Genomic DNA, 56,566 nt, shown 5'->3' with positions numbered 1-56,566 from the left:
CACCAGACGCGCGGCGCCGAAAAGAAGCCGGGCCCGTCATAGACGACGATCGTGTCGGTCGCGGAAATGCCGAGCTTGCCGATCTCGGCGGCGAAGAAGTCGGGCGAAGGCAGGGAGTGGGGCAAGCCGGTGGTGGTGTCGGCGATCACGTCCTGGTCGAAAAACACGGCGCCGGGAATATGGCCGGCGGCATAGTCGAGCGCGCCGTTTCGGTTTTGCGCCGGCAGGTACCACGAGGCATCGACGATCCGGAATTCCGGGGCGCCCAGCTGTTTCTCCACCCAGTCGGCGGATACGACGAAACGGCTCTTTTCCCCGGACATGCTGTTCTCCCGTCAATGCTTCAGGCCAAAACCTCCGGACTGCCGAAACGGATGCGGAAGCGGCGGTTTTCCTTGCCCTTTTTCTCGATCTTCGCGATGTGAATCGCTCCGACCTCCTGGGTCTCGGAAACATGTGTGCCACCGCAAGGCTGACTGTCAACGGCGGAGTTCTCGCCGATGCAGACAAGACTGACCCGGCCGAGCCCGACCGGGGGACGCACGTTCTTCGACTTGACGATGCCGGGATTGGCGGCAAGCTCCTCGTCCGTGATCCATTGCAGGTAGATCGGATGATTTTCGCCGACGAGCCGCATCAGGTCGGCCGTTACCTGCTCCTTGTCGATCGTCTCCGACATGTCGAAATCGACCCGGCTTTCCTCCTCGCCGACGGCAGCACCGGTGATCGGGAAGGGGCAGACGACGGAGAGCAGGTGGCAGGCGGTGTGCATGCGCATCAGCTTGTAGCGGCGCGGCCAGTCGACATGCAGCACCAGCTTTTCGCCGACAGAGGGCAGTGCCTCGCCCTCCAGCGGCTTGTGCAGGATAATCGCCTTGCTCTCGCCGTGGCGCGTCTCGCCGAGCGCGATCCGGCTGCCGTCGGCGCGCTCGAAAAAGCCGGTATCGCCAAGCTGTCCGCCGGACGCAGCGTAAAAGCAGGTCTGGTCGAGTTCCACCGAGCCATCCTCGTGGACCGCCGTTACCACGCCCTCCGCCGTCGCAAGATAGAAATCGTCACGGTAGAGGGGAATGGTGGTCGCGGTCATGGGTGGTCTCAGGCGGTTTCGAACGGAATGTTGAAATCGCTGCGCGATGTCAGCCAGCCCGGCACCGGAAGGTTCTTCGACTTCAGGAAGTCGGGATTGAAGAGCTTCGACTGGTAGCGGTTGCCGTAGTCGCACAGGATCGTCACGATCGTATGGCCCGGACCGAGATCGCGCGCAAGCCGGATCGCGCCGGCGATGTTGATGCCGGACGATCCCCCGAGGCAAAGCCCCTCCGTCTCGATGAGGTCGAAGACGATGGGCAGGGCCTCTGCATCCGGGATCTGGTAGGCGTAGTCGGGCGTGAAGCCTTCGAGGTTCGCGGTGATGCGGCCTTGGCCGATGCCCTCGGTGATCGATGATCCCGAGGATTTCAGCTCGCCGTTCTTGTAATATTCGTAAAGCGCGGCGCCATCGGGATCGGCGAGGCCGATCTTCACCTCCGGCTTGAGCCGGCGAAGTCCCATGCCGACGCCGGCGAGCGTGCCGCCCGAACCGACCGCGCAGATGAAGCCGTCGACGGCGCCGCCGGTCTGCTCGAAGATTTCCTTCGACGTCGTCTCGATATGGGCGTCGCGGTTGACGGTGTTGTCGAACTGGTTGGCCCAGATCGCGCCGTTCGGCTCGGTCTTGGCGAGCTGCGCGGCCAGCCGGCCCGAGAGCCTCACGTAGTTGTTCGGGTTTTTGTAGGGGACTGCCGGAACCTCGACCAGCTCGGCGCCGAGCAACTTCAGCGCATCCTTCTTTTCCTGGCTCTGGGTTTCCGGGATGACGATCACGGTTCGGTAGCCGAGCGCCCGGGCGACCAGCGTCAGGCCGATGCCGGTATTGCCGGCGGTGCCTTCCACGATCACGCCGCCGGGACGAAGCAGGCCCTTGCGTTCCGCGTCGCGGATGATGAAGAGCGCCGCGCGATCCTTCACGGACTGGCCGGGGTTCAGGAACTCGGCCTTGCCGAGGATGGTGCAGCCGGTCGCCTGCGAGGCGCCCTTGAGCCGGATCAGCGGCGTGTTGCCGATCGCCTCGATGACCGAAGGATGAAATGCCATGGGACTTGAGCCTTGTCTTTTCGGAAAAGAGTAGGGACCGACTTTTGGTCCCGCAAGCCGCCAATGGCAAGGAATCGGTTTTCGCCCAACGGCTTGGCTGCGAAAAAACATGCTGTCGGGCAAAAATGGCGGGTTGTTGCGTCGGCGCCTGTCAGCCGGCCTTCGGCAGCGCGTTATAGGCCGCCATCGCCGCGTCGCGCGCCTTGCCGTGGTCGACGATCGGCTTCGGATAGGTCTTGCCGAGGGTTACACCGGCCTCCTTGAGCACCAGGAGCGGCGCCTCGAACGGCTTGTGGATGAACTTGTCGGGCATGTCTTTCAGTTCCGGCACGAAGCGACGGACATAGCTGCCGTCGGGATCGAACTTCTCGCCCTGCAGGATCGGGTTGAAGATGCGGAAGAAGGGCGCGGCGTCGGCGCCAGATCCTGCCACCCATTGCCAGCTCGCCGCGTTGGAGGCCGGATCGGCGTCGACAAGCGTATCGCGGAACCAGGCCTCGCCGCGGCGCCAGTCGATTCTGAGATCCTTGATCAGGAAGGAGGCGACGATCATGCGGACGCGGTTGTGCATCGTTCCATGGCGCCACAGTTCGCGCATGCCGGCATCGACGATCGGATAGCCGGTCAGGCCCTTTGTCCAGGCCTCGAAAGCGCTCTCATCGTCGGTCCAGCCGAACTGGTCGAAGCGTTCGTTCCAGTTTTTCGTCGCGAGCTCCGGGAAATGGAACAGCAGGTGATAGGAGAAATCCCTCCAGGCGAGCTCCTTGCGGAACTTGACGACGCTGTCGGTGATCCCGGACTTGAGCCCCCGCGTGGCATGCCAGATGCGGGCAGGGGAGATTTCGCCCATCGCCAGATGCGGCGACAGCATGGACGTGACGTCCCTACCCGGAAAGTCGCGTCCGTCCTTGTAGGCGGCGAGTTTCTCGTCGATGAAATCGGCAAGCCGCCGCTGTGCCGCCGCTTCGCCGGGTTCCCAGACCTCGGTGAAAGTCGCAGCCCAATCCGGTTTGGTGGGAAGAAGCCGCCAGTCGTCGAGCGTTTCCCCGTCGGGCCAGGACGTCGGCGCCGCGATTCTTCCCGGGGCGGCAACCGGCTCGGCCGGCTCGCCCTGCTGCTCGAGCGCCCGCCAAAACGGCGAATACACGCGGTAAGGACCGCCGGCCCCTGTCTTCAGCTTCGACGGTTCGTGCATCAGCTGGCCGGAAAAGCTCTCGGCTTCAAAGCCGTTCTCGCGCAGCCACGCCTTTAGGGCCTTGTCGATGCCACTGCCGACCGGATCGTAGCGCCGGTTCCAGTAGACGCCGTCGGCGTCCGTTTCGGTCAAAAGCGTCTTGATCACATCGAGCGAATGACCGGATCGCAGGACAAGGCGGCTTCCGGCCTTGTCGAGGGCTTTCGAGAGCGCCGTCAGCGAATGATGCAGCCACCACGCCTGCGCCGCGCCGAGCGGACCGGCGCCGGACTCCGGCTCGCGGATATAGACCGGCACCACAGGCCGGCCAATCTCCACAGCGCTTGCCAGCGCCAGGTTGTCGTCGAGCCTCAGGTCTTTGCGGAACAGGAGGATGACGGGCTTAACCATGGGCGGGACTCTTCATTGGCGGATGATATGGTGGTGTTTACGTTTGACGCGGCAAACCAGATCACCCTCCGCCGGCGCATTCACGTTCGAACCACAGTCGACGCCGGTTTTCCCCTGAAACTTCACGAACTTGGTTAATGCCTTGCGGCATCGGGCGTTTGGCGCAGTTTTATCCGACGGGTTTACGCGATCGTTAAAATGCGACCGGTTTCCTTAACGGATTGGAGAACCGGCGGGCCGAGATTGATCGTGCAACGTGAGGATTTGGTTATGACAACCAGGTTGAAGGCACTCGTCGTTGCGGTGATCTATTCATGTCTCGTCTGGTGGGCGGTCGTCCAGCTGGCGGACTGGATCATGGTACCGGGTGCCGGTTCCGATGGCGCGCCAGCGTCGCCATCGACGGAGCGGAATGACTCCGCTCCCGGACAATGACATCGCGGGTTGCGCCCGGACAGGCGCGTCGGTTTTTGCCGCGCCTGTCCGGTTGCCCGCTTCGGAGGAGGGCTGCCGAGATCATAATCGCGGCAGGAGCCGTTCTCTCATCTCGTCGATGATGTCGAGCGCATCCTCGATCTCCACGAGCTTGCCCGTCTTCGGGTTTACATAGACGGAAAGCTCGATACAGGCGACGTGGAAGAGCTCTTCGACGGTGCGCCGTTCCGTACGCCGGCGAACCGGATTGCGGTCATCCGTCAGACCCCAGCCGGCATAGAACGGCTGGCCGAAGGTCACGACCCGCTTGCCGCGCATCAGGGCTTCGAAACCCGATGTCGAGGACAGGGTGTAAACAGCGGAACAGCCGTCCAGGAGGTCCACGATCCGTATGTCCTCCGCGATCACTTCGAGATTTCGCACCCGCGATCGGCTGGCGACCGTCCGTGTCTCCAAGGTCCCTTCGAAAGGTTGCGTGACGTAGACCTGCCGCTCCGGATTTTCAGCACAGGCGACCTTCACCATCTGCTCTCCGTCGCGCGGCGCCGCCGCCGCGAACTCGATCAGAACGTCCCTTGCCGGTTGACCGATAACAACCACATGCCCGGGCGTGGCGTTGAATGGGGTTGCATCACCCGGCATCCGCTTGTTGTAGCAGGTGAAGCGGCCGGAGACGATCCTGGCGATGAGACGTCTTGCCCGCGCTGTCTGCCGTTCGGTCAGAGCGTAGTGCGGATCGTTCAGCATGCGTTCCAGCCGTGAGGCTTGCCGAGAATCGAAGGCAAAGCCGAGATCGTCGATCTGAAATCCGAGAGCGCGTCGCTCATCGAGTGTCGCCCGTTTGTCCGTGGCGGGCGCGAAGCAGGCAAAGGCCGCCACGTCGATGAAGAAAAGCGGTTTGTCGTAGAGATATGCGGTCTCGATGCAGTCCCAGAACGCCGCCTGCTGCAGGCGCTGCGAGAAGACCGCGACGGCATCGCAGGAAGGCGAGGGCCAATAGCCCACATAGGGCGTTCTCATCGCGGTCTTGATGTTCTCCGCAAAGCCGCCGTCCACGTCCCGACGTACGGCATTACTCATCACACGCGCCTTGTCGGGGAGTGCCTCGAAAGCCTCCCTGGCATTGAACCGGACCGGGGCGCCGTTGGCGCGGTCAGTGAGGATCTGCTTTAGGGTGATCGCGAGGTGATGCGTCCGCGGCTTCGGTTTGGCCGCGGGTAGCGTTCGCGTCTGGGCCGCCGGCGCATCGGCACGCTGTCCGCCCGAACGACGGTGGTCGAAAAGCCGCAGGAGGTGGCGCATCAGCCTATGAGGTCGCACCATCCCGACGGTCGGCGAAGGCATCTCAGCCCTATCTAGCTGTCCACGCGACGGGTCAGGCGGGGCCTGTGGACGCTCGACTTCATCCTGGTATCCGGTGAGACCGAGATAGTCGTACCAGAGCAGTGCCATCGGATGCTTCAGCGACAGCCACGGTTTCCCGGTGAAGGTATAGTGGATGATCGCTGGCCCGGCCACAGCGGCGGCTACGTCATCAGCATCCATGCTGTTGAAGACGCCCAGCGAAGCCTTTCTCCATTTCGGATCGAACAGCGAACCGTGCACGTTCCATGTCACCGGCAGGTAGGTGATGCGGTCGTGGAAGAGTTCGCCGATGATCTGCTGGTCACCGAGCGTGATGCGGTATCTGTTGACGGCGAGATAATCCTGGATCAGCCGCGAGACATCCAGACGGCGCATCATTTCGATGTCGGCGAGCATGACGCCGGCATTGATGTGCCGGCCGCCTGTGGGAATGCCGAACCGCTGCTTGAGGTCCAGCGACAGCGAATCCTCGACGCCCCCGAACAGGCTGCCGTTGAGGGGCATGTCGAATAAGATGTCGATCGAGCGCCGGACAATCAGGTCGCTGTCGAGATAGAGCGCCTTGGCGACGTCGGCCGGGAGAAGTTCGTGCATGAAAAGACGGTAGAAGGTCGCGAGCGTCAGGCCCTCCGTGCTCCTGATGTCGCTGAAGACCCGCGCGTCGACGACACGCGGCTCCAGCCGGTAGGAGGTGATTGACCCGAGAGCCTCGAAACGCTGGCGATCGACCGCCGACATCTGCTCGTTGAGCAGAAGGAAGACCCGCAGCGGCTTCGACCCGGCATAATGTCGCAGCACGGAGGCAAGCGTCGCCGCTGTATAGGGCAGGAAGGCGGTATCCGCCGCCAGCACGATGTTGATGATTTGAGACGAGAATTCGGCGACCTGGCCAAGACCGGTTCCGGTCAGTTGCGGGCTGTCCATCGTGACCTGTGGCGGAAAGCTGCTGGGCTTCCGCCAATGGCGGGTAGCATGGGAGAGTTCAATCGCGGCAACCGGCGCACACAATCAATGGCACTCTCGCATAATACATACGGCCCGAAGGCACTATCGCCGCCGTCCCGCGCGCTTCACGGCCGGATAGCGCTTGCGCCACCACACCGCGAGCCGCCGCCGCCACCGGCGCACCGTGGCGAGGTCCTGCGACAGGACCAGCAGGCCGACGGGGATCATCCAGAAGCCGAGGATCGGCAGGAATCCGAGAAAGCCGCCGATGATCAGCAGCACGCCGATGACGATCCGACCGATGCGGGAGCGGGGGAAAGGCATCTCGAAGCGACCGAGCACAAGCCGGCCGGTGTCGCTGTCGATGCGGTAATTTCTCTGGTTGGCCATGCTTTTGTCTCGGCGATGTCGTGAGCCAGCATGTGGGACTGCAGCAGCCTCCCGGCAAGCCGGTCGCATTTTTTTTGAAAAATCGCTTGGCAAATCGGAAAAGCGTTTGTATTACCCCGCTCACACCGCGCCAAGCGGTATTCCCTGGTAGCTCAGCGGTAGAGCATTCGACTGTTAATCGACAGGTCGCCGGTTCGAATCCGGCCCGGGGAGCCAGATTTACGAAGGCCTGCGCCATTGCGGCGCGGGCCTTTTTTCTTTTGGCGCACAGTGCTTTGCGGCGTTCAGGTTCCTGTCAGCATCTGCTGCGATCTTCCCGCCAGGATGGGCGCCCGCTTGCGGCACCGTATGCCATGATACCGGACATCATGCCGGCCCTGCCGGCGCTCCTCCCGCATGATCGTGAGGAAGCCTGCTTGTCGTTTCATTTTTCGCCGTTTCGTCGCCCAGCCATCGGCAGCGTGCCGCTCAGCCTGGCAACCGCGACCTACCTGTTATTCGTTCCCAACCGGACGTTTTGGGAGAAGGGGCTGACCTATCTCGGTGATCAGAAGCTCGCCCTTCTGGTGCTCGCCATCGGCCTTGCCGCCGCGTTCGCCGCCCTGTGTGTCGCCGTTTCGGTCAAGTACCTCACAAAGCCGCTCTTCATCGCCGTCATTTTGGTCAGCGCAGCAGCCTCCTGGTTTACCGACCGCTTCGGCGTCATTATCGACCTCGAAATGATCCGCAACGCCGCCGAGACCACATCGGCCGAAGCCGGAAACCTCATCACGCCGGCCTTCCTGCTACACATGGCGCTCTATGGCCTCCTGCCATCCCTCCTCATCGTCTGGGTGCGGATCGAGCATCACGACTTTCCGCGCAAGTTCGTCCGCAATGTCGCCGTCATCGTGCCGATGCTGGCGGTCTTCGCGATGGCCGGCCTGTCCCATGCCAGCATCTATGCCTCGGTCACGCGAGAGCACCGCGACTGGTTCGATACGCTGAACCCGATCATTCCGCTGGTCAACGCGGCGCTCTATGTCTCCGCCAGCCAGAACGAGCGCGATATCGTCGCCGCTCCGCTCGGAACCGATGCCCGGGTCGTCGAGACCTCGACCACCTCCCGCAAGCCCAGAGTGACGATCCTGGTTGTGGGCGAAACCGCGCGCGCCGCCAATTTCTCGCTCGGTGGATACGCCCGCGAGACCACGCCGGAACTCCAGGCGCGCGATGTCGTCTATTTCTCCGACACGTCGAGCTGCGGCACCGCGACCGCCGTTTCCCTGCCGTGCATGTTCTCGGATCTGACCCGCGCCACCTACAGCCACGCAAAGGGGCTCGCGCGCGAAAATCTGGTAGACGTGCTCGGCCATGCCGGCGTGAAGGTCGAGTGGTGGGACAACGACACCGGCAGCAAGCGGGTCGCGAGCCGGATCGGCGAGCGCAAGTTCTTCGGCCTGAACGATCCCGAGCACTGCGAGGACGGCGAGTGTCGGGACACCGTGATGCTCAACGAACTGGACGGCTGGCTGGACAGTGTGAAAGGCGATTCCGTGCTGGTGCTGCATCAGATCGGCAGTCACGGACCGGCCTATTACAAACGATATCCCGAGGCCTATCGCCGCTTCGTGCCAGATTGCCGCAGCGCCGAGTTTTCCCAGTGCAGCCGTCAGGAGATCGTCAATGCCTACGACAACACGATCGCCTACACCGACCATGTCGTCGCCACCGTCATAGACCAGCTCGCCGCCCGCCAGGATCGCATCGATCCGGCGATGATCTATGTGTCCGACCACGGCGAGTCGCTCGGCGAATACGGGCTCTACCTGCACGGCGCGCCTTACATGATCGCGCCCCCGGAGCAGACCCACGTTCCCTTCTTGCTCTGGCTCGGCGACGAGGCCAAGGCGTCGCTCGACCCTGCCTGTCTCGCCGCGGAGGCCGCCCGGCCGCAATCGCACGATAACTTCTTTCACACCGTACTCGGACTGATGCAGGTGGAAACAAAAGAACTGCGATCCGACCTCGATCTCGTCGGCGCCTGCCGCCGCATGGCGGGCGCCTGACCGCCCCCGTCGCGCACCGTTCCCCAAGCCGCTCCCGAAAGCTCCCTCCTATGCGCATGGCCCAAGGCTTGGTAGGTTCGCACGATGATGCGGATGCGGAGGACGAGGTTCGGGTGCGGGTGCTGTTGATCGAAGACGACGAAATCCTCGGCGATGCGGTGCGGGACCATGTCACGCATGACGGTCACGCGGTCGACCATGTCCGCACGCTCGCGGAAGCGGCTGCGGCCGTCTCGGCGGTCGATTACGGTCTCGTTCTTCTCGACCTCAGGCTGCCGGACGGGCGGGGAATCGATCTCCTGACGAGCCTGCGCGCCTCCGGTGCCGCGGTGCCCGTCATCATTCTGACAGCCCACGACCAGATATCCGACCGCATCGAGGGACTGAACAGCGGCGCCGACGACTACCTCGTGAAGCCCTTCGATCTCGGCGAACTGTCGGCCCGCATCCTGGCGGTGACGCGCCGTCACGCCGGTCGTCCGGCATCCGTGCTCGCGATCGGTCGGCTTCGTGTGGACGGCACCGCCCGGCTGGTGTCGGTCGATGGTGTCGACATCCAGCTTTCCGGACGCGAATGGGCGGTCCTTGACGTCCTGACGTCGCGGCCCGACGCGGTGGTGTCGAAGGATCGGATCGAGGATGCGCTCTATGCCTTCGGCACGGAGGTCGAAAGCAATACCGTTGAGGTCTATGTCAGTCGCTTGCGCAAGAAGCTTGGCAAGGATGCCGTGGAGACGGTGCGAGGTGTCGGTTATCGCCTGGGACGGGCCCCATGAGAACGGGGCACACGAGAAAGAGTGGCATCGCCCTTCGGCTGATCGGCTGGCTGAGCGCGCTTCTGATCGTCTTCTGGCTCGCTGCGGCCGGGCTGGGACTGATCGTCATGCGCGGCGAGTTCGACGAAATATTCGACAGCGGCCTCCAGCAGGCCGCGGCGCGTCTGGCCCCGGTGGTCGCCGCCAATCTCAGCGGCATAAAGATCAGTCCGCCGGCACCGCTTCCCGACGAGGCGGACGACTATCTCGTCTACCAGGTCCGCGATCACGCCGGCGCCGTGCTGATGCAGTCGCATGCGGAGCATTCCGCCACGTTCGACATTCCGCTCGCGGCGGGTTTCTTCGAGGACCGCGATTACCGTTACTACACGATCGCCATCGGCGACACCTTCGTCCAGGTCGCCGACTCGTTGGCGCACCGGCGCGAGGCCACGCTGGAAAGCGCGGCTACGCTGCTGTTGCCGATCGTGCTTCTTCTTCCTCTCGGGATTCTGGTGGTTTTCGGCGTGGTCCGCCGTTCGATGGTCCCGGTCGAGATCCTGAGGGCGGAAATATCGGCCAAGGACGGCGGCAATCTCGATCCCGTCGGTGTCAGCGATCTGCCAAGCGAACTGCAGCCGATCGGCGCCTCCGTCAACCTGATGCTCTCGCGATTGCGGGCGGCGCTCGATGCCGAGCGGGAATTTACCGCAAACAGCGCGCATGAACTGCGAACGCCTCTGGCCGGAGCGCTGGCGCAGACCCAACTGTTGCTGCGCGAGCTTCAGGCAACGCCGCAGGAGGCAAGGGTCGTCCATATCCAGCAGTCGCTGACACGGCTCGCAAAGCTGACTGAAAAGCTTCTCCAGCTGTCCCGGGCGGAAGCCGGGATCGGCGCGGCAGACAGGGTGACCGACCTCGTTCCGGCGCTTGACATGGTGGTCGGCGATTTCGAGCGCACCGCGCGCTGGCGTGGTTTGGTTCGCTACCAACGCTCTGCCGGGGCTGAGTTGATGCGCGCGGTCGATCCGGACGCCTTTGCGATTGTCATGCGCAACCTGATCGAGAATGCCCTCATCCATGGTGAGCGTGCAGGCGAGGTGGGCGTCGTGCTTGAGCGGAACGCCATACGCATCACCAATGGCGGCCCGGTTGTACCGCGTGACACCCTGGTCACGGTCAGGCGCCGCTTTGCCCGGGGAAACACCGGCGGCCAGGGCACCGGTCTGGGCCTCGCGATCGTCGATCGGCTCTTGGAGCATATGGGTGGCAAGCTTACCCTGTCCTCGCCCGCGCCCGGTCGCGCCGATGGCGTCGAGGCGAGGGTGACCCTTTGACGCTCTGGTGCGATGCGAAAAAAGATCGCATTGCCACCGAAGGGGCTTGCACGCTTTTTGGTTTCGTTCTAAACGCCCGTCACCGCTCGCTTTTATGTGACTGGTTGGCCTCGTGGCGGAGTGGTGACGCAGAGGACTGCAAATCCTTGTACCCCGGTTCAATTCCGGGCGAGGCCTCCAACCTTTTCAAAGATAGTAATTCTCGACATGCCGTTTTGTGGCGTAGCCTCCTGACGGCTGCGCTGACCAGATGCCGCCAACATGGTCGGCTCGGCAGCGTGTGAATCAGCCCATGACGGGCACGCCGGCGGCGCGGGCGGCTTCAACGACGGCAAGACGCGCCTTGGCGGCGGCGAGGCGACCTTCCATCGCGGCGGCACAGGCCGCGAGCGCTGCGCGGAAGCGTTGGCAGCCGACATCGGGCCAGCAATCTGCCAGCAGCCAGGCGGCTTCCCGGACGGAGCGCACGACATGTCGCGCGCCGGCGATGATGATGATGATGGGTGCGTGAAAGTCTCTGTCGAATGGCATGATCTGTTCTCCGGCGGCAAGAACTCCGCAGGAGGCAAGAGGTTCCAGACAGCCGGCATCGAAAATCCTCGCCGACCGCCCCGGCCGGCAATGCTTCATTCGTAGAGTTCGATGGTGATGTTTCCGAAGATGTCGGTGCTCTTCAACGTCCTGATTCCGCCGAGCGTGGTCCGGATGATATCGGTGGGATCGTAGAGGGTCTCGCCGCGATAAACGAGCCAGACCCGGCCGTGACGCGCGGCGACAGCGCGAACCGTCTCGGCGTCGGCGGGTTCCAGACGGGGGGCGCCGAGATTGCCGATGAAGACCCTTTTGGCGTCGCGGTAAGGGAACGGTCCCGGCAGATAGGTGACCGTCGTCCCGGCGGGAAGGCGGTCCCTGTAGAAGTCGAAGACGGTCAGCAACTCGTTCGGGAAGGCGATCACGACATCGCCGGGCTCAGCGCGTTCGGAGAGCGCGGATGTCGCATCAATCCACGGTTCTTTTTCGGAGGCGTAGTAGCGGGGCAGGGCGGCGCCCGTCAGGCATACGCTGACGGCGACGAGCGCCATGCGGAGCAGCCGGTGGGGCACCAGAATGAGGCCGGTCGCGGCCAGCATCAGGCAGGCCGGGGTTATCCACTGCAGGAGCCGCGGCAGGAAGACGGGCCGCGAGAGAAGGCTCAGCAGCACCATGGCCGCCACCGGCACGGCGATCACCACGACGAGATGGACGGCGAAGCTGCGGTAAGGACCAAGCAGAAGCGCGCCCGTTCCGGCCGCCGCCAGCAGAATGGTCGCCATGACCGCATATTTTCCGCCGCCGACCATGATCGCGAGTTCGACGAGGCGCCACCATTCGAAGGTGAGCCAGAACGACATCTTTGACATCGCCGCGCTCTGGGCTGCGAGCGTGGGGATGAACGGCCCCCAGATCGCCAGCGCGCCCACGCCGGCGACCAGCAGGACGACGAAGACGTGGCCGATTTGCCGCCGCATGAACAGCAGCGTACAGACGAACAGGCCGCCCCAGATCGCGAGCGTGATGAAGACGGAGGTGTTGTGCAGCCAGAGCGTCATGCCGCCGGACACGGCCATCGCAACAGCCGCCATCCACTTCACCGATCGTGACCGGGCGCCGTAGACCTCCGAGCTCCAGAGGCGGAGCAGAACGAGTGAAGCCATGAGCGTGATACTGGCGGTCAGCGTCTGGATGCCGTAGGGCCGGGCGGTCTGCGACAGGTCGATGTGACCGGCATTGATGGCGAGCAGCAGCCCTCCGACCAGCGACAGCGCATCGCCTTTCGGGCCTAGACGCAAAAGCCTGCCGGAGAAAAGCACGAGAAGAACGGTCAGCACGCCGGCGATGACGGAGGGTGCCCGCAGCGCCCAGTCGCTCGACCCTGCCACCATGCGCCAGAGATGGACGATGGTGTAGTACATCGGCGGATGCGTCTCGTAGGACGGCACATCCCCCCAGAGTTCCCGCAGCGGCAGGGCCGAGAACCACGACGTATAGGCTTCGTCGAGCCAGAAGGACCGGGAAAGCCCGATTTGCCGAAGCACCAGGGCGACGAGCAGAATGGCTGCGGCGGCGGCGAGGAATGTCGATCGCTTGAGGGGCCGCTCGGAAGTCATGGCGTCTTTCCTTTTGTGACAGGGAGCGATCCGCCGGCAGCGACGCGCGGTCCGAACGACCAGGCTGCGTTGACGACATAGGTAAAGATCAGGATGGCGAGCGTTGCGACCACCTGTGCCGCAAGATAGCCGACGCCGAGAATGGTGTTCAGCAGATACATCGCCAGCCAGTTCAGCCCCGCGCCGGCCGCCGCAACCGTCAGGAAGCGGACCGCGACGGACAGGGAGGGCCTGACGCCGAAGGTCACGATCGAATTGAGGATGAAGTTGACGAGCGCTCCGGCCAGAGCGCCAGCCAGCGTCGCGCTGGTCGGGCGGACGCCGAATCCGGACACGAGCAGGATGAGCAAGACGTAGTGCACCGCCGTGCCCATGGCCCCCACCACCGCGTAGGTCCCGAACGAAATGAGCTTACGAAAGGGAAGGCGGGGCGTTTTCATATCTTTTTCTCACGATGTACACCGGCCGGTCCTTCGATTCCATGTAAATCCGGCCGATATACTCGCCGAGCACGCCGATCCCGATCAGTTGGACACCGCCGAGCATGAAGACGGCGACGGCGATCGAGGCGTAGCCGGGGACGTCGATGCCGAAGATCAGCGTACGCACCAAAAGCATCACCGCCCAGAGAATGGCGAACAGCGCCAGCATGCCGCCGAGATAGGTCCATATCCGCAACGGTACAGTGCTGAAGCTCGTCAGCCCCTCGAGCGCGAAGTTCCAGAGCTTCCACCCGGAAAACTTCGTCTGCCCGGCGGCCCTCGGCTCCCGTGTGTAGTCGATCGTGATCGTCCTGTAGCCGACCCAGGCGAACAGACCCTTCATGAAGCGCCGATTTTCCGGCAAGGCCGCGATCGCGTCGGCAACCTCGCGCGAGATAAGCCTGAAATCGCCGACGTTCTCGGGGATTTTCACATCCGAGAGCCGGTTGTGGACCCAGTAGAACATCGAGGCGGTCTTCCGCTTCAGGAACGAGTCGGATGACCGGTCCACCCTGCGGGCCAGCACGACGTCATAGCCTTCCGCGAAATGCCGCAGCATCTCCGCGATCACCGATGGCGGGTCCTGCAGATCGGCATCGAATGGAATGAGGACGTCGCCGCGCGCCTCCTTCAACCCCGCCGAAAGGGCGGCTTCCTTGCCGAAGTTGCGGCTGAGGTCGACGACCCGGATCCTGTGGTCCTTGCTTGCCGCGAAAACTAGTTTCGGCAGTGTATCGTCGCGGCTTCCGTCATTGACGCAAACGATCTCGAAGCCGGACAGCTGCAGTTTGCTGAGTTCGGCGACGACCGTGGGGAAGAATATGTCGATAACTTCTTCTTCGTTGTAGAACGGAACCACCAGGGAGAGAAACGGGGTCTTTGTTATCACTTCGCTCATAAACGATTCTCTGATCGATACCTGGCCGTCTTTTTCCGGTCCGGATAGTCATCAATATCTGGCAAATATCAATGCTGTGGTCTCTGTCTCGTTGCTTTATGGTTACTTTCGGACCGGCGAATAGCTTGAATGGGGCGCCCTGAAATTCCGGCGGGGGAGAATTGCGACATCAGGGCCGCTGCGACTTGAAACGCCTGCCGCGTCGAACTAAGACACGAACGGATGAAACCGGGCTTCAGGACGGGCGAAGACATGATCGATTACCAGGCAGCACGCATCAAGATGGTGGACAACCAGATCCGGACCACCGATGTCACGGCGCATTCGGTGCTGGAGGCCTTCCTGTCGGTGCCGCGCGAGGCCTTCGTGTCCGACACGATGAAGCCGCTCGCCTACATTGACGAGGACATGCAGATCGCGCCCGGCCGCTACATCATGGAGCCGTCGCCGCTCGCCAAGCTGCTGCAACTCGCACAGATCAGTGAGCACGATGTGGTGCTGGAGATCGGTTGCGGCGCAGGTTATGCGGCAGCGGTCCTGTCGCAGCTTGCAGGTTCTGTGGTCGCGATCGAAAGCGACGAGGCCCTGGCTGCCGGCGCCACGGAAACACTGACAAAGCTCGGCTGCGACAATGTCGCCGTCGTCACCGGTCCGCTCGAAGCCGGCTACCCCGCAGAAGCGCCCTACGACATCATCTTCGTCAACGGTGCGGTCGAGATTGTGCCCGAGGCACTGATCTCGCAGCTGCGCGAAGGCGGCCGCCTGGTCGCTGTGGTCGGCTATGGCAATGCCGCCCGCGCGACCGTTCTGGTCCGCGCCGGGGAAAGCTATTCCAAGAGCGAGCACTTCAATACCTCCGTGAAGCCACTTCCGGGCTTTCGCCGCGCCGCCGAGTTCGTCTTCTGAACGACTGACCTGTTCGTTGTGAACTTTGTCGAGGCAGTCCATTGCGGGCTGCCTTTTGTTTTCCGCTTTGTCCGGGATGTGGCGTTTGCGCAACGTCGTGTTGATTTACACTGGGACAACCTGTTCTCGATGTTGCAGGCGCACCCGCACCGTTTAAGCTAAGGCAATGCGCGAGCTGGGCGAGCTTGCGCGGACAAGGCTGCCCGCTGTCGGTGCCTTGGGGGAGTCCGGGTTTCGGACGCATTGGCTCGTGAATGATGTCGCGAGCGGGAGTTGGAGTTCAGCCTGTGTCGATTTTTCGCCGCACCATGTTCGCTGCCATGGCGTCCTGCATGATCCTTGCGCCCGGATTGGCGTCGGCCGAAACGATCTTCGACGCGATGGCCAAGGCCTATCGGAACAATCCTGATCTCAATTCCGTCCGAGCTCAGCTTCGCGCCACGGACGAGAACGTGACGATCGCCAAGGCGGCCATGCGGCCGCAGATCGGTGCCAGTGCCACTGCCAATTCCGTTGGTGGCTATATCAAGGGTGGCGACGGCTTCGATTACCAGACCGAGAGCATCGGTATCACCATCACCCAGCAGATATTCGACGGCTTTCAGACGCTTTACAACGTGAAGGCGGCCGAATCGGGTGTGGCTTCGAGCCGCGAGCAATTGCGCGCCGAGGAAATCTCCATCCTGCTTGCCGCCGCTCAGGCCTATGCCGACGTCGCGCGCGAACAGCAGATCGTTGCCATCCGCCGCAAGAACCTGAGCTTCCTTCAGGAACAGTTGAATGCCGCCAATGCGCGCCTCCAGGTGGGCGAGGGAACCCGCACGGATGTCAGCCAGGCCCAGGCCCAGCTGGCCGCGGCCCAGGCGCTCCTGACCGGCGCCGTGGCGTCGCTCAAGCAGAGCGAAGCCGTCTACGTTCAGGTCGTCGGCACGGCGCCGACTGGCGTCAAGCAGCCTGCGCCGGCCTCCCGCGCGCTGCCGCCGACGCTGGACGTCGCGGTGCAGACCGGCATTCGCGAACATCCGGCCGTGCTTTCAGCTCTCTACGCCGTCGATGCCGCCGGCTATCAGGTCAAGTCGGCCGAGGGAAGCCTGCTGCCCGGCGTCGTCATCCAGGGCAATGTCTCGCGCAACTGGACCAACGAAACGACCAGCAACGGCTTCTTCAGCACGCCGAGCCCGGACACCGATGTCGCGACCATCACCGCGCGGCTGAACGTACCGATCTACCAGGGCGGCGCGGAATACGGCAACATCCGCAAGGCCAAGGAGACGCTGGGCGCCCAGCGCATGCAGGTCGATTCCGTCAGGGCCGCCATCCAGCAGCAGGTCACCGGCGCCTATGCGCAGATGGAAGCGGCCGAGGCCGGCATTCGCGCTGCGCGCCAGCAGATTTCCGCCTCCAACCAGGCGCTTCAGGGCGTCATCGAGGAGCGCAATGTCGGGCAGAAGACGACGCTCGATGTGCTGAACGCGCAGCAGGCTGTTCTCGAGGCCCAGGAAAGCCTGGTCGCCTATCAGCGCAACGCCGTCGTCGCCAGCTACTCGCTTCTCGCCGCCACCGGCAAGTTGACGGTGAAAAGCCAGGATCTGCAGGTCGCCGAGTATCGGGCGGAAGCGCATTACGAGGCCGTCAAGGACATGTGGTTCGGCCTTCGCACCGTCGACGTACCCTGATCATTGGCGGAGAAAACTGTTGATCACGCCCGGGAAAACGTGTGGGCGTGATTTTTTTCGCGGTCGCGGTATCCTACGGTGAACCGATTCGTGAGCCGGTCGCAGCCGGTCGAGTGCCTTCGGACTAAAACGGGGATAGGAATGGCCCAGCCAGGTGTAGCGCGTGAACCGTCGATGGAAGAAATTCTCGCATCGATCCGCAAGATCATCGAGAGCAATGATCCCGGCGCCGAAAAGAGCCTCGGCGTGTCCGTGCCGCCGCTCTACGACGAGCAGTATGACGACGAGATCAGCCTGACCATTGACGAGGACAACGCCCCGGCCGAACTCTATGCCGCCAACGACCGGCCGATGGCCGCGCCGATGCAGGCGCCGGCCGTCGCTGCCGAAACGCCGGCCCGCAGCGTGTCGCTCGCCGATCTCGCCGCGCGCGTCCGCGCCACCGTCGAGCGCGAGGATTATCAGCCGGCCGTGCCCGCATCGCGCCAGCCGCAGCCGCAGGCTCAGCCGCAAATACAACCGTCCCCTGAAGCACAGGCCATGCCGAGCCGGCTTGCAAGCATGCGCAATCCGCTGCCGGCGGCCGAGCCCGCGCCGCGCGCTCCGCAGCCGGATTTCTCGATGCCCTCGCAGCCCGCGATGATGCCTTCGGCGTCTGAGCGGTCGGACGCGATCGAAGAGACCGCCCCTGCATCCGGACTTTTGTCGGCGGAATCGGGCGCGCTCGTCGCCCGCTCGTTCGGCGAGCTTGCCGCCGTCGTCGACGGACAACAGCGGCGTTCGCTCGATGAGATGGCAGAAGAGATGCTGCGCCCGATGCTGCGCGAGTGGCTCGACGACAACCTGCCGACGCTGGTGGAACGCCTGGTGCGAGAAGAGATCGAACGCGTGGCCCGCGGACCGCGCCGCTAAGAAACCGCATTGCCGCGAGACGATCAGCCGCTCCGGTCGCCGGGGCGGCTTTCTTGTTGACTCCGGCTCGCCTGTCCGGCTTTAAAGCCGCAACAATCAAAATCAGAGAGTTGGTCCGAAATGCTCGAAAAGACCTACGATTCCGCCGCGGTCGAACCGAAGATCGCCAAGGCCTGGGATGACGCGGACGCTTTCCGCGCCGGTGCAAACAAGAAGCCGGGCGAGGAGAGCTTCACGATCGTCATCCCGCCGCCGAACGTGACCGGCTCCCTGCACATGGGCCACGCGCTCAACAATACGCTGCAGGACATCATGATCCGCTTCGAGCGCATGCGCGGCAAGGACGTGCTGTGGCAGCCTGGCATGGACCATGCCGGTATCGCCACCCAGATGGTCGTCGAGCGCAAGCTTGCCGAGGTCGGCGAGAACATGAGCCGCCGCGAACTCGGCCGCGAGGCCTTCATCGAGAAGGTCTGGGAGTGGAAGGAAGAGTCCGGCGGGCTGATCTTCAACCAGCTGAAGCGCCTCGGCGCCTCCTGTGACTGGTCGCGCGAACGCTTCACCATGGACGAGGGGCTGTCGCAGGCCGTTCTCGAAGTCTTTGTAACGCTTTACAAGCAAGGCCTAATCTATCGCGGCAAGCGGCTGGTCAACTGGGATCCGAAGTTCGAGACGGCGATTTCCGACCTTGAGGTCGAGAACAAGGAAGTCGACGGCCACATGTGGCACTTCAAGTACCCGCTCGCCGGTGGGGAAACCTACACCTATGTCGAGAAGGACGAAGACGGCAACGTTACCTTCCAGGAAGAGCGTAACTATATCTCGATCGCGACGACCCGCCCCGAGACGATGCTGGGCGACGGCGCCGTCGCCGTTCATCCGTCCGACGCCCGCTATGCGCCGATCGTCGGCAAGCTCTGCGAAATCCCTGTCGGCCCCAAGGAACATCGCCGCCTGATCCCGATCATCACCGACGAATATCCGGATCCGACCTTCGGTTCCGGCGCGGTCAAGATCACCGGCGCGCACGACTTCAACGACTACCAGGTCGCCCGCCGCAACAATATCCCGCTCTACCGCCTGATGGATACCCGCGCGAAAATGCGCGACGACGGCGAGCCCTATGCCGTCTACGCCGCCCAGGCGCTGGAGATCGCGAAGTCCGGCCATGTCCCCGGCGAAGCGGAAGTCGACGGCATCAATCTCGTTCCGGACGAGTATCGCGGCCTTGATCGATACGAGGCCCGCAAGCGCATCGTGGATGCCATCAACGCCGAGGGTCTGGCCGTCACGGTCAAGGATGCCGAGGGCAACGACATTCCCTATGTCGAATCCAAGAAGATCATGCAGCCGTTCGGCGACCGATCGGCCGTCGTCATCGAGCCGATGCTGACCGACCAGTGGTTCGCCGACGCCAAGACGCTGGCTGAACCCGCGATCGCCTCGATCCGCGAGGGCCGCACCAACTTCGTCCCGAAGAACTGGGAAAAGACCTATTTCGAATGGATGGAAAACATCGAGCCCTGGTGCATCTCCCGCCAGCTCTGGTGGGGTCACCAGATTCCGGCGTGGTACGGTCCGGACGGGCAGGTCTTCGTCGAAAAGACCGAGGATGAGGCGCTGCACGCCGCCATCCAGCACTACATCGCCCATGAGGGTCCGTGGAAGGCCTGGGTCGAGGAGAAGCTGGAGAACTTCCAGCCCGGCGAAATCCTGACCCGCGACGAGGATGTTCTCGACACGTGGTTCTCCTCCGCGCTCTGGCCGTTCTCGACGCTCGGCTGGCCGGAAAAGACGCCGGAACTCGCCCGCTACTACCCGACCAGCGTTCTCGTCACTGGCTTCGACATCATCTTCTTCTGGGTCGCCCGCATGATGATGATGGGCCTGCACTTCATGAAGGACGAGGCCGGAAACCCGGTCGAGCCGTTCCACACGGTCTATGTCCATGCGCTGGTTCGCGACAAGAACGGCCAGAAGATGTCGAAGTCGAAGGGCAACGTCATCGATCCGCTCGAACTGATCGACGAGTACGGCGCCGACGCACTGCGATTCACGCTGGCGATCATGGCGGCACAGGGACGCGACGTGAAGCTCGATCCGGCCCGCATCGCCGGCTATCGCAACTTCGGCACCAAGCTCTGGAACGCCACGCGCTTCGCCGAGATGAACGGCGTCAAGGCCGACCCGACGTTCCTGCCGGAAACGACGACACTCGCCACCAGCCGCTGGATCCTGACGGAGCTTGCGCGGACGCGCAACGAGGTCACCGAGGCGATCGAGAACTACCGCTTCAACGACGCCGCCGGCAGCCTCTACCGCTTCGTCTGGAACCAGTTCTGCGACTGGTATCTGGAACTGCTGAAGCCGATCTTCATGGGCGACGACGAACACGCCAAGGCCGAGGCACAAGGCTGCGCCGCCTTCGTACTGGAGGAGATCTACAAGCTTCTGCACCCGTTCATGCCGTTCATCACGGAGGAACTCTGGCAGCATACGGCAGGTGAGGGGACAGAACGCGACACTCTGCTCTGCCACGCCGCTTGGCCGCGTGCGGTCTTCATGGACGAGGCTGCGGCCGCCGACGTCAACTGGCTGATCGACCTCGTCTCGGGCATTCGCTCTGCGCGGGCCGAGATGAACGTTCCACCCGGCGCCACCGCGCCGCTGATCGTCGTCGGCGCCAATGGCACGACCGAGGAGCGTCTTGCCCGCCACGATGCCGCGATCAAGCGTCTCGCCCGCGTCGATGCCATCACGCTCGCCGCTGATGCGCCGAAGGGGGCTGCCCAGGTCGTTGTCGGCGAGGCGACCGCCTGCCTGCCGCTCGGCAACCTGATCGACCTCTCGGCCGAAACCGCGCGTCTCGAAAAGGCGATTGCCAAGGTCGACCAGGAGATGAGCCGAATCGCCGGCAAGCTCTCCAACGAGAAGTTCGTCGCCAATGCCAATCCGGAGGTGGTCGCCGCCGAGCGCGAACGGCACGCCGAACTGGAGCAGCAGCGCGCCACGGTGGAAAAGGCCCTGTCGCGCGTCCGCGACGCCTCCTGACCGGCCATCGAGACAGGAACCGCCGGTGGATCATTCCGCCGGCGGTTTCTTGAGAGCGGCACGTACGACGCTAAAATTTCCGAGGGATCAGCACGTTGCGCCGCACCATGCGAATTCCCGCACTGTCGCATTTCTGCGACACATGGCTAAACCGGCGGCATTTTGTTTCAAATTTAGGCGCGTTCGCTATCGTGGATAAAAAAATATTCTATATCGAATGATTTCTTACGTGCCCGTCAAACATGTTACGTAAATATTTAATTCTCCAACCCAAAATATGGGGTGGACGCGGATTGTTGTCTCTCGTTTCCGCATGGCTACAATGCAAAAATCGAATGCCTGGAGTGGGGAGACTTATGGCCATGAACATCATCAAGAAAACTGCGGTATGCCTGCTCGGTACCTGTGCGCTGGTATCCGCAGCCAATGCCGGCGGCTTCACGCGCGGCGAAGCCGACACCGATCTTCTCTATGAAGACGGCACGTTCGTCGTGCGCGGCGGGGCGACCTACGTATCGCCGCACCGTGACTACGATACGATCGGCGGCGTAAGCGCGACGGACGACCGGTACACAGAGGATTACGTCATCCCGTCCTTCGCCGCGAAGTGGCGGATGAGCGACAACTTCTCGTGTGTGGTGAGCTACACGCAGCCCTTCGGCGCGAAATCGTCCTATGGCGACGAGGCCCAGGCTGCTGACCGGGCGGCTGACATAGCCGCAGGTGGCCTCACGGCGCTGCTGGGCGGTAATGCCGTCATTACCTCGGAATTCACGACCGACGAATTCGGCGGCACCTGCGCCGCCAACGTCAAGGCAGGCCCGGGTGACTTCTACGTCATCGGCGGCGTGTTCTCGCAGTCTTTCGACTATACCGAGTCGAAGGACTTCGGCACCTTGAACCTCAAGGACGACAGCGCCTTCGGTTACCGCATCGGTGCTGCCTATGAGATCAAGGAATATGCCTTCCGTGCCGAGCTGATGTACCGCTCTCAGGTGGATCACAAGGCCTCTGGCGATTTCAGACTCGAGAGCGCGCTTCTCGGCGGCGCCCTTGGTGGCGTTCCGGTCGGAGCGACCTTTGATTCGACCGGCGAGGGTTCGCTGCCTCAGTCGCTGGAGCTCAACCTGCAGAGCGGCATCGCGCCGGGCTGGCTGGCCTACGGTTCGGTCAAGTGGACGGACTGGAGCGTTCTCCAGACTCTCAACTACACCATCGACAACCTCGGCCCCCAGGAGAAGAACTTCTTCTGGAAGGATGGCTGGACCATTACCGCCGGTGTCGGCCACAGCTTCACCGAAAACGTCTCGGGCGCGCTGCAGCTGACGTGGGACCAGGGTGTCGGCACTGGCGCCGACATCATGTCCGATACCTGGACCCTCGGCGCGGGGACCCAGATCAAGGCTGGTCCGGGTGTGCTCCGTCTCGGCGCGGCCGTCACCTATCTGACGTCCGGAAGCCAGTCGACCGCCGACGGTGCCGACTTCGACGCGACCGCCAATGGTGACTGGGCCTACGCGATCAACGGCTCCTACAAGATCGCGTTCTGAGAAACGCTCAAGTCCGATACACATCGAAGAGCCCGGCATGTCCGGGCTTTTCTTTTGCGTGGCGTCCGGTGGGGTCTCCGCCATTGTTACAGTTTTGCAACGCTGCGACGAACATTGTCGAGCGGCAGGGGCTACGGGAAAAATGTCCATTTCCCGCCACAAACAAAGCGCAGCAGAATGAGCAACGAAGTCGAAAAAGGGATTGGCAGGTCGGCCGCTTGGGCTGGCGGTGTTTGCCGGTAGGGACGAAAAACCCGAAAAATCTGTAGGTTGCCGCGGATCGGCACCTTCCACGATTGCCGGAACATCGAGAGCCATCGAGGGGCCGCAGTCTCGCCCGAAAAGAGCGCTAGCCTTGGCTCGCGATCGGATCGGATGAGGCTGCCGGTGGCGATCCCGCAGGCCGCGTGAACGGGTTGTTCATCGACTTGCGCGACTATTGGTACGGGACGTGGAAGACCGATGGGCAACGGCGTCTTCCAATCGCCCTCAGTGGACGAAAGATATACGGAACTATGGTAAATACGGGGTTAATACGGCCGGTGCGTTCGTTTACGGCTCTGGTACTGTGTCTGTTGTCGGCGACAGGCGCGTTCGCTTTCGACATCAACGCCGGCGTCACCAAGGAATCGGGCCCATTCGATCTCTTCAAGTTCGGCTTCAAGGCCTACCAGAACGGCCAGAAGAAGGACGCTGTCGAGGCCTATCGCTACGCGGCCGAACAGGGCCATACGGCCTCCCAATACGCGCTCGCCGAAATGTATGCCGACGGCGACGGCGTGGTGAAGAATGATTTCGAGGCCTTCAAGATCTATTCGCGGATCGCCAGCCGCGGCGTCGAGCCAGGCTCCAACGATACCGGTTTCTTCATCTATTCGCTGATGTCGCTTGCCCAGTATTTCCGCCAGGGCATTCCAGGCTCGCCCGTTGGCGTCGATCTCGCCCAGGCGCGGCAGATCTATTTCCAGGTCGCTTCCACCTTCGGCGTGCCCGAGGCGCAGTTCCAGCTCGGCCAGATGCTTCTCGTCGGCGAGGGCGGCAAGGCAAGCGTGAAGCAGGCCAAGAAATGGCTGAACGTCGCCCGCAAGAATGGCCACGGTGGCGCCATGGCCGTGTTCGGCAACCTGATCTTCCAGGAAGGTCAGACCGCCCAAGGCCTCGCTTTCATGACGGCTGCGCTCGACAAGTGCGAGCCGAAGGATTGCGGCTGGGTGCAGGAACTGCAGGAACAGGCCTTCTCGGTCGCCACCGAAGACGACCGTCGGGTGGCCGTGGCGCTGGCGCCGCGGGTCGACGGCGCCGAATGATCCACGTCGTTAGGCGCTGGCGCCCGTCGCTGGCCAGCTGAGATAGGCGTAGGTCTCGCCGATCGTGCCGAAATAGGCGCTCTCGCCGCTAACCTTGTCGACATAAGCACCGTTCGGCCCGATCAGATAGGTGGCATTGCTGCCACGGGTCAGCCGGTCTCGCAGAAAGTCGGACCATCCGCTTGCGTCCGTCTCCTCGGTCGGTTTGCTGATCGTCCCGGTCTCGTTATCTGCCGATACATCCCAGGCCTTTATCGTTTCCCCCGCCGCGGCATCCGTGACAGTCAGTGTGCCTGCGTCGAGCGCTGCAAGCATCTCCTCGGCCTTCACCTTGCCGTCAGGCGTGGCCTTCAGCTCTTCCAGCCGCGCTTTGAGAGCCGTCATGAAGGATTTCGATCCGATGCCGGAGGTGGTCTCCGCCTCGATCTGGCTCTGCGCCTCGGTTACGGAGGCCTGCAGCGCTTCGAACCGGCCGTAGAAGATGTCTTCCTCGGTCTCGTCAGCCGTTCCGGCGCCAAAGGATTGCAGCAGGTAAGAAGAGGACAACGGGCTGTTGGTCGATCCGTCCCGGCTCGATCGCGAATCGGCGTTCGTATCCTTGAGGACCCTCAGCATTGTCTGCGCGGAACTCATGCGTATCGACGTGATGTCGGTCATGCCAGCCTCCTTCGTTTGCCGATCCCGCCGGCCGCGCAAGCGGGCGCGGCGATAGGGATCGCAATTGATAAGTAGTCTAGCCAACGAACATGGATTGGAACTTGCGTTGCGTCAGTCAGCCTGTCGACGCACGCCGGGGGTGACGATGCGCCTCAGCCGAAATCGAAGAGACCAACGACGGGAACGTGGTCGGACGGCTTTTCCCAGCTGCGCACGTGTTTCTCGATCGCCGTCGCCTTCAGGCGGTCGGTCGCTTCCGGCGAAAGAAGCAGGTGATCGATGCGGATACCGTTGTTCTTCTGCCAGGCACCGGCCTGATAGTCCCAGAACGTATAAACGCCGGCTTCATCGGTGGAGGCACGCACGGCATCGACGAGGCCGAGATATTCGAGCTCGCGGAAAGCATTGCGCGTCTTCGGCAGGAACAGGGCATCGCCCGCCCAGACCATCGGGTCGTGGCAGTCGTACGGCTCGGGTATGACATTGTAGTCGCCGGCGAGAATCAGAGGCTCCTCGAGTGCCATGCGGTCTTGAGCGAAGGCCTTCAGCCGCGCCATCCATGCAAGCTTGTAGGGATATTTGACCGGATCGTCGGCCGGATTGCCGTTTGGCAGGTAGAGCGAGCACACCCGGATCACGCCGCCCGCAACGGAAAAGACGCCCTCGATGAAGCGCGCCTGTTCGTCGGTGTCGTCGCCGGGAAGGCCGCGATTGACCTCGTCCGGCTTGCTCTTCGACAAGAGCGCGACGCCGTTGAAGCCCTTCTGGCCGTGGGTCTCGACATGATAGCCGAGCGCCTCGATCTCGAGGCGCGGGAAACCCTCGTCGACCGACTTGATCTCCTGCAGGCAGACGATGTCGGGCGAGGACTGTTCCAGCCACTGGCAGAGGTTCGCGATGCGCGCCTTGACGCCGTTGATGTTCCAGGTGGCGATCTTCATACGGCGAAGCTCGTGCCGCAGCCGCAGCTCGCCACCGCATTCGGGTTCTTGATCTGGAAGGACTGGCCCATCAGGTTGTCGACGAAATCGATCTCGGAGCCGGCCATGTAGATCAGCGACACCGGATCGATCAGCACCGTCGCGCCGTCGCGGCTGACGACGATATCGTCATCGGCGCGGTCCGATTCGAGGTCGAACTTGTAGGAAAAGCCGGAACAGCCGCCGCCTTCGACGGAGACGCGCAGCGCGCTTTTGCCGGCTTCGCTGCCGACGACCGCTGCGATGCGCTTCGCGGCGGCTTCGGAGAGGGTTACGTTTTGCTCGGTCATCTTACCTCCGACGGGGTCAAGGCCCGCAGAAACGGGATGGGGGCTTGTCTGTCAAGTTCACGACAAGGACAGACATGATACTATGACTTGCCCTGCTTCGTCCGGCATGTTTCACCGGATGAGGCTATAGGTATGAAGGCGCGGGCAAGGCGTCAATGGCGAACCGCAAGGACTGGAAATGACTATCGACACCAAGGCACTCGGATTTGGCTTCGGAGAGAGGGCGCTTTACGCCTCGGACCCGTGGGGCTCGCGCGGTCGCCTGTTTGCCGAGCCGTCGAGCCCGACCCGGTCGGAATTCCAGCGCGACCGCGACCGCATCGTCCACACCACCGCCTTCCGCCGTCTGAAACACAAGACCCAGGTCTTCATCGGCCCCGATGGCGATCACTACCGGACCAGGCTCACACACACGATCGAGGTCGCCCAGATCGCCCGCGCGCTCGCCCGCGCCTTGAAGATCGACGAGGATCTGGCGGAGGGCGTGGCGCTGGTCCACGATTTCGGCCACACCCCCTTCGGCCATACCGGCGAGGATGCGCTCGACGAGGCGCTGAAACCCTATGGCGGCTTCGACCACAACGCCCAGTCGCTCCGCATCGTCACCAAGCTGGAGCGCCGCTACGCCGAGTTCGACGGGCTGAACCTCACCTGGGAATCGCTCGAAGGCCTCGTGAAGCACAACGGCCCCCTGCGGACGAAGGACGGGCAGGGGACACGCGGCCCCGTACCCCAGCCGATCCTCGATTACACCGAGCTTCACGACCTGGAGATCGAGAGCTATGCCAGCCTCGAGGCCCAGGTCGCGGCGATCTCCGACGACATCGCCTACAACACCCATGACATCGACGATGGCCTGCGCTCCGGCTACCTGACCTTCGAGATGCTGGAGGACGTGCCTTTTCTTGCCGGGCTGATGCGCGAGGTCCGCGACCGCTATCCGCACCTCGATCCCGACCGTTTCGCCCACGAGATCATGCGCCGGCAGATCACCCGCATGGTCGAGGACGTGATTGGCGTAGCCCAGGAGCGTCTCGGACAGGTCAAGCCGCGCTCGGCGCAGGACGTGCGCGACGCCGACCGGACGATTGCCACCTTCTCCGAGGCGATGACCGAGACGGACCGGCAGATCAAGAAACTCCTGTTCTCCCGCATCTACCGCCACCCGGACATCATGCGCATCCGCGCCGGTGCGGCGCAGATCGTGTCTGACCTCTTCAATGCCTACATGGCGGATCCCGCGCTGATGAAGAGCCACTACTGGGTGAACCAGCTGCCGGGTCTCAATCATCCGCAGCGCGCCCGCCATGTGGGCGACTATCTGGCCGGCATGACCGATACGTTCGCGGTGCGCGCGCACCGGGAGCTGTTTGACCATACCCCTGAATTGCGGTAGAGCCCGCCGCATTCCCACTCCATTGCAGATGGCCGCAACGCCGCGCAGGACAGACGACATGAACCTTTTTGCCGATTTCGAAGCCAGGATCAAAACCGCCCTCGACGAGATGGACATCGTCAAGGCGAAGCGAGGCGAGCTCGATTTCGGCCGTATCGTCGTCGAACCGCCGCGTGACCCGAGCCACGGCGATGCTGCGACCAACGCCGCCATGGTACTGTCGAAGCCGCTCGGCACCAATCCGCGCGCTCTGGCCGACCTGATCGCCGAGAAGCTCAAGGAAGACGCCGACATCGCCGAGATCACGGTGGCCGGCCCCGGCTTCATCAATCTTCGCCTTTCGACCGCATACTGGCAGCGCCTTCTGTCCGACCTGATCGCGAACGGCACAGATTTCGGCCGCTCGACCGTCGGCAAGGGCCGCAAGGTCAATGTCGAATATGTCTCTGCCAACCCGACTGGTCCCATGCATGTCGGCCATTGCCGCGGCGCCGTCGTCGGTGACGCGCTTGCCAACCTGCTGGCATTCGCCGGTTACGAGGTGACCAAGGAATACTACATCAACGACGCCGGCTCGCAGATCGACGTGCTCGCGCGTTCCGCATTCCTGCGTTATCGCGAGGCCTTGGGCGAGGCGATTGGCGAGATCCCGTCCGGTCTCTATCCGGGCGACTACCTCGTCCCGGTCGGTCAGACGCTGGCCGATGAATACGGCCAGAAGCTGCTCGCCATGCCCGAGGAGAAGTGGCTGCCGATCGTCAAGGACAAGGCGATCGATATGATGATGGCGATGATCCGCGACGATCTCGCCACCCTCAACGTCCACCACGACGTGTTCTACTCCGAGCGCACGCTGCATGCCGGCAACGGCGCCGCGATCCTGTCGGCCATCAACGACTTGACCTTCAAGGGCCATGTGTATCGCGGCAAGCTGCCGCCGCCGAAGGGCCAGCTTCCGGAAGACTGGGAGGACCGCGAGCAGACGTTGTTCCGCTCGACCGATGTCGGCGACGATATCGACCGTCCGCTGATGAAGTCGGACGGCTCGTTCACCTACTTCGCCGCCGACGTGGCCTACTTCAAGGACAAGTTCGATCGCGGCTACGACGAGATGATCTACGTCCTCGGCGCCGACCATGGTGGCTACGTCAAGCGGCTGGAAGCCGTGGCGCGCGCCGTGTCCGGCGGCAAATCGAAGCTGACAGTGCTGCTCTGCCAGCTGGTCAAGCTCTTCCGCAACGGCGAGCCGGTCAAGATGTCGAAGCGCTCGGGTGATTTCGTTACGCTGCGTGAAGTCGTCGACGAGGTCGGTCGCGATCCCGTCCGCTTCATGATGCTCTACCGGAAGAGTTCCGAGCCGCTCGACTTCGACTTCGCCAAGGTGACGGAACAGTCGAAGGACAATCCGGTATTCTACGTCCAATACGCCCACGCCCGCTGCATGTCCGTCTTCCGTCAGGCGCGGGAAGCCTTTCCCGACCTTGATTCGGACAACCTGGATCTTGCCGGCGCGGTGCTGCAGTCGGGTCTCGATCCGGCCGAAGTGCAACTGGTCGGCAAGCTCGCAGAATATCCACGAGTAATCGAGGCCGCGGCCCAGTCTCAGGAGCCGCATCGCCTTGCATTTTACCTTTATGATCTGGCAAGTTCGTTCCACGCACATTGGAACAAAGGCAAGGATCAACCCGAATTACGCTTTGTTAACGATAAAAACCGACAATTGAGTATTGCCAGACTTGGGCTGGTGCATGCTGTCGCCTCCGTTTTGAAGTCGGGCCTTGCCATAACTGGCACCGACGCACCGAACGAGATGCGGTAGTCTGTCACCATTTCCCCACAATGCGCTGGCAAGCGTTTTGTCGCGTAAAGAGTGGAAATGGGTATGGTAAAACATCAGGCGGCCCTCCAGGGTGGATTTGGCGGCGACTCCTTCGCGGATGACGACCCGTTGGCGGAGCTTGCCCGGATCGTCGGTTTCGAGCCTGCATCCCAGCCACCCGTCGCGCCGAAGGTCGAGCCGGCCTTCGATCTTGAAGAAGAACTTCTGCGGGAATTCGAGACCTTCGAGGAGCCGGCCCCTGCGCCTGAGGTGGCTGTGGCCGAGGAGCGTCCGGCCTATGAGTCAGTCGAGCCGAGTTTTGACGAGCCCGTCGAAGCCGAGCCTGCGTTCCAGACGCCCCTGACAGCCGAGCCTGATTACCGGTCATTGGCCTGGGAAACCGTCGACACCGGCACTGCCGCGCTTGAGCCGGAAGTGGAGCCTCGCGACGAGGACGTGCTGGCGACCTATGCTTTCGAAGACCGCTTTGCGCCGCAGGACGATCTCGCGACCGAACTCGAATGGGCGATTGCCGAACCGCAGGAGGAGCCGGCACCCGTCTCGCCCGTCTCCTTCGATCAGGTGGCTATCGAGCCGGAGCCGCCGGTGGCGCCCGCGCCGCGCCTCAACCTGCCGATCGCCAATTTCGCAGCAAAGCCCACTCCGCGTGAGCCGGTTTTCGAGGATGCGCCGGTCTCGGCGCCTGCCGCGCCGTCTCTCTCTCTGGAAGATGAGCTCGCGGCCGCATTCGGCTGGGCCCTCCCGCAACCGGCTGCGTCACACACCGAACCCGCGCCGGAGGTCTATCCCGCGGTCGACGATCACCGGGTCGAGCCTTCGGTCGAGCCCGACTGGGCCCAGCCTCGGTTCGCCGAACCCGAAGTGGCCGCTACCGTCGCAAACGAGCCGGCTCCCGCCGATACACTCGCGGACTTCTCCGCGTTCGACATGCCCTTCGAGGCCGATGCGCCGGAAGAACCCGCCGCGCCGCGCCGCGAGCCGGATTTCGATATGAGCTTCGCGCAGGCCCCGGAGACCGAGGTCGTTGCCGAGGTCGAGGCCCTTCCGTTCGTTTCCCAGTCTGCTCCTGACCAGACGCCGCCGTCGCTCGAGGCCGAGATCGTTGCCGGTTGGCAGCAGGCGCCCCAGACCGTACCAGCGGCCGAGCCCGTCATTGACCCGCTTCATGATGGCGAGTTCGAATTGGATCTGGAGGATCTGGAGCTCGACCTCTCGGACTTTTCGCTTGACGACGAGGCGGAGATTGCAGCCGCAACGCCGGCGAACGCCGGTTCCTCGGCGGCTGCCATCAGCGCTTCTTTCGCGCCGGTTGCCGCTGCCGCCGTCACCACTCCGGCCCGTGCCTTTAACCCGCCGCCGTCCGCCGTCACACCTGTTGCCCCGCAGTCGGCGCCGCAGCCCGTGAGCCGCGCGAACCCCGTGGCCTCCATGCCCGTCGCGGCTCGGTCCGAACCGACGGTAACGGCCGCCGCCCCCATGCCGGTTCGTCCGGCGGTCGAGACGAGGGGCCCCGCCAGCCTGATGGACGAGCCGTTGCCCTTCGACCCGCGCGAGATTTCCGAGCAGGACGACCTGCCGTCGGCGATCCCCGCCCTCGATGTGCCGGAAATCCCGGCGCCTGAGCCGGTCGAGCCGCCGGTCTACAGGGCTGAATACGATATAGACCTCGATTCCGAGCTGGCGACGCTCTTTGCCGACACCGCTGTCGCCGAGCCGCAACAGCCGGCTCAGGCGGCAGTCGCGCCGGCCCCGGCAGCGTCGCGCCCTGCGACCGCATCCGGCCCGGTCGAGAATTTTGACGAGTTCGAGAAAGCGCTCGAGGAGGATTTCCGCGAGACCCTCGGTCAGGCGCACGCCAACCCGGCACGACAGGCGACCCGTGTCGTGATCGAACGGGAAGAAGAGCCCGCCGGCCGCTCCGGCGGCCGCCGACTGCTGCTTGCGGCGTCCGTCGCGCTGATCGCGGTCCTCGCCGCCGGCGGTGGATATGTCTGGCTGACGGGAACGGGCAGCGGCGTCATCGCATCGGGCGAGCCGCCGGTGATCCTGGCCGACAAGGATCCGGTGAAGATCGTTCCCGAAAATCCCGGCGGCACGGCCGTGCCCAACCAGGACAAGGCCGTCTACGATCGTGTCGAGGGCGCCGTCGAGGATCCCAAGCAGGAGAGCCTGATCTCCGGCAGCGAGGAACCGGTCGACGTCGTCCAGAAGACACTGCTGCCGGAAACGCTTCCGCTTGAGGGCGAAAATGACTCCCTTCTGGCGCAGACGCCGGTTGGCGAGACCGAGGATCCTCGCCTCCTGCCGGGCAGCCAGCCGGAAGAACCGGCAGCCGCCTCGACGGAACCGGAAGCTGTCGCCATCGCACCGCGCAAGGTCCGCACCATGATCGTCCGTGCCGACGGCACCCTGGTCGCGCAGGACATCGACGAGCCCGCCCCGCAAACGACGTCGCCGACCGCGCCGGCTCTCGCACAGCCGTCCGCGACGCAAACGGCAGCCGCACCGGTTGAGGCCGCGCCAGCTGTCGAGGCGCCCGCCGCAACCCCTGCTGCGACCGAGACCGTCGCGGCCGCCGCGACTGCTCCGGAGACGACCGCGCCGGCACAAACCACGCAGACCGATTCCGCTCCGGCAGAGGTTGCGACCTCCGCACCGGTCCCGGTCACACGGCCTGCTCAGCAACCGGTTGACGTCGTCAGCACAGTGACGGATCAGGGCAATGTCCGGCCGGCTCCGGCCACCGAGACGCAGACGCCCGCATCGACCTCGACCGAAGCGGCGCAACCTGCCGCGCCGGCGGCAGTCGCGTCGGAATTCTACGTCCAGATCGCATCGCTCCCCTCGGAGGCCGAGGCGCAGAGATCTTACCAGAGCCTGTCTTCGCGCTACGCCGGCGTCATCGGCGGCAAGGGTGTCGACATCAAGCGGGCCGACATCGAAGGCAAGGGAACCTATTATCGCGTGCGCATTCCCGGTGGTTCGCGCGCGGAGGCGATCTCGCTCTGCGAGCGCTACAAGGCCGCCGGAGGCTCCTGCCTCGTCGCACGGTGACGAAAACGACAGGTCTCAACGGATAAGAAGGGCGGAAACGGCGACGTTTCCGCCCTTTTTCCTGTGAATGGTGATTCGCCCGCCTTCGGCTTTTCACGTCAAGCCCCTATGCTGACTGCCATGAGCGAATCAAAAGCAATGATCCTGGGCGTCGCCGGTACTGCGCTGACACCGAATGAAAAGGCCTTCTTCGAAGCCGAGCAGCCCTGGGGCTTCATCGTCTTCGCCCGCAATCTTGTCGAGCGGCAGCAGATCACCGATCTGGTGGCATCGCTGCGCGAGACCGTGGGTGGACGGAATGCGCCTGTCCTGATCGACCAGGAAGGTGGCCGCGTCCAGCGTATTCGCGAGCCGATCGCGCCGCGCTATCCCTCGGCGGCGGCGCTGGGCGACATCTACCGGCAGGACCGGGAGAGGGGGCTTCGCGCCGCCTGGCTCATGTCGCGCCTCCATGCCTTCGATTTGCTGAAGCTCGGCATCAACGTCGATTGCCTGCCGGTGCTCGATGTTCCGGTCGAGGGTGCCAGCAACGTCATCGGCGACCGCGCCTACGGTACCGACCCCGAGACGGTCGCGGCCATGGGTGCGGCGGCCGCGCAAGGGCTTCTGTCAGGCGGTGTGCTGCCGGTGATGAAGCACGTGCCGGGCCACGGTCGCGGCATGGCCGATTCCCATCATGAACTGCCTGTGGTCACGGCGACGCTGGAAGACCTGGAAGCGCATGACTTCGTGCCCTTCCGCCGCATGGCCGACGCGCTGATGGCGATGAGCGCCCACATCGTCTTTACCGCGATCGATCCCGAGCGCCCGGCGACGACGTCGCCCAAGGTCATTCAGGAGATCATCCGCGGTTCGATAGGCTTCAACGGCCTGCTGATGTCCGATGACGTGTCGATGAATGCGCTGAAGGGCACCATCGGCGAACGTGCCCGCGCCATCGCCACCGGCGGCTGCGATGTGGTGCTCCACTGCAACGGCGTGATGGAGGAGATGAGGGCGGTTGCCGCGGAGGTCGGACCGCTTGCCGGCGCCTCGCTTGAACGCGCCCGGGCCGTCGAAGCCGCGCTGGAGCGGAGCGAGCCCGCCGACGAGGCCGTGATCCGCGCCGAGTTCGACGAAATGGGAGCCGCCGCCTGATGGCCCAGCAACCCGGAACGCCCCCGACCGGCAACCGCGCCACCCAGTTGACGCCGATGGACCGGCTGTGGAGCGACACGGAGGTCGACCGCGCCGCCGGCGAACCGGCGCTCCTGATCGACGTCGCCGGCTTTGAAGGCCCGCTCGACCTGCTCTTGCATCTTGCCCGGACCCAGAAGGTCGACCTCTCGCGCATCTCGGTCCTCGCGCTCGCCGAGCAGTACCTACAGTTCGTCGAGAGCGCGCGGCGCATCCGCATCGAGCTCGCCGCCGATTATCTCGTCATGGCCGCCTGGCTCGCCTACCTCAAATCGCGCCTGCTGATCCCGCAGCAGTCGAAGGACGATGGTCCCTCGGGCGAGGAAATGGCCGCGACGCTGGCCTTTCGCTTGAAGCGGCTGGAAGCCATGCGCGAGGCGGCAAGCCGTCTGATCAATCGCAATCGTCTTGGCCGCGACGTCTTCCAGCGTGGTCAGCCGGAGCACATGCCGGACCGTGTCCAGTCCGCCTTCGATGCGTCGCTCTACGACCTGCTCAGCGCCTATGCCGCGCTGCGCCAGCGCCAGGCGATCACGCAGGTAACGATCGAGCGCCGCCAGGTCTGGTCGCTGTCGGATGCCCGTGAGCTTCTGTCGCGCATGATCGGCGAGATCGGCGACTGGACCGTGCTCGAGAATTATCTGCTGCGCTACCTGACACGGCCGGAGGAGCGTGTCACCGCGATCGCCTCCGCCTTCGCTGCCTCGCTGGAGCTGGTGCGCGAGGGACGCCTGCAGATCAGGCAGGAATCGGCCTTTGAGCCGATTTTCCTGCGATCCAACCCGCAGCCGGCTCCCGTCGCCGGCCCGACCCTCTGAGGACGGCCATTGACCGACGTTGACGACGACCGCGACTCTTTGCCGCCTGAGGACATGGAGCCTGTTTCGATCGACGAGCGAACGCTGCGCGAAGCGCTGCGCATCGCCGAAGCCCTGGTCTTCGCCTCGGCCGAACCGGTTTCGGAGGGTTTTCTCGCCGAGCGCCTGCCCAGAGGCATCGAGGTCCGGCCGCTGATGGAGCAGTTGAAGACGGAGTATGCGAGCCGTGGCGTCAATCTCGTTCAGGTCTCCGACCATTGGGCGTTCCGCACCGCCGCCGACCTATCCTTTGCCATCCGCAAGGAAGACAACGAGGTTCGCAAGCTCTCGCGCGCCGCACTGGAAGTGCTTGCAATCATTGCCTATCACCAGCCGGTGACACGGGCTGAGATCGAGGAGATCCGCGGCGTGCAGACGTCGAAGGGCACGCTGGACGTGCTGATGGAAGCCGGCTGGGTGCGCTTTCGCGGCCGCCGCCGCTCGCCGGGGCGCCCGGTGACGCTCGGCACCACCCGCGACTTCCTCGATCATTTCGGCCTTGAGGAGCTCCGCGACCTGCCCGGCATGGAGGAATTGAAGTCCGCCGGACTGCTCTCCGGCCGTATCCCGCCGGGCTTCAACATGCCGCTCCCGAACCTCGGCGACGAACTCACCGAGGACGAGGATCCGATCACCCCGCTCGACCTTGAGGAACTCGGCCTCTTGACTCCCGGCGGAGAACCGGACGAATAGGGTCATCTTTCGTACGGACGACCGGCCGGGCGCAACAACAGCGCTGACGGCCGGGGCAGGCAGAATGAACAGTATCCAAAGTCCAGCGACGATGCGCCCGGCCGCATCCTCAGAGACCGGCGGCACCGGGCGGCGCGCCGCTGTCACCTTCGCCGCGCGGCTCGGCTTTGAGGATGTCCGCCACGCCTATCACGGCAAGCCGACGATAAGGGGCGTAACCCTGACCGCAGAACCGGGCGAGGTGCTCTGCCTGCTCGGTCCCTCCGGTTCGGGCAAGACGACCCTCCTGCGGATCGCCGCTGGCATCGAGGCGCAGTCCCAAGGCCGTGTCGTGATCAACGATCGCGAGGTTGCCGGTCCCGATGTCTTCCTGCCGCCTGAAAAGCGCGGCATCGGTCTGATGTTCCAGGACTTCGCGCTCTTTCCGCACATGACCATCCTGAAGAACGTCCAGTTCGGCCTGACCGCGCTTCCCGCCCGCGAGGCGGCTGCGGAGGCGATGGTGGCGCTGGAGCGCGTCGGCCTGTCGCGCTACGCCCAGTCCTATCCGCACGTGCTGTCCGGCGGCGAGCAGCAGCGCGTGGCCCTTGCCCGTGCGCTGGCGCCGCGTCCGGGCGTTCTCCTCATGGATGAGCCGTTCTCGGGCCTCGACTCCCGCCTCAAGGACACCATTCGCGCCGACACGCTGGCGATCCTGCGCGAAAGCCGCGCCACGGCCATCGTCGTCACCCACGATGCCGAGGAGGCCATGCGCATGGCCGACCGCATCGCGCTTCTGCGGGAGGGTCGGCTTGTGCAGGTCGGCACCGCGGACGAGCTTTATCGTCGTCCAGCCGATCTCTTCGCGGCCGGTTTCTTCTCCGAGATCAACGAGTTTTCCGGCCGCGTCCGGGCCGGCATGGTCGAGACGCCGCTCGGCGCGGTGCCGGCCGGTGGCCTTGCGGAGGAAGCGGCCTGCTCGGCGGCGGTCCGCCTGTCGGCTGTGGATGTCCGCGAAACCGGTGGCGCGATCCCCGCGCGCATCCTGTCGCGACGCTTCCTCGGCGTGGTGGAAATGCTTGAACTTGCCGTGCCCGGCTCGGACCAGCCGGTGCGCGCGCGTATCCGCGCCGACCTCCTGCCGACAGGCGTCAGGGAGGTCACTGTGAATGTGAAGCCTCACGACATTTTGGTGTTTGAAAAAGAGCGTTAAACCCCTTACATCGGTGTGACGCAAAAACAAGGAGTTGCAGTAATGGGTTCTTTCAGCGTGTGGCACTGGCTGATCGTTCTGGCGATCGTCCTGCTTCTCTTCGGCCGCGGCAAGATTCCGGAGCTCATGGGCGACTTGGCCAAGGGGATCAAGAGCTTCAAGAAGGGCATGTCCGACGACGACGCTGCGGACAACCATCCGAAGAACGTCGAGCATAAGGCCGACGAAACCAAGTAACGCATCGGCGTAACGGCGGCGCGTCCTGTTGCCGCCGGTTCAGGAGCCTTCCTAATGCTCGATATTGGCTGGAGCGAACTGCTCGTCGTCGCGGTGATCCTGATCGTCGTGGTGGGGCCGAAGGACTTGCCGCCCATGCTGAGGGCCTTCGGCAAGATGATGACGAAGCTGCGTCGCACCGCCGGCGAGTTCCGTTCGCAGTTCGACGAGGCGCTGCGCGAAGCTGACCTCGAGGATGTCGGTCGCAGCATCTCGGACGTTAGGAAGTTTAATCCCGCATCGGTGGTCCGCGACGCGATCAGCCCGCTTCGTGAGGTCGGCGACAGCATTCGCTCCGATATCGGCAAGGCAACGACCGCCGCTGCTGGAACGGCGGCCGCCACGTCCGAGGCGAAGTCCGCCCCTCTGCCGGAAATGCCGTCTCCGCTTCCACCCGTCACATCCGATCTGGTGAAGCAGGCCGATCCGGCGCCCGCAGCTCCGGCAGGCGAGCAGGCGAAGGCCAAGCCGGCCAAATCGGGCAAGACGGCCAAGACCCCTGCGGCCAAGCCCGCCACGAAGCAGGCGAAGGCTACGGCTCCGGCGGCTGTCGTTTCGACGGACAACGCGAAGGCGCCGGCCCGCAAACCCAAGGCCGCAAAGCCTGCTGAGCCGAAGCCGGCAGAAATCGCGAAGGCTGCGCCCGCCCGCAAGGCGCCGGCCCGTCGCAAGACCGCAACGACCACGAAGGACAAGGCATGAGCGGGGATATCGAAGACAAGCCGCAGCCGCTCCTCGAACATCTGATCGAGCTCCGCACCCGGTTGATCTGGTCGCTTGGCGCGTTTTTCATCGCCTTCATCGTCTGCTTCTTCTTCGCCAAGGACCTCTTCAACCTGCTGGTCGTACCCTACAAATGGGCGGTGACCTGGGCGGGTCTCGACGTCAACAAGGCGGAACTCATCTACACAGCGCCACAGGAATTCTTCTTCACCCAGATCAAGGTGGCGATGTTCGGCGCGCTGGTGATCGCTTTCCCGATCATCGCCTCGCAGATCTACAAGTTCGTGGCACCCGGCCTCTACAAGAACGAGCGGGCGGCATTCCTGCCGTTTCTGATCGCCTCGCCACTGCTCTTCCTGCTCGGCGGCGCGCTGGTCTACTTCTTCTTCACCCCCATGGTCATGTGGTTCTTTCTGGCGATGCAGCAGGCGCCGGCAGATGGCGAGGTGGCGATCTCGCTGATGCCGAAGGTGTCTGAGTATCTGAGCCTGATCATGACGCTGGTGATCTCCTTCGGACTGGTCTTCCAGCTGCCCGTGGTCACCACGCTGCTTGCCCGCGTCGGCCTGCTGCAAAGCAGCTGGCTTGCCGACAAGCGCAAGTATTTCATCGTCGTCGCCTTCGTCGTCGCAGCGGTCCTGACACCGCCCGATCCGATCTCCCAGATCGGTCTTGCACTGCCCACCATCCTTCTCTACGAGATAGCCATCTATGCGGCGCGACTCGTGGAGCGCAACCGGGCGAAGACCGAGGTCGCTGCTCCGGACGAGGTAGACGAGCCCTAACCGGTTCTCTCCAGTGGCCGCGCCCGCATGGCGCCGATGCCGGCCCCGCATCGTCGTGCGGGGTTCATCTCTTTTTCTGACGAACCCTGGTAAGCCCAATGCTTGACATCAAATGGATCCGCGACAATCCCGAGGCTCTCGATGCCGCGCTCGCCAAGCGTGGCGCACAACCGCTGGCCGCCGCCCTGATCTCGCTCGACGAGAAGCGCCGCGCCGTCGTCCATTCGATGCAGGAAATGCAGTCCCGCCGCAACGCCGCCTCCAAGGAGATCGGCGCGGCCATGGCGCAGAAGAATACCGAGCTTGCCGACAAGCTGAAGGCCGAGGTCGCCACCCTGAAGGACACGCTGCCGGCGGCCGAAGAGGAGGAGCGCAAGCTCACCGCCGAACTGACCGACGCCCTGTCGCGCATCCCCAATATCCCGCATGACGACGTTCCGGTCGGCAAGGACGAACACGACAATGTCGTCAAGCGCACCGTCGGCCAGAAGCCCGGCTGGAACCACGCCGCGAAAGAGCACTACGAAATCGGCGAAGCCCTCGGCTACATGGATTTCGACCGTGCGACCAAGCTCTCCGGCGCCCGCTTCACGGTGCTCACGTCCCAGCTCGCCAAGCTGGAACGTGCGCTCGGCCAGTTCATGCTCGACCTGCACACGTCAGAACACGGCTATACGGAAGTTTCGTCGCCGCTGATGGTGCGCGATGAGGCCATGTACGGCACGGGACAGCTTCCGAAATTCGCCGAGGACCTGTTCAAGACCACCGACGGCCGCTGGCTGATCCCAACCGCGGAAGTCACGCTGACCAACCTCGTCTCCGGGGAAATCCTCGAGCAGGACAAGCTGCCGCTGCGTTTCACCGCGCTGACACCGTCCTTCCGTTCGGAAGCCGGCTCCGCCGGCCGCGACACCCGCGGCATGCTGCGCCAGCACCAGTTCTGGAAGTGCGAGCTCGTCTCGATCACGGATGCCGAAAGCTCGATCGCCGAACACGAGCGCATGACCGAGTGTGCCGAAACGGTGCTGAAGCGCCTCGGCCTGCATTTCCGCACCATGACGCTCTGCACCGGCGACATGGGCTTCGGCGCGCGCAAGACCTACGACATCGAGGTCTGGCTGCCCGGACAAGACACCTATCGCGAGATTTCCTCCTGCTCCGTCTGCGGCGATTTCCAGGGCCGACGCATGAATGCCCGCTATCGCGGCAAGGACGACAAGGGCACCACCTTCGTCCATACGCTGAACGGCTCCGGCGTTGCCGTCGGCCGTTGCCTGATTGCGGTGATGGAGAACTATCTGAACGAGGATGGCTCGATCACTGTTCCCGACGTGCTGCTGCCCTACATGGGCGGTATCACCAGAATCGAAAAGGCAGCGTGAGGAAAAGACGATGCGGATATTGCTGACCAATGACGACGGCATCCATGCCGAGGGTCTGGCGGCTCTCGAACGCATCGCCCGGACGTTGACCGACGACGTCTGGGTCGTCGCGCCCGAGACGGATCAGAGCGGTCTCGCCCACTCGTTGACGATTTCCGAACCCTTGCGCCTGCGCCGGATCGACGACAAGCGCTTCGCGCTGCGCGGCACCCCGACCGATTGCGTGATCATGGCGATCCGCGAACTGATGGACGAAAAGCCCGATCTGGTTCTTTCTGGTGTCAATGCCGGCGGCAACCTCGCCGACGACGTCACCTATTCCGGCACGGTCGCTGGCGCTATCGAAGGCACGCTGCAGGGCGTTCGCTCCATCGCGCTCAGCCAGCTTTACGACTACACCAACGGGGGCCGCGTCATCCCGTGGGAGGTCGCGGAGACGCTGGGTCCGAAGCTGATCGAGCAACTGCTCAAGGCCGACCTACCGGCCGGCACCTTCCTGAATGTCAATTTCCCCCGCTGTGCGCCGTCGGAAGTGCAGGGCATCGAGGTCACCTCGCAGGGCAAGCTCGACTTCGGGCTGGAGGTCGAGGAGCGCGCCGACGGCCGTGGCTTCCCGTATTACTGGCTGCGCTTCGGCAATCGCGGCGACCGCTTCCGCGAAGGTACTGATATCAAGGCGATCCAGGACAACAAGATCTCGGTGTCGCCGCTGAAGATCGATACGACGGACTATTCCGCCCAGGACGCTGTTGCCCGGGCGCTTGGCTTCGGGGTCGGCCGTTGAAGACAGGGATGATCGAAAAGGAAGGCTTCGCGGCGCTGGTCTTGCGTCTGAGGGCCGAGGGCATTTCCGATCTCGATCTCCTGACCGCCGTCGAACAGACCCAGCGCTCGCGCTTCGTGCCGCCACAGTTCGTTGAGCAGGCCTATTCCAGCCGCACCATCCCGATCGACTGCGGCACCTTCATGGAAGGCGCCGATCTGGCGGTCCGCATTCTCCACAAGCTGAACGTCAAGCCGGGTCACCGGGTTCTCGAAATCGGCACCGGCAGTGGCTTCATGACGACGGTGCTTGGCCGCCTGGCCGAGCGGGTTCTCTCGCTCGACAGGTTCAGTACCCTGATCGCCGCCGCTCAGCGCCGTCTCGACGAGCACGGGCTCCGCAACGTTGTCCTGCGCCAGGCCGACGGCTCCTCGGGCGTGCCGGGGGAGGGCACGTTCGACCGGATCGTGGCTACCGCCGGCTTTTCCCAGATGCCGCGCTTTCTCGCCGAGCAGATGGTCTCCGGCGGTGTCGCGGTTGTTCCCGTCGCCGTGGAGGAGGGGCGCTACGTAATGGTCCGCCTCACCAAGACGGGCAGCCGTTTCGAGCGCGAGGACTTCTTCGAGACACCCTATCTGCCGCTCGAGTCGAGGGTCGCGCAGAGCCTGTGAGGCAAGGGCAGGAGCATAAATCGGGGAAGCCCGATATGTTCGATAAACCGAAATTATTCATAACGATTCGTGTCGGTTAACCCGCCAGTAACACTAACGCGCTTTAATAAAACCGTCTCCAGTTGCGTATGAGTGGAACGAGTTATGCGTATGAGTGTATCGCTGAAATCCGGCACATCTGTCGCCCGCGCCGTCGCCGCCGTGCTTCTTGCCGGTGCTGCCGCCGGCTGCAGCTCCGACGCGTCGCGGTTCAGCGGCATCTTCTCCCAGGATACCCTGACCACCGCCTCCATCCGGCGCGGTGATGCCGGCCTCAATGGCCAGGCACCGGTCCCGTCCGCCGATGTCGCCGGATCGTCGATGCCGGCCGCGCAACAGCCCGACTACTCCAATCGCCAGCAGGCGCTGTCGCAGCCGTATCCGGCCCAGCCGTCCTACGGCACGACCGGCACCTCGTCACCCGCTCGTGCATCGATTCAACGCTCCGAACTGGCGTCGCCCGACGTCGCCTCCGCGGCACCGGCCTCCACCGCCCGCCAGGAAGCGCTCGCTCAGCCGTTCCCGGCCGCACCCGCTGCCTCGCAGACGGCCAGCGCAAACCGGCCGATCGTGCCGCCGGAAGATTCCATCACCACCGGTTCAAACCCGACACCGGCGCCTCAGGCTGTCGCAGCACGTTCCGCAGCCGAACCGGCTTCGTTGCCGACTGCGCCAAAACCCATGCCGAAGCCGGCAGAGGAGCAGAAGGTCGCCGTCCTGCCGACGACGCCGTCCAGCCGCGACAAGCAGCAGTCGGGCTCAGCCGATCCGGCAAAGACGGTCGCTTCCAACGGTGCGTCGGGCGGCAACACCTACACCGTGAAGCCGGGTGACTCGCTTGCCAAGATCTCGAAGGAAACCGGCACGCCGATCGACGTCTTGAAGTCGGCCAACGGCCTGACCACAGCGACCATCCGCGTCGGACAGACACTGAAGCTTCCGGCAGGCGCTGCGTCGAAGACCGACGACGTCAAAACCGCCTCCGTTCCGGCAAAGGCCGATACCAAGCCGGCACCCGCCGCCTACCAGCCGCCGAAGGAAAGCGTTTCCGAAGTCGCCTCGATCGACACCAAGGAAACCGCGCCGGCCGCGACCGGCATCGGCAAGTACCGCTGGCCGGTCACCGGCGCCGTGGTTGCCCGTTACGGCCAGAACGTCGATGGCAAGCGCAATGACGGTATCGACATCTCCGTCCCAGCCGGCACCGCCGTCAAGGCCGCGGAAAACGGTGTCGTCATCTATGCCGGCAATGGTCTGAAGGAGCTCGGCAACACGGTTCTCGTCCGCCACGACGATGGTACCGTCACCGTCTACGGTCACGCCGACAATCTCTCGGTCCAGCGCGGCCAGAAGGTCCAGCGCGGCCAGCAGATCGCGACGTCTGGTATGAGCGGCAGCGCCACCCGCCCGATGCTGCACTTCGAGGTGCGCAAGGATGCCACACCCGTCGACCCCATGACATTCCTGGAATAGTAGTGCGTACCAGGAAGATCGAGGAAGGCCCGGTTCTGCCGGGCCTTTCTTGCGTTTGGGGTACTAGTCGCGATCCGTCTGCACGCGCAGTCGCCCGGCGAGATCCTGGATGTACTGCCAGGCCACGCGGCCCGATCGTCCGCCACGCGTGGTCGCCCATTCCAGCGCCTCGCGGTGCAGTTGCTCGCGCTCCAGCGGCAGGCTGAAATGCTCCGCATAACCGTCGATCATCGTCAGGTAGTCGTCCTGGCTGCACTTGTGGAAGCCGAGCCAGAGGCCGAAGCGATCCGACAGCGACACCTTCTCCTCGACCGCTTCCGACGGATTGATCGCTGTCGACTGTTCGTTCTCGATCATGTTGCGCGGCAGGAGGTGGCGCCGGTTGGAGGTCGCATAGAACAGCACATTGTCCGGACGCCCCTCGATGCCGCCGTCGAGCGCCGCCTTCAGCGACTTGTAGGCGGTATCGTCATGGTCGAACGAGAGGTCGTCGCAGAACACGATGACCCGGTACTGCGTCGCCTTGATCAGGTCGAGCAGTTCCGGCAGGCTCGATATGTCCTCGCGATGCACCTCGACGAGTTTCAGCAGGTTGAAGCCTTCAGCGCGGATATCGGCGTGAACGGCCTTCACCAGCGAGGACTTGCCCATGCCGCGCGCCCCCCACAGCAGCACGTTGTTGGCGGGAAAGCCCTCGGCGAAGCGCGCCGTGTTCTCATGCAGGATGTCGCGCACCCGGTCGACGCCGCGGATCAGCGTCAGCGCCACGCGGTTCGGACGGGGCACCGGCTGCAGATGGCGCCGCTGCGGCGCCCAGACGAAGCAGTCGGCCGCCTCCCAGTCGTTCTCCGCCGGCGCCGGTCCGGCCAGCCGCTCCATTGCGTCAGCCAGGCGACGCACTTCCGAGATCAGGTCCTTGATGCGTTCCGACATGGATAACCTCCCGTTCAATTCTCCGGCATTGCCGGGGCATGTCCGCTTTTTCCGGCGCCTAGCATGGCAATTTGACGGTCGAAAGGGTAAGAGGCTGAAAAACGGTACGCCAGCCGGCTGTTTCGGTTGCATTCGCCCCGCTCGCCACTATATTCCGGCGGCCTGACGCGGGACGGAGAGACCCGTGCATTCACGAATAAGATGAGGGAGTTTCCTATGTTCATTACCCCGGCATTTGCCCAGGATGCGGCTGCCACACCCGCGGCGTTCGGCTCCGGTCTGGAGATGCTGTTCCTGTTCGCGCCGCTGATGGTGGTGTGGTACTTCTTCCTGATCCGTCCGCAGCGCCAGCAGATGAAGAAGCGTCAGGAAACGCTTTCGGCCATCCGTCGTGGCGACCAGGTCGTTCTGGGCGGCGGCATTTCCGGCAAGGTGACGAAGGTCATCGACGACAACGACCTCGAGGTCGAGATCGCCGAGGGCGTCAAGATCCGCGCCGTGCGCGCCTACATCGCCGAAGTGCGTGTCAAGGGCGAACCGGTCAAGACCGAAACGGCCGCCTGACGGGCGGGCCATAGCGGCCCGCACCGACCCCATACCTTCCCAGATATCGAGACCCACATGCTTCACTATTCCCGCTGGAAGACAATGTTCATTTGGCTGACCGTGCTGGTCGGCATTATCGTGGCCATGCCGAACATGTTCAGCGACGAGCAGTTGGAGCGGTTTCCGTCCTTCCTGCCGACCAGCAAGGTAACCCTGGGTCTCGACCTTCAGGGCGGCTCGCACATCATGCTGAAGCTCGAGCGCGACGATATCGTCAAGGAGCGGCTCGAGACCACCGTCGGCGACATCCGCGCCGCGCTGCGCGAGGCCGGTATCCGCTACACCGGTCTCTCCGGTGTCGGCCAGCAGGTCCAGGTGCGGATCGTCGATGCCAGCCAGGTTGATGCCGCCCGTGAAGCGCTGCGCGACATCACCACGCCGGTCAACGCCGGCGGCCTGACCGGCGGCACGGTCCAGGAGGTGGTGATCGAGGACGGCGAGGACGGGCTTCTGCGCCTGCGTCTCACCGACGAGGGCATCAATTACCGTGTGAGTTCCGCGCTCACCCAGTCGATCGAGGTCGTGCGCCGCCGCGTCGACGAACTCGGCACCACTGAACCTCTGATCCAGCGCCAGGGCGACGACCGTATCATCGTCCAGGTGCCGGGCCTCCAGGATCCGCAGCGCCTGAAGGCCCTGCTCAACCAGACCGCCAAGCTCTCCTTCCGCATGGTCGACACCACCATGCCGGTCGAGGAAGCGATCAACGGCCGTCCGCCGGCGTCGTCCGAGGTTCTCTATTCGGCCGACGATCCGGCCGTGCCGTATCTTGTCGAGAAGCAGGTGCTTGTCTCGGGCGAAAACCTCGTCGACGCCCAGGCGAGCTTCGCCCAGCAGACCAACGAGCCCGTCGTCACCTTCCGTTTCGACAGTCGCGGCGCCCAGCGTTTCGCCCAGGCGACGCAGCAGAATGTCGGTCGCCCGTTCGCGATCATTCTCGACGATCAGGTCATCTCGGCGCCCGTCATCCGCGAACCGATCGTCGGCGGCTCCGGCCAGATTTCCGGTAATTTCACGGTCGAGGGCGCCAATGACCTCGCGGTCCTGCTGCGCGCCGGCGCACTGCCGGCGACGCTCACCGTCGTCGAGGAACGCACCGTCGGCCCCGGCCTCGGCCAGGACTCGATCAATGCTGGTATCACCGCCAGCATCATCGGCGCCATCGCCGTCGTCGTCTTCATGCTTGGCTTCTATGGCTCGTTCGGCCTGATGGCCAACATCGCGTTGACCTTCAACGTCGTGATGATCCTGGCGCTCTTGAGCCTCATCGGCTCGACGCTGACGTTGCCCGGCATCGCCGGCATCGTGCTCACAATGGGCATGGCGGTGGACTCCAACGTTCTGGTCTACGAACGTATCCGCGAGGAGGCAAAGGCGGGTCGATCCCTTGTGCAGGCGATCGAGACCGGCTTCACCAAGGCCTTCGCCACCATCGTCGACGCCAACCTGACGACGCTGATCGCCGCCGTCGTGCTGTTCTTCCTCGGCTCCGGCCCCGTGCGCGGCTTCGCCGTGACGCTCGCCATCGGGATCGTGACCACCGTCTTCACCGCCTTCACGCTGACCCGCTGGCTGGTCGCCACCTGGTATCGCTGGCAGCGCCCGAAGCATCTGCCAAAGGGCATCCGCACCGGCATCTTCGACACGCAGAACATCCCGTTCATGTCGATCCGCCGGTTTACCTTCGCCATCGCCGGCGCCCTGTCGATCGCCTCGCTCGTCGGCTTCACCACGCTCGGCCTCAATCTTGGCATCGACTTCACCGGCGGCTCGATCATCGAGGTCAAGGCCCGCCAGGGCAATGCCGACATCGCCGACCTGCGCTCGCGCCTCAACGAGTTGAACCTCGGCGAAATCCAGGCCCAGGGTTTCGGCGATCCGTCGAGCGTCCTGATCCGTGTCCAGGCCCAGGAGGGCGGCGAAAATGCCGAGCAATCGGCGCTGTCTGCCATTCGCGGCGAGATCGAGGACCAGTACGAGTTCCGTCGTGTCGAGGTGGTTGGCCCCTCCGTGTCGAGCGAGCTGACCGAGACCGCCACCCTTGGCGTCGCCGCGGCGCTGTTCGCAATCCTCATCTATATCTGGTTCCGCTTCGAGTGGCAGTTCGCCGTCGGCGCCATCATCGCGACGCTGCACGATGTCATCCTGACCATCGGCCTCTTCGTGTTCCTTGGCATCGAGTTCAACTTGACGAGTATCGCCGCGATCTTGACGATCATCGGCTATTCGCTGAACGACACCGTCGTCGTCTACGACCGAATGCGAGAAAATCTCAGGCGCTACAAGAAGATGCCGCTCGACGTCGTGATCGACAGCTCGATCAACCAGACCCTGTCGCGTACGGTCCTGACTGGCACGACGACCATGCTGGCGCTCGCGGCCCTCTACTTCTTCGGCGGCGAGGTCATTGCCTCCTTCACGCTCGCCATGCTGTTCGGCGTGCTGGTCGGTACTTTCTCGTCGGTCTATATCGCGGCCCCCGTGCTCATCGCCTTCAAGCTGCGTCCGGAGACCTTCCAGGAGGAAGGCAAGGACGAGCTTGCCGCTGGCAAGGCGCGGGCCTGACGCAATGGTGCTTGGCCCGACCAAGGGGATCGTCATCCGCGAGGCGCATTTCCCGGGCCGCGCGCCGATCGATGCCTATGGCAATGGCGGTTTCCGCTTCGCCGACATGTCGCATCGCGGTTCGCTTCTGCTGCTGCCGTCTGGCATCCACGGCTGGCAGATGACGGAAGACGAACCGCTGACCGTCGAAAGCCTTGCCAAGGTCATCGCCGACGCTGATGGGATAGAGGTTCTGCTGGTCGGCACGGGATCGCGGCTTCGCCCGATTCCGGCCCCGGTGAAGGAAGCGCTGCGTGCCGCCGGCATTTCCAGCGACCCGATGGGAACCGGCGCCGCCGTGCGCACGTATAACATCATGCTGGCCGAACAGCGCGCCGTCGCCGCGGCCCTGATCGCGGTCTGAGCCCGAACGACAGGCAAGAGAAAGTTGACGCTGTGACGCAGGAAGCGAGCGACAACGGGGCGATCTGCCTCGACCTGCTGCGCGAGATTGATCGCGACCGTTATCTCGCCTGCCTTCTGTCACCTGCCGACAAGCGTCCGGCGATCGCCGCGCTTTATGCCTTCAGCGCCGAGCTCGCCCGCATCCGCGATCTCGTGCGCGAACCGCTGCCGGGCGAGATCCGCCTGCAGTACTGGCGCGATTTGCTCGACGGCAAGGGCCACGGCTCGACCGAAGCAAACCCCGTCGCCGCCGGCCTGCTTGCCGCCATCGAACGTTACCGCCTGCCGCTTGCGCCCCTGCAGGCCATGGTCGAGGCCCGGCTGTTCGATCTCTACGACGACCCGATCGAGACGCGCGGAATGCTGGAAGGCTATGCCGGCGAGACCGCGTCCGCGCTGATCCAGCTGACCGGCCTCGTGCTCGATCCGGCGGACGCCGCGCGCCATGCCGAGACGGCAGGTCATGCCGGTATCGCCCAGGCGATTGCCGGGCTCATCCTGTTGATGCCGCTCCATCGCCGCCGCGGCCAGCTTTACCTGCCGCTCGAGCTGCTCTCCGCCGTCGGTCTTGACCGCGAGGCCTTTCTCGCTGGCGAGGACCGGCAAAGGATCGGCGCGGCAATCGAGGCCTTCGCGGGCCTGGCGCGCGAACATCTGGAAAAGGCAAGGCGGGCAGGGCGCCCGTCGCCGTCTCTCGCGCCCGCTTTCCTGACGGCGACCCTTGCAGCACCCGTGCTCGATCGCGCGGCACGCGCCGGAGCCGATGGTCTGGATCGCGATCTGCGGCCGTCGCAGCTCCGCCGCCAGTGGCGCATGCTGCGGTTCCTGATGCTGCGCCGCCTCTGATCTGCCCCTGTCGCGGTCACACTTCGCGCAAGCCTCGGCTGTTATCTCTCACGGGAAGTTGATGGCCGTTTGCCGTGGAGACAGGTTTTGAGCTATTTCGTCTGGGCCGTAATCCTCCTGATTGTTCTCCTGCTCGCCTGGTTTTCGACGCGCATGTCGAAACAGGAGGAGGATGACGACCTGCACGACACGGGTCTTGCGATTCTCGAATTCGGCCGCGCTTTTCCGAACGAGGCGATCCGCGCGCTGCACGCGACTGCCAACGGTCAGGCCGTCTTCGTACGCCTGCACGACAACAAGGCCGGCTTCATGCGCCATATGCGCAACCATTACGCCTGCCACCTGATCGAGCCCGGGACGGTGCGCGTCAGGCCGCTCGCGAAAGATACCGGCTTTGCGGTCGAATTCCTCGACGCGCCGTTCCACAACGGCGAGTTCACCTTCGCCACGCCGCAGCAGGCGGCCGAAGTCTCTCTGTGGCTTCTGGGAAATTACGTCGCGCCGTCGGACATCGAGGTGGCTGAGACGCCGGGCAAGGCGACGAGCTGAGCCGTCGCCCTCAGAGGTCTTCCGACAGCCAGCCCTTGCAGTCGGTGAGCGCGCGCTCGGCCATCAACTGCTTCTTCATGATCGACTTGTCCTTGCCGCGGAAGCGCTTGACGCCCTCAGGCTTGACGATCGATCCGGGTTCGAGTTCCGGAAACAGCCCGAAATTCACGTTCATCGGCTGGAACGATCGCTTGCCCGGCTCCTCATCGCTGACGAGATGCCCGCCGGTGATGTGGTTGAGCAGCGAGCCGAGCGCCGTCGTCGCCGGCGGCAGGCGCACCATCTCGCCCTTGCGGTCGGCGGCGGCAAACCGGCCGGCCAATAGCCCGATCGATGCGCTCTCGACATAGCCTTCGCAGCCTGTGATCTGCCCGGCAAAGCGCAGGCCGGTCCGGCTCTTCAACTGCAGCGACGGGTCGAGCAAGACAGGCGAGTTGATGTAGGTGTTGCGATGCAGGCCGCCGAGACGCGCGAACTCGGCGTTCTGCAGTCCGGGAATCATCCGGAAGATGTCGGCCTGCGCGCCGTATTTGAGCTTCGTCTGGAAGCCGACCATGTTGTAAAGCGTGCCGAGCGCATTGTCCTGGCGAAGCTGCACCACCGCATAGGGCTTGACGGTCGGGTTATGCGCATTGGTGAGGCCCATTGGCTTCATCGGCCCGTGCCGCAGCGTCTCGCGGCCGCGCTCCGCCATGATCTCGATCGGCAGGCAGCCGTCGAAATAGGGCGTACCTTCCCATTCCTTGAAGCCGACGGTATCGGCCGCGATCAGCGCATCGATGAAGGCATTGTACTGCGCCTCGTCCATCGGGCAGTTGATGTAGTCCTTGCCGGTGCCGCCGGGTCCCACCTTGTCGTAGCGCGACTGGTACCAGCAGATGTCCATGTCGATGCTGTCGCGATGCACGATCGGCGCGATGGCATCGAAGAAAGCGAGCGCGTCCTCGCCGGTTTCCGCACGGATCGCGTCGGCGAGCGCCGGAGAGGTCAGCGGACCCGTGGCGATGATCGCCAGATCCCACTCCTTCGGCGGCAGCCCGGTCACTTCCTCGCGGGTGACGGTGACAAGCGGATGGCTGTGGATCGCGGCGGTCACCGCCTCCGAAAAGCCATCGCGATCGACTGCAAGCGCGCCGCCGGCCGGTACCTGGTGCTTGTCGGCGCAGGCCATGATCAGCGAGCCGGCAAGCCGCATTTCCGCATGGATCACGCCGACGGCATTCGCCGTCGCGTCGTCGGAGCGGAAGGAATTGGAGCAGACCAGTTCGGCAAGCCCGTCGGTCTTGTGGGCATCGGTGCCGCGCACGCCGCGCATTTCATGCAGGATGACCGGAACGCCGGCCTCGGCGATCTGCCAGGCGGCCTCGGAGCCGGCGAGACCGCCGCCGATGACGTGGATGGGGGCAGGGGAAGTGTCTTTTGTCATGGCGGCTGATTATCACGGCGGTTCGGCCACGCCAATCGTCGATTGATGGTCACGGCCCGTTTGGCTGGACGCCGAATCAAAAACGGCACCTTCCGGTGCCGTTTCGAATACCCTCGCTGGCGCGATCCGATTAACGGAAGGAGCGGGAAGCGATGTTGCGGATGTCGTAGCGGGTGATGCCGATATCCGACAGGGCCTGGTTCGACAGGTTGCCCAGCTCGGACATGGTACGACGGTAGCTGATCCAGTTCTTTGCGATGCGAATCGGGTTCATGGTGTGTTTCCTCGGATTGAATTCTTTTGCGCCGGTGCTGCGGGTTATTCCGCATCAGCGATTGAGTGTTTTATACACGCGTTTAATAACGTTGTGCAGTGCAATTTATGTGCTCCTGCTATGCATTTGTGCAGGGTGGTGAACAAAGAGTAGGCGGAGATGAAAAAATGAGCCTGCCGTTGGGCTCTCATCATCCGGCCCCGATGGCGTTTTCTCTGTTACCCGCTTCGCCGTTTCGGAGCGGATTTTTTCCTGTTCATTCAGATATTTCATGGCCACATTCGCGGGATGCGATGGATCGTCACACAGAGCGGCGCTAGCTTCGCGCAGTGGGTGTTCCATTGCGATATCGAGGTTTTCCATGCCGCTTCTGCATGCCGGCGCCATTCACCCGATCACATTGCCCGATGGCACCGTCTATCGTGATACGGTTTATCTCCGGAATGTCATCGACCACCCGCGCATCGAAGTCGGGGACTACAGCTACTACACCCACTCGGGAGCGCCAGAGGATACCGCGCACATCTTGGCTCCGTATCTGGGGCCGAGCTGTCGAGAGCGCCTAACGATCGGCAAGTTCGTGCAGATTGCGCGGGGAAGCTGTTTCATCACCAGTTCCGCCAACCACCCGATGACGGGCTTCACCACGTATCCCTTCCGGATCTTCAAGCCGGAGACTTTTGGTTACAAGGACTTGCCCGTAAGGGATACGGTCGTTGGCCACGATGTCTGGATCGGTCACGACGCCACCATCATGCCCGGCGTGCGCATTGGTGCGGGCGCGATTGTCGGGGCGGCTTCGGTCGTCACGCGCGATGTTCCCGCCTACGCCGTGGTCGGGGGAAATCCGGCAACCCTCATCCGCATGCGCTACCCGGACGAGACCATCGTCGAGCTTCTCCGGATCGCCTGGTGGGACTGGTCCATCGAGCGGATCGAGGAAAACCTCGCCGCGCTGACCAGTGGCGATCTGTCCGCGCTTCAGGCTGTTTGACGGGCCCGCGACGCTTTGTCTTCTGCACAATGAAAAAAAGCCTCCCGCGAGGGAGGCTTTTGAGGCAGACGACTGGAGGGTCGGTTATATCTGCTGTATCAGCCTGCGATGGCTTCGCGAGCGACGCGGTGGATGTCGCTGCGGCCAATGCCGAGGTCGCTGAGTTCGCGGTCGGACATCCGGCCGAGTTCGGATACGGTCTGACGGTACTTGCGCCAGTTGTTGAGCGAGCGTGCGATTTTCATGATGAGCCTCTTTCCGGTTTGTCTGCCGCCGAAACCTCTTTGCGTTCCGGCCTTAATTCCATGACGCTAAGATATGCTGCGCCGCGAAAAACTTGTAGAGCCAAGTTCAGAGACCACCTATGCATGGAGCGCATGACATCGTGGTTACCAATGCGTTAAATGCCCATTTATGCATCATCAAGGCCGTGAGGCGGGCATAATGTCGGTCGTCCGCAAGCGTTTGTGGGGTGTGGTGGGATCGCAGCCGGAAAAGGGGAAGCCTGAAAACAATAACGCCCACCGGGGGAGGAGGTCCGGTGGGCGTCATTTGAGGTGGCAGATGACTGGGAGGAGGAGTGTCACCTGCCGTTCGGCCATGCGCTGGGAGGAGGAGGATGCGCGATGACCGAAGCTCGTTGCGGTGAAATCAGGAAGTCCTTCGTTCGCCGCCGTTGAATAAGTAATACTTGAAGCGCCCGGCTTTGTGCAGTGCAATAAATTCATGGAAGGCATGCGGCAGATGCATGGCCCGCACGACCCTCTTTTGGCCGGCATGGGCCATCGCTTGCCGATTGTCTTTTATGTGCCCCCGTATAACCTAGAGAAAAACGGAAGGCCGCTCTCGGGGCGGAAGGGTGGACGCATGTATCGCGGCAGGCTGGCGCGGGATTTCGAGCGCTGGGTGAAGATGGGACTTCTGGAGGCGCCGGTCGCGGAGCGGCTGCTTCAGGAATATGACGGCCGTCGCTCGAGTTTCAGTATCGGTTCGGTGCTGATGGCGCTCGCCGCCGTCCTGATGTCGGCCTCCATCCTGCTGCTGGTTGCTGCGGGCTGGGAAGACATACCGCGCCTGATGAAGATCGGCGGCATTCTCGCGCTGATCTGGATCTTCCATCTGTCCGCCGCCTTTGCCAGCTGGCAGCAGGCGCCGCGGCTCGCTGGCGCCCTGCTGATTCTCGGCTGCGCCAGCTTCGGCGGCGGCATCGCGCTGGTCGGCCAGCTCTACCATGTCTCCGGCGACGCGGTGGATGCGATGCTCGTCTGGCTGTCCGTCACGCTGCTGTCGGCCGCGCTCTTCCGCTCCGCAGCCCTGACCGGCGCCGCCGGCCTCCTCACCTGGGCCCTGTTTCTCTATTATCTCGACGACCACAATTTCGAGTGGGTCGGCCTCTACCCCTGGACAGTGATCGCAGGCGCGGTCGCGACGCTGGCGCTCGTCTGGTGGACGCAGGCCGGGCGCGTGCGCCATCTCGTCTACACGCTGGCGCTCGCTTTCCTTATCTGGATCTACTTCCTTTATGAATCGCCGACGGTCGCTATTCTCTATCTGGTGCTCGGCACGGCCTTCTTCGCTGTTCTCAGCCAGCGCGTCGTCCCGCTTCCGTCCTTCATCGACCAGTCCGGCGCGGCGCCGGCCTTTTACGCACTCGTTCTCGCTGTCATCGGGCTTGGTATATTGCACATGGTGTATGACACCGCCGCCGGTCGAGCGATCCTGGCAGCTGTGACGGTCGGCCTGACGGTGCTGGTCCTGGCACTCGCAGGACGCGACAACGGCGCGGCGCGCTATCTCGCCTATCTCGTCTTCTCGGTCGAGGTTCTCTATCTCTCCTTCGTCACGATCGACAGCATGCTCGGCACCTCGGGCTTCTTCCTGATTTCGGGCGTCGTCGTCGCCATGCTCGCCTTCGTCGTGATCCGTCTTGAAAAACTGCTGGCCGCCCGCGCGGCCTCGAGGGAGGCTCCATGACGACCCTAGCCAGCGACCGACCATCGATCCTGCGCCCGCTTGCGGCTGCGATTCTCGTCGCCGCGCTCATGACCGCTGTGCTCGGCTACCAGATCGAGCGCCGCGCCGGCATCCTCCGCAGTGGCACGGAGGTTCTGCTTGCCACCGAACCCGTCGATCCGCGCGATCTGCTGCGCGGCGATTATGTCGTTCTAACCTATCCCGTCTCCCTGGTTCCGTTCTCCGAGGTGAAGGGCGCCCGTCCGATGAAGGCTGGCCGGACGGTTCTGTGGATCAGGCTGGCGCCGGGCGCCGACGGTCTTTGGACCCGCACCGAGGCCTCGTTCTCCGAACTGCCGCAGCAGGACGGGACCGTCGTGCTGAAGAGCCTGCCATTCGAGATCCACGGGTGGGAAGGCGAGGGCGACAGCTACCGCGCCGATTTCGGCATCGAGCGCTTCTACCTGCCGGAAGGCGAGGGGCTCGAGATCGAGGCCGCCCGCAACGACAGCCGCGTCACCATGGCGATCCGCGTCGCCGAAGATGGCCGCGCCCAGGTCCGCACCCTGTTCATCGACGGCAAGCCGGTTTATAGTGACCCTCTCTATTGAGTGACGAACCCCTGGTGGTTCGCCCTGGTTCCGAAGGGACCGGGACAGAGCGCATTTTCTCTTTGCGCCGGGAAAATCGGGTGATATAGAGACGCGCGCTCCGGAGGGGCCATGCGCCTTGGGCGGCATGCGATCTGATGGACGCGGGTATGGTGAAATTGGTAGACACGCCAGATTTAGGTTCTGGTGCCGCAAGGCGTGGGAGTTCAAGTCTCTCTACCCGCACCAGACAGGTTTCGCGGGTCGATGCGCGACCGGACAGGCGGTTTCCGAGCCGTCCAGGTCCCGATTGTTTGACCCACCGAACGCCTGAGGAATGACGAAGACACGCCCGGACACTGTTTTCCGGCGCCGTGCTCATAGCGAAAACCACGGCTGTCCGGGCACGGCCGCCACGACATGAAGGTATGAACATGCAGGTTATCGAAACGCTCGCTGAAGGGCTGAAGCGCGAACTGAAGGTCGTCATCCCGGCCAAGGACATGGAACAGCGGATGAACGAGCGCCTCGCCGAGGTCAAGGACAAGGTCCGCATCAACGGCTTCCGTCCGGGCAAGGTACCGACGTCGCACGTCAAGAAGATGTACGGCAAGTCGATCATGGCCGAACTGGTCAACGAGATCGTCCGCGACCGTCCGTCGGCCATCCTGTCCGAGCGTGGCGAAAAGTCGGCGACCCAGCCGGAAATCGCGATGACCGAGGACGAGGCCGAGGCCAACAAGATCCTCGCCGCCGAAGCCGATTTCGAATTCACCGTTTCCTATGAAGTGATCCCGCCGATCGAACTGAAGCCGGTCGACAAGATCAAGGTAACCCGCGAAGTCGTCGAGATCGACGAAGCCGAAGTCACCGAGCAGATCGAGAAGATCGCCGAGAACGCCCGCACCTACGAGACCAAGAAGGGCAAGGCCGCGACCGGCGACCGCGTCACCATGGACTACCTCGGCAAGGTCGACGGCGAAGCCTTCGACGGCGGCAAGGACGAGGATGCGGAACTGGTCATCGGTTCCAACCGCTTCATCCCGGGCTTCGAAGACCAGCTCGTCGGCCTGAAGGCTGGCGATGAGAAGGTGATCACCGTCACCTTCCCGGCCGATTACCCGGCCGCCAACCTCGCCGGCAAGGAAGCCACCTTCGACATCACCGTCAAGGACGTTGCTGCTCCGGCCGCTCTCGAGCTCAACGACGAACTCGCCACCAAGCTTGGCATCGAATCGCTCGACAAGCTCAAGGAAATCGTTCGCGGCCAGATCGAAAGCCAGTTCGGCAACGTCACCCGCCAGAAGGTCAAGCGTCGGATCCTCGACCAGCTGGACGAGATGTACAAGTTCGACACGCCCTCCAAGCTGGTTGACGCCGAGTTCGAAAACATCTGGCGCCAGATCAACACCGATCTCGCCCAGTCCGGCAAGACCTTCGAGGACGAGGACACCACCGAAGAAGAAGCCCGCGCCGAATACCGCAAGCTCGCCGAGCGCCGCGTTCGCCTGGGTCTCGTTCTCTCCGAAATCGGCGAAAAGGCCGGTGTTGAGGTAACCGAGGAAGAAATGCAGCGCGCGCTTTACGCCCAGCTGCAGCAGTTCCCGGGACAGCAGAAGGAAATCCTCGATTTCTTCCGCAACACCCCCGGCGCCGCCGCCTCGCTGCGCGCCCCGATCTTCGAAGAAAAGGTCATCGACAAGCTGCTGACCGAAGTCACCGTCACCGACAAGACCGTCTCCAAGGACGAGCTGCTTGCTGACGACGAAGGCGACGACGCCGCAAAGCCGGCCAAGAAGAAGGCCGCTTCGAAGAAGGCCGCCAAGGCTGAAGACGCCGCCGAAGCTTCGGACGAGGCTCCGAAGAAGAAGGCCGCTCCGAAGAAGAAGAAGGCCGACGAGGCCGACGCCGAATAATCCGGCGCTTCGATCGAGTTTTGGGAAAGGCCGTCCTTCGGGGCGGCTTTTCTGTTTTTGGGGGTCTCTGACGATTTTTTCCGAATGGAGCCTTGCACCTCTAGTAACTGGAGGTTTTAGGAGGGGTGCCATCAACCGAGAGGATGTTTGATGAGCACTGTGTCCGAAACCCGCTTCCGCGTCGGCGGAATGGATTGCGCCTCCTGCGCCAGCAAGATCGACACGGCGGTCCGCCGCATGCCGGGTGTCGAGGAAGTCTCCGTCACCGCTGGCACGATGACGGTCAGCCACGACGGGACATTGGATGTCGCGGCGATCGGCAGAAAGGTCACGGGTCTCGGTTACACCGTCAGCCCGATCGTGCCCCGCACGGGCGGCGATTCGGAGGCCACGCACAGGGACGGTCCCTCGTGCTCCCATGCGCATCATCAAGACCATGCGGGTGACGACCATGGGCATGACCATCCGGCCGATGAGCACAAGCATGGGCACGCTCATTCCGGCGGCTCGCTTGCCGGGGCGGACGACAGGCTTGCCGCCGTCGAAGGGCTGCACGGCCACGACCACGGTCCGACGGAAGGCCCATGGTGGAAGGGTCGCAAGGGTCGGCTGACGATTCTCGCCGGTCTGGCGCTGGTCGCCGCCTACGGTGTCGGCCTGGCGTTCCCGCAAATCGAGACCGCCGCCTTCACGCTTGCCATGCTGGTCGGCCTGGTGCCGATCGCCCGCCGGGCGCTGATGGCGGCCCTGGCCGGCACGCCGTTCTCCATCGAGACGCTGATGACCATTGCCGCTGTTGGCGCGCTGTTCATCGACGCGACCGAGGAGGCGGCCATGGTCGTCTTCCTCTTCCTCGTCGGCGAATTGCTGGAAGGTGTCGCGGCGGGGAGGGCACGTGACAGTATCAGGGCGCTCTCCAAGCTCGTGCCGAAGACGGCGCTCCTGGAAGAGGGCGGCAAGACCCGCGAGGTGCCGGCCGAGACGCTTGCCGTCGGTTCGGTCATCCTCGTCCGGCCCGGCGACCGCATCTCCGCCGACGGCGTGATCGTCGCGGGCGACAGCGCCATCGACGAGGCGCCGGTGACCGGCGAGAGCGTCCCGGTGCGCAAGGGTGTGGACGATACCGTCTTCGCCGGCACGGTCAATGGCGACGCGGCGCTGCGCGTCCGGGTGACGGCGACGGCCGAGGACAACACGATTGCCCGCGTCGTCCGCCTCGTCGAGGAGGCCCAGGAGAAGAAGGCGCCGACGGAGCGCTTCATCGACCGCTTTTCGAAGTATTACACGCCGGGTGTGGTGGC

At 63.8% G+C, this 56,566-nt stretch carries 52 protein-coding genes and 3 tRNA genes (2 of these 55 running past the window's edge); 37 read left to right on the top strand and 18 right to left on the bottom strand.

The window, feature by feature from the left end; genetic code table 11:
- From sseA to J5J10_RS09105, 4 genes are all read right to left on the bottom strand, one after another.
- Positions 1-323 carry the beginning of a 3-mercaptopyruvate sulfurtransferase gene (gene sseA / locus J5J10_RS09120; RefSeq protein ID WP_211929664.1) on the bottom strand. It extends 1,111 nt beyond the left edge of the window, so the window shows 323 of its 1,434 coding nt (coding positions 1-323); the start codon lies at positions 321-323; the stop codon falls past the left edge of the window.
- Between the two features lie 20 nt (positions 324-343).
- Entirely contained in the window at positions 344-1,087 is a 744-nt protein-coding gene (locus tag J5J10_RS09115; protein ID WP_211929663.1) for an alanyl-tRNA editing protein, read from the bottom strand.
- 8 nt (positions 1,088-1,095) lie between these two features.
- Complete coding sequence (locus J5J10_RS09110; protein ID WP_211929662.1) at positions 1,096-2,133, bottom strand: cysteine synthase A; 1,038 nt, start codon at positions 2,131-2,133, stop codon at positions 1,096-1,098.
- Positions 2,134-2,284: 151 nt separating this feature from the next.
- Positions 2,285-3,718: a deoxyribodipyrimidine photo-lyase gene (locus J5J10_RS09105; RefSeq protein WP_211929661.1), complete on the bottom strand. Its 1,434-nt coding sequence runs from the start codon at positions 3,716-3,718 to the stop codon at positions 2,285-2,287.
- A gap of 270 nt (positions 3,719-3,988) precedes the next feature.
- Between J5J10_RS09105 and J5J10_RS09100 the strand changes: the two genes are divergently transcribed.
- Positions 3,989-4,153 (top strand): hypothetical protein, encoded by a 165-nt coding sequence (locus J5J10_RS09100; protein WP_211929660.1) that lies wholly within the window; start codon positions 3,989-3,991, stop codon positions 4,151-4,153.
- Between the two features lie 81 nt (positions 4,154-4,234).
- Here J5J10_RS09100 and J5J10_RS09095 read toward each other — a convergent pair whose 3' ends face one another.
- Both J5J10_RS09095 and J5J10_RS09090 read right to left on the bottom strand, forming a co-directional pair.
- Positions 4,235-6,442: a glycosyltransferase gene (locus tag J5J10_RS09095; RefSeq protein WP_211929659.1), complete on the bottom strand. Its 2,208-nt coding sequence runs from the start codon at positions 6,440-6,442 to the stop codon at positions 4,235-4,237.
- Positions 6,443-6,565: 123 nt separating this feature from the next.
- Positions 6,566-6,853 (bottom strand): hypothetical protein, encoded by a 288-nt coding sequence (locus J5J10_RS09090; protein WP_211929658.1) that lies wholly within the window; start codon positions 6,851-6,853, stop codon positions 6,566-6,568.
- A 141-nt stretch (positions 6,854-6,994) separates the two neighbouring features.
- Here J5J10_RS09090 and J5J10_RS09085 point away from each other — a divergent pair.
- The 5 genes from J5J10_RS09085 to J5J10_RS09065 all read left to right on the top strand — a co-directional run bounded on the left by J5J10_RS09085 (position 6,995) and on the right by J5J10_RS09065 (position 11,173).
- Positions 6,995-7,069: transfer RNA gene (locus J5J10_RS09085), tRNA-Asn, on the top strand.
- Between the two features lie 200 nt (positions 7,070-7,269).
- Positions 7,270-8,901 (top strand): phosphoethanolamine--lipid A transferase, encoded by a 1,632-nt coding sequence (locus J5J10_RS09080; RefSeq protein WP_211929657.1) that lies wholly within the window; start codon positions 7,270-7,272, stop codon positions 8,899-8,901.
- A gap of 113 nt (positions 8,902-9,014) precedes the next feature.
- Positions 9,015-9,677, top strand: a complete 663-nt coding sequence (locus J5J10_RS09075) for a response regulator transcription factor (RefSeq protein WP_211931191.1) — start codon at positions 9,015-9,017, stop codon at positions 9,675-9,677.
- Positions 9,674-10,993: a HAMP domain-containing sensor histidine kinase gene (locus tag J5J10_RS09070; RefSeq protein ID WP_211929656.1), complete on the top strand. Its 1,320-nt coding sequence runs from the start codon at positions 9,674-9,676 to the stop codon at positions 10,991-10,993. Before J5J10_RS09075 ends, J5J10_RS09070 begins: the two co-directional genes overlap by 4 nt.
- Before the next feature lie 106 nt (positions 10,994-11,099).
- Positions 11,100-11,173: transfer RNA gene (locus J5J10_RS09065), tRNA-Cys, on the top strand.
- Positions 11,174-11,278: 105 nt separating this feature from the next.
- Here the strand turns inward: J5J10_RS09065 and J5J10_RS09060 are convergent.
- From J5J10_RS09060 to J5J10_RS09045, 4 genes are all read right to left on the bottom strand, one after another.
- A complete protein-coding gene (locus tag J5J10_RS09060) occupies positions 11,279-11,524 on the bottom strand; it encodes a DUF982 domain-containing protein (RefSeq protein ID WP_211929655.1) in 246 nt (81 codons plus the stop codon).
- Between the two features lie 95 nt (positions 11,525-11,619).
- Positions 11,620-13,140: a glycosyltransferase family 39 protein gene (locus J5J10_RS09055; RefSeq protein ID WP_211929654.1), complete on the bottom strand. Its 1,521-nt coding sequence runs from the start codon at positions 13,138-13,140 to the stop codon at positions 11,620-11,622.
- Positions 13,137-13,580, bottom strand: a complete 444-nt coding sequence (locus J5J10_RS09050) for a GtrA family protein (RefSeq protein WP_211929653.1) — start codon at positions 13,578-13,580, stop codon at positions 13,137-13,139. Before J5J10_RS09050 ends, J5J10_RS09055 begins: the two co-directional genes overlap by 4 nt.
- A complete protein-coding gene (locus J5J10_RS09045; protein WP_211929652.1) occupies positions 13,552-14,520 on the bottom strand; it encodes a glycosyltransferase family 2 protein in 969 nt (322 codons plus the stop codon). Before J5J10_RS09045 ends, J5J10_RS09050 begins: the two co-directional genes overlap by 29 nt.
- Before the next feature lie 252 nt (positions 14,521-14,772).
- Here J5J10_RS09045 and J5J10_RS09040 point away from each other — a divergent pair, with 252 nt between their 5' ends.
- The 6 genes from J5J10_RS09040 (at position 14,773) to exoR (ending at position 23,922) form a co-directional block, all read left to right on the top strand.
- A complete protein-coding gene (locus tag J5J10_RS09040) occupies positions 14,773-15,426 on the top strand; it encodes a protein-L-isoaspartate O-methyltransferase (protein ID WP_211929651.1) in 654 nt (217 codons plus the stop codon).
- A 287-nt stretch (positions 15,427-15,713) separates the two neighbouring features.
- Complete coding sequence (locus tag J5J10_RS09035; protein ID WP_349252057.1) at positions 15,714-17,102, top strand: TolC family outer membrane protein; 1,389 nt, start codon at positions 15,714-15,716, stop codon at positions 17,100-17,102.
- A gap of 141 nt (positions 17,103-17,243) precedes the next feature.
- Entirely contained in the window at positions 17,244-18,014 is a 771-nt protein-coding gene (locus tag J5J10_RS09030; RefSeq protein ID WP_211929650.1) for a PopZ family protein, read from the top strand.
- A 120-nt stretch (positions 18,015-18,134) separates the two neighbouring features.
- Positions 18,135-21,065, top strand: a complete 2,931-nt coding sequence (locus tag J5J10_RS09025) for a valine--tRNA ligase (protein WP_211929649.1) — start codon at positions 18,135-18,137, stop codon at positions 21,063-21,065.
- A 362-nt stretch (positions 21,066-21,427) separates the two neighbouring features.
- Positions 21,428-22,615 (top strand): outer membrane protein transport protein, encoded by a 1,188-nt coding sequence (locus tag J5J10_RS09020; RefSeq protein ID WP_249116706.1) that lies wholly within the window; start codon positions 21,428-21,430, stop codon positions 22,613-22,615.
- A 515-nt stretch (positions 22,616-23,130) separates the two neighbouring features.
- A complete protein-coding gene (gene exoR, locus J5J10_RS09015) occupies positions 23,131-23,922 on the top strand; it encodes an exopolysaccharide production regulator ExoR (protein ID WP_208549666.1) in 792 nt (263 codons plus the stop codon).
- A 9-nt stretch (positions 23,923-23,931) separates the two neighbouring features.
- On the opposite strand, the gene J5J10_RS09010 is transcribed toward exoR, so the two are convergent.
- The 3 genes from J5J10_RS09010 to erpA all read right to left on the bottom strand — a co-directional run bounded on the left by J5J10_RS09010 (position 23,932) and on the right by erpA (position 25,849).
- A complete protein-coding gene (locus J5J10_RS09010; protein WP_211929647.1) occupies positions 23,932-24,579 on the bottom strand; it encodes a hypothetical protein in 648 nt (215 codons plus the stop codon).
- A 152-nt stretch (positions 24,580-24,731) separates the two neighbouring features.
- Positions 24,732-25,520 (bottom strand): exodeoxyribonuclease III, encoded by a 789-nt coding sequence (xth, locus tag J5J10_RS09005; RefSeq protein ID WP_211929646.1) that lies wholly within the window; start codon positions 25,518-25,520, stop codon positions 24,732-24,734.
- Positions 25,517-25,849, bottom strand: coding sequence for an iron-sulfur cluster insertion protein ErpA (erpA, locus tag J5J10_RS09000; protein ID WP_208549670.1), 333 nt, complete (start codon positions 25,847-25,849; stop codon positions 25,517-25,519). The genes xth and erpA overlap by 4 nt, the downstream gene beginning before the upstream one ends.
- Before the next feature lie 178 nt (positions 25,850-26,027).
- Between erpA and J5J10_RS08995 the strand changes: the two genes are divergently transcribed.
- From J5J10_RS08995 to J5J10_RS08930, 14 genes are all read left to right on the top strand, one after another.
- Positions 26,028-27,245 (top strand): deoxyguanosinetriphosphate triphosphohydrolase, encoded by a 1,218-nt coding sequence (locus J5J10_RS08995; protein ID WP_208549671.1) that lies wholly within the window; start codon positions 26,028-26,030, stop codon positions 27,243-27,245.
- A 58-nt stretch (positions 27,246-27,303) separates the two neighbouring features.
- Positions 27,304-29,064, top strand: coding sequence for an arginine--tRNA ligase (gene argS / locus J5J10_RS08990; protein ID WP_211929645.1), 1,761 nt, complete (start codon positions 27,304-27,306; stop codon positions 29,062-29,064).
- A 63-nt stretch (positions 29,065-29,127) separates the two neighbouring features.
- On the top strand, positions 29,128-32,139 hold the full coding sequence (locus J5J10_RS08985; RefSeq protein ID WP_211929644.1) for an SPOR domain-containing protein: 3,012 nt from the start codon (positions 29,128-29,130) through the stop codon (positions 32,137-32,139).
- A gap of 120 nt (positions 32,140-32,259) precedes the next feature.
- Positions 32,260-33,276: a beta-N-acetylhexosaminidase gene (gene nagZ / locus J5J10_RS08980; protein WP_211929643.1), complete on the top strand. Its 1,017-nt coding sequence runs from the start codon at positions 32,260-32,262 to the stop codon at positions 33,274-33,276.
- Positions 33,276-34,133 carry a ScpA family protein gene (locus tag J5J10_RS08975; protein ID WP_249116705.1) on the top strand — a complete coding sequence of 286 codons (858 nt, stop codon included), beginning with the start codon at positions 33,276-33,278 and terminating at the stop codon, positions 34,131-34,133. The genes nagZ and J5J10_RS08975 overlap by 1 nt, the downstream gene beginning before the upstream one ends.
- Before the next feature lie 54 nt (positions 34,134-34,187).
- Entirely contained in the window at positions 34,188-34,865 is a 678-nt protein-coding gene (gene scpB / locus J5J10_RS08970) for an SMC-Scp complex subunit ScpB (protein ID WP_211931188.1), read from the top strand.
- A 91-nt stretch (positions 34,866-34,956) separates the two neighbouring features.
- Complete coding sequence (locus J5J10_RS08965; protein WP_208553505.1) at positions 34,957-36,057, top strand: ABC transporter ATP-binding protein; 1,101 nt, start codon at positions 34,957-34,959, stop codon at positions 36,055-36,057.
- A 42-nt stretch (positions 36,058-36,099) separates the two neighbouring features.
- The gene (locus tag J5J10_RS08960) at positions 36,100-36,294 is read left to right on the top strand and encodes a twin-arginine translocase TatA/TatE family subunit (RefSeq protein WP_208549682.1); all 195 of its coding nucleotides are present in this window, start codon (positions 36,100-36,102) and stop codon (positions 36,292-36,294) included.
- Positions 36,295-36,348: 54 nt separating this feature from the next.
- Complete coding sequence (gene tatB / locus J5J10_RS08955; RefSeq protein WP_211929642.1) at positions 36,349-37,035, top strand: Sec-independent protein translocase protein TatB; 687 nt, start codon at positions 36,349-36,351, stop codon at positions 37,033-37,035.
- Complete coding sequence (gene tatC, locus J5J10_RS08950) at positions 37,032-37,841, top strand: twin-arginine translocase subunit TatC (protein ID WP_208549687.1); 810 nt, start codon at positions 37,032-37,034, stop codon at positions 37,839-37,841. The genes tatB and tatC overlap by 4 nt, the downstream gene beginning before the upstream one ends.
- Before the next feature lie 98 nt (positions 37,842-37,939).
- On the top strand, positions 37,940-39,223 hold the full coding sequence (gene serS, locus J5J10_RS08945) for a serine--tRNA ligase (protein WP_211929641.1): 1,284 nt from the start codon (positions 37,940-37,942) through the stop codon (positions 39,221-39,223).
- A 10-nt stretch (positions 39,224-39,233) separates the two neighbouring features.
- Positions 39,234-40,007, top strand: a complete 774-nt coding sequence (gene surE / locus J5J10_RS08940; protein WP_211929640.1) for a 5'/3'-nucleotidase SurE — start codon at positions 39,234-39,236, stop codon at positions 40,005-40,007.
- 8 nt (positions 40,008-40,015) lie between these two features.
- Entirely contained in the window at positions 40,016-40,657 is a 642-nt protein-coding gene (locus tag J5J10_RS08935; RefSeq protein ID WP_211929639.1) for a protein-L-isoaspartate(D-aspartate) O-methyltransferase, read from the top strand.
- A 144-nt stretch (positions 40,658-40,801) separates the two neighbouring features.
- Complete coding sequence (locus tag J5J10_RS08930) at positions 40,802-42,169, top strand: peptidoglycan DD-metalloendopeptidase family protein (protein WP_211929638.1); 1,368 nt, start codon at positions 40,802-40,804, stop codon at positions 42,167-42,169.
- 63 nt (positions 42,170-42,232) lie between these two features.
- Here the strand turns inward: J5J10_RS08930 and J5J10_RS08925 are convergent, their stop codons facing one another.
- On the bottom strand, positions 42,233-43,102 hold the full coding sequence (locus J5J10_RS08925) for an ATP-binding protein (protein WP_211929637.1): 870 nt from the start codon (positions 43,100-43,102) through the stop codon (positions 42,233-42,235).
- A 216-nt stretch (positions 43,103-43,318) separates the two neighbouring features.
- Between J5J10_RS08925 and yajC the strand changes: the two genes are divergently transcribed.
- The 5 genes from yajC to J5J10_RS08900 all read left to right on the top strand — a co-directional run bounded on the left by yajC (position 43,319) and on the right by J5J10_RS08900 (position 48,112).
- Positions 43,319-43,666 carry a preprotein translocase subunit YajC gene (yajC, locus tag J5J10_RS08920; protein WP_208549708.1) on the top strand — a complete coding sequence of 116 codons (348 nt, stop codon included), beginning with the start codon at positions 43,319-43,321 and terminating at the stop codon, positions 43,664-43,666.
- A gap of 57 nt (positions 43,667-43,723) precedes the next feature.
- Complete coding sequence (gene secDF / locus J5J10_RS08915) at positions 43,724-46,273, top strand: protein translocase subunit SecDF (RefSeq protein WP_211929636.1); 2,550 nt, start codon at positions 43,724-43,726, stop codon at positions 46,271-46,273.
- Positions 46,274-46,277: 4 nt separating this feature from the next.
- Complete coding sequence (locus J5J10_RS08910) at positions 46,278-46,676, top strand: Mth938-like domain-containing protein (RefSeq protein WP_208553508.1); 399 nt, start codon at positions 46,278-46,280, stop codon at positions 46,674-46,676.
- A 32-nt stretch (positions 46,677-46,708) separates the two neighbouring features.
- Positions 46,709-47,563: a phytoene/squalene synthase family protein gene (locus J5J10_RS08905; RefSeq protein WP_211929635.1), complete on the top strand. Its 855-nt coding sequence runs from the start codon at positions 46,709-46,711 to the stop codon at positions 47,561-47,563.
- Between the two features lie 87 nt (positions 47,564-47,650).
- The gene (locus tag J5J10_RS08900; protein ID WP_211929634.1) at positions 47,651-48,112 is read left to right on the top strand and encodes a hypothetical protein; all 462 of its coding nucleotides are present in this window, start codon (positions 47,651-47,653) and stop codon (positions 48,110-48,112) included.
- 10 nt (positions 48,113-48,122) lie between these two features.
- On the opposite strand, the gene trmFO is transcribed toward J5J10_RS08900, so the two are convergent.
- The 3 genes from trmFO to J5J10_RS08885 form a co-directional block, all read right to left on the bottom strand.
- A complete protein-coding gene (gene trmFO, locus J5J10_RS08895) occupies positions 48,123-49,538 on the bottom strand; it encodes a methylenetetrahydrofolate--tRNA-(uracil(54)-C(5))-methyltransferase (FADH(2)-oxidizing) TrmFO (protein WP_211929633.1) in 1,416 nt (471 codons plus the stop codon).
- Between the two features lie 130 nt (positions 49,539-49,668).
- The gene (locus tag J5J10_RS08890) at positions 49,669-49,812 is read right to left on the bottom strand and encodes a DUF1127 domain-containing protein (RefSeq protein ID WP_208549721.1); all 144 of its coding nucleotides are present in this window, start codon (positions 49,810-49,812) and stop codon (positions 49,669-49,671) included.
- Between the two features lie 105 nt (positions 49,813-49,917).
- Positions 49,918-50,175 (bottom strand): hypothetical protein, encoded by a 258-nt coding sequence (locus tag J5J10_RS08885; RefSeq protein WP_211929632.1) that lies wholly within the window; start codon positions 50,173-50,175, stop codon positions 49,918-49,920.
- Between J5J10_RS08885 and J5J10_RS08880 the strand changes: the two genes are divergently transcribed.
- Positions 50,174-50,806, top strand: a complete 633-nt coding sequence (locus J5J10_RS08880) for a CatB-related O-acetyltransferase (RefSeq protein WP_211929631.1) — start codon at positions 50,174-50,176, stop codon at positions 50,804-50,806. The two genes, J5J10_RS08885 and J5J10_RS08880, sit on opposite strands and share 2 nt — an antisense overlap.
- 98 nt (positions 50,807-50,904) lie before the next feature.
- Here the strand turns inward: J5J10_RS08880 and J5J10_RS08875 are convergent, their stop codons facing one another.
- Positions 50,905-51,051 carry a DUF1127 domain-containing protein gene (locus tag J5J10_RS08875; protein WP_208549729.1) on the bottom strand — a complete coding sequence of 49 codons (147 nt, stop codon included), beginning with the start codon at positions 51,049-51,051 and terminating at the stop codon, positions 50,905-50,907.
- 622 nt (positions 51,052-51,673) lie between these two features.
- Here J5J10_RS08875 and J5J10_RS08870 point away from each other — a divergent pair.
- The 5 genes from J5J10_RS08870 to J5J10_RS08850 all read left to right on the top strand — a co-directional run.
- On the top strand, positions 51,674-52,780 hold the full coding sequence (locus J5J10_RS08870) for a DUF2157 domain-containing protein (protein ID WP_211929630.1): 1,107 nt from the start codon (positions 51,674-51,676) through the stop codon (positions 52,778-52,780).
- Positions 52,777-53,370 carry a GDYXXLXY domain-containing protein gene (locus tag J5J10_RS08865; RefSeq protein WP_211929629.1) on the top strand — a complete coding sequence of 198 codons (594 nt, stop codon included), beginning with the start codon at positions 52,777-52,779 and terminating at the stop codon, positions 53,368-53,370. Before J5J10_RS08870 ends, J5J10_RS08865 begins: the two co-directional genes overlap by 4 nt.
- A gap of 143 nt (positions 53,371-53,513) precedes the next feature.
- Positions 53,514-53,598 (top strand) — tRNA-Leu (locus J5J10_RS08860).
- Positions 53,599-53,783: 185 nt separating this feature from the next.
- Positions 53,784-55,265 carry a trigger factor gene (tig, locus tag J5J10_RS08855; protein ID WP_211929628.1) on the top strand — a complete coding sequence of 494 codons (1,482 nt, stop codon included), beginning with the start codon at positions 53,784-53,786 and terminating at the stop codon, positions 55,263-55,265.
- Between the two features lie 150 nt (positions 55,266-55,415).
- Positions 55,416-56,566 carry the 5' portion of a heavy metal translocating P-type ATPase gene (locus J5J10_RS08850; RefSeq protein ID WP_211929627.1) on the top strand. 1,135 nt of this gene lie beyond the right edge of the window, so only the first 1,151 of its 2,286 coding nucleotides appear in the window; its start codon is at positions 55,416-55,418; its stop codon lies beyond the right edge, outside the window.

The organism is Ciceribacter sp. L1K23 (assembly GCF_018122705.1).
Lineage (GTDB): Bacteria > Pseudomonadota > Alphaproteobacteria > Rhizobiales > Rhizobiaceae > Allorhizobium.
This window is presented reverse-complemented; position numbering and strand designations above follow the sequence as displayed.

Excerpts from the sequence above, each read along its gene's own strand:
- J5J10_RS09115 (WP_211929663.1), bottom strand. The coding sequence starts at position 1,087 with ATGACCGCGACCACCATTCCCCTCTACCGTGACGATTTCTATCTTGCG.
- J5J10_RS09110 (WP_211929662.1), bottom strand. The coding sequence starts at position 2,133 with ATGGCATTTCATCCTTCGGTCATCGAGGCGATCGGCAACACGCCGCTG.
- J5J10_RS09105 (WP_211929661.1), bottom strand. The coding sequence starts at position 3,718 with ATGGTTAAGCCCGTCATCCTCCTGTTCCGCAAAGACCTGAGGCTCGAC.
- J5J10_RS09100 (WP_211929660.1), top strand. The coding sequence starts at position 3,989 with ATGACAACCAGGTTGAAGGCACTCGTCGTTGCGGTGATCTATTCATGT.
- J5J10_RS09095 (WP_211929659.1), bottom strand. The coding sequence starts at position 6,442 with ATGGACAGCCCGCAACTGACCGGAACCGGTCTTGGCCAGGTCGCCGAA.
- J5J10_RS09090 (WP_211929658.1), bottom strand. The coding sequence starts at position 6,853 with ATGGCCAACCAGAGAAATTACCGCATCGACAGCGACACCGGCCGGCTT.
- J5J10_RS09070 (WP_211929656.1), top strand. The coding sequence starts at position 9,674 with ATGAGAACGGGGCACACGAGAAAGAGTGGCATCGCCCTTCGGCTGATC.
- J5J10_RS09060 (WP_211929655.1), bottom strand. The coding sequence starts at position 11,524 with ATGCCATTCGACAGAGACTTTCACGCACCCATCATCATCATCATCGCC.
- J5J10_RS09055 (WP_211929654.1), bottom strand. The coding sequence starts at position 13,140 with ATGACTTCCGAGCGGCCCCTCAAGCGATCGACATTCCTCGCCGCCGCC.
- J5J10_RS09050 (WP_211929653.1), bottom strand. The coding sequence starts at position 13,580 with ATGAAAACGCCCCGCCTTCCCTTTCGTAAGCTCATTTCGTTCGGGACC.
- J5J10_RS09045 (WP_211929652.1), bottom strand. The coding sequence starts at position 14,520 with ATGAGCGAAGTGATAACAAAGACCCCGTTTCTCTCCCTGGTGGTTCCG.
- J5J10_RS09040 (WP_211929651.1), top strand. The coding sequence starts at position 14,773 with ATGATCGATTACCAGGCAGCACGCATCAAGATGGTGGACAACCAGATC.
- J5J10_RS09030 (WP_211929650.1), top strand. The coding sequence starts at position 17,244 with ATGGCCCAGCCAGGTGTAGCGCGTGAACCGTCGATGGAAGAAATTCTC.
- J5J10_RS09025 (WP_211929649.1), top strand. The coding sequence starts at position 18,135 with ATGCTCGAAAAGACCTACGATTCCGCCGCGGTCGAACCGAAGATCGCC.
- J5J10_RS09020 (WP_249116706.1), top strand. The coding sequence starts at position 21,428 with ATGAACATCATCAAGAAAACTGCGGTATGCCTGCTCGGTACCTGTGCG.
- exoR (WP_208549666.1), top strand. The coding sequence starts at position 23,131 with ATGGTAAATACGGGGTTAATACGGCCGGTGCGTTCGTTTACGGCTCTG.
- J5J10_RS09010 (WP_211929647.1), bottom strand. The coding sequence starts at position 24,579 with ATGACCGACATCACGTCGATACGCATGAGTTCCGCGCAGACAATGCTG.
- xth (WP_211929646.1), bottom strand. The coding sequence starts at position 25,520 with ATGAAGATCGCCACCTGGAACATCAACGGCGTCAAGGCGCGCATCGCG.
- erpA (WP_208549670.1), bottom strand. The coding sequence starts at position 25,849 with ATGACCGAGCAAAACGTAACCCTCTCCGAAGCCGCCGCGAAGCGCATC.
- J5J10_RS08995 (WP_208549671.1), top strand. The coding sequence starts at position 26,028 with ATGACTATCGACACCAAGGCACTCGGATTTGGCTTCGGAGAGAGGGCG.
- argS (WP_211929645.1), top strand. The coding sequence starts at position 27,304 with ATGAACCTTTTTGCCGATTTCGAAGCCAGGATCAAAACCGCCCTCGAC.
- J5J10_RS08985 (WP_211929644.1), top strand. The coding sequence starts at position 29,128 with ATGGTAAAACATCAGGCGGCCCTCCAGGGTGGATTTGGCGGCGACTCC.
- nagZ (WP_211929643.1), top strand. The coding sequence starts at position 32,260 with ATGAGCGAATCAAAAGCAATGATCCTGGGCGTCGCCGGTACTGCGCTG.
- J5J10_RS08975 (WP_249116705.1), top strand. The coding sequence starts at position 33,276 with ATGGCCCAGCAACCCGGAACGCCCCCGACCGGCAACCGCGCCACCCAG.
- scpB (WP_211931188.1), top strand. The coding sequence starts at position 34,188 with ATGGAGCCTGTTTCGATCGACGAGCGAACGCTGCGCGAAGCGCTGCGC.
- J5J10_RS08965 (WP_208553505.1), top strand. The coding sequence starts at position 34,957 with ATGCGCCCGGCCGCATCCTCAGAGACCGGCGGCACCGGGCGGCGCGCC.
- J5J10_RS08960 (WP_208549682.1), top strand. The coding sequence starts at position 36,100 with ATGGGTTCTTTCAGCGTGTGGCACTGGCTGATCGTTCTGGCGATCGTC.
- tatB (WP_211929642.1), top strand. The coding sequence starts at position 36,349 with ATGCTCGATATTGGCTGGAGCGAACTGCTCGTCGTCGCGGTGATCCTG.
- tatC (WP_208549687.1), top strand. The coding sequence starts at position 37,032 with ATGAGCGGGGATATCGAAGACAAGCCGCAGCCGCTCCTCGAACATCTG.
- serS (WP_211929641.1), top strand. The coding sequence starts at position 37,940 with ATGCTTGACATCAAATGGATCCGCGACAATCCCGAGGCTCTCGATGCC.
- surE (WP_211929640.1), top strand. The coding sequence starts at position 39,234 with ATGCGGATATTGCTGACCAATGACGACGGCATCCATGCCGAGGGTCTG.
- J5J10_RS08935 (WP_211929639.1), top strand. The coding sequence starts at position 40,016 with ATGATCGAAAAGGAAGGCTTCGCGGCGCTGGTCTTGCGTCTGAGGGCC.
- J5J10_RS08930 (WP_211929638.1), top strand. The coding sequence starts at position 40,802 with ATGCGTATGAGTGTATCGCTGAAATCCGGCACATCTGTCGCCCGCGCC.
- J5J10_RS08925 (WP_211929637.1), bottom strand. The coding sequence starts at position 43,102 with ATGTCGGAACGCATCAAGGACCTGATCTCGGAAGTGCGTCGCCTGGCT.
- yajC (WP_208549708.1), top strand. The coding sequence starts at position 43,319 with ATGTTCATTACCCCGGCATTTGCCCAGGATGCGGCTGCCACACCCGCG.
- secDF (WP_211929636.1), top strand. The coding sequence starts at position 43,724 with ATGCTTCACTATTCCCGCTGGAAGACAATGTTCATTTGGCTGACCGTG.
- J5J10_RS08910 (WP_208553508.1), top strand. The coding sequence starts at position 46,278 with ATGGTGCTTGGCCCGACCAAGGGGATCGTCATCCGCGAGGCGCATTTC.
- trmFO (WP_211929633.1), bottom strand. The coding sequence starts at position 49,538 with ATGACAAAAGACACTTCCCCTGCCCCCATCCACGTCATCGGCGGCGGT.
- J5J10_RS08890 (WP_208549721.1), bottom strand. The coding sequence starts at position 49,812 with ATGAACCCGATTCGCATCGCAAAGAACTGGATCAGCTACCGTCGTACC.
- J5J10_RS08880 (WP_211929631.1), top strand. The coding sequence starts at position 50,174 with ATGCCGCTTCTGCATGCCGGCGCCATTCACCCGATCACATTGCCCGAT.
- J5J10_RS08885 (WP_211929632.1), bottom strand. The coding sequence starts at position 50,175 with ATGGAAAACCTCGATATCGCAATGGAACACCCACTGCGCGAAGCTAGC.
- J5J10_RS08875 (WP_208549729.1), bottom strand. The coding sequence starts at position 51,051 with ATGAAAATCGCACGCTCGCTCAACAACTGGCGCAAGTACCGTCAGACC.
- J5J10_RS08870 (WP_211929630.1), top strand. The coding sequence starts at position 51,674 with ATGTATCGCGGCAGGCTGGCGCGGGATTTCGAGCGCTGGGTGAAGATG.
- J5J10_RS08865 (WP_211929629.1), top strand. The coding sequence starts at position 52,777 with ATGACGACCCTAGCCAGCGACCGACCATCGATCCTGCGCCCGCTTGCG.
- tig (WP_211929628.1), top strand. The coding sequence starts at position 53,784 with ATGCAGGTTATCGAAACGCTCGCTGAAGGGCTGAAGCGCGAACTGAAG.